Here is a 57671-nt window from a genome sequence, read left to right as displayed (position 1 = left end):
CTCCAAATGTTGAAACCCATATCTCCTTATTATTTGCTGTAGTTAGTTCGAGCTCTAGATGCCATTTATCACCATTTTCAATTGCGGACTCCACAGCTTGGCTAATGCTTTCACGGCTGTTACCCACTTTAAAAAACGCTATCGCAGAGTCTAACTCTGGTACATATAAATCAGGCACCTCATGAATACGGCGAGTTTGTTCACTCCAGATAATTTTGTCTTTAACTAAATCAACTTCCCAAGAACCAATATTTGCCACATTCTCTAGTTTCAACAGTGTGTTATTGTTTTTTAATAACTGTTCATTGGCTATCTTTCGTGCAAATTCGCAGCCAAGCCACTGCGCAAATAACTCAACATAGTCATGCGCTTCTTGAGTAAAAGGCATTGAAGCATTAGGAGAAGAAAAGTTGACAGTACCAAATACTTTAGCGCCAACTTTAATTGGCGCACCAATATACGATTCAAGTTGAAAGTTTAAATAACAGGGATGATTTGCAATGCTGCTTGTTGAAGCTTTGTGGAAGGTAAGCGCCGCATCAGCTGTTAATGTATGTACGCAATAAGTGCCATCTAGATCAAAAACAGTCTCAGGTGTTAAAGAATCATCGGGTGTGATCACATACAGCACTTTATACGTGCTATTCTCAATTTCACTAATAATCGCAATATCTAAGTTAAAAACATCTAACCCAAATATAAGTAACTTATGTATTTTTTCATCAAAGTTTTTACTCTGATCAGATACGATATCATGGAAACGTCTAAGAAAATTCAATCGAAAATTCCTTATTTTTAATTTTCTTCAAGGTTACTCACACACCAATATGTATTGACTATTAAAACGTAAAGTTATTTATTCCTTTAGGGCGTGTTGACCTTTGTGGATTGAAATTTGTTCAATCTAGGGGCGATTTAATCGCGGCGCGAGGTTTGTAACCTAGCGGGCTAAGTAAAAACCGAGCAACAAAGAGTCAATCGCCCCTAGGAAGAACCCTTTGGGCAGCGCATGTTTGACATTTATACTGCGTTATCGCCTATTTATGGGGAACAACCACACTGCATAGGCGCTGCCTTGCCTAAATACCAAACATACTGCTGCAAAATCAATCACGAAAGGTCAACACGCCCTAATAGCGCCAAATAAAGAATTATTAAATTTTAATGCTCTCTAAGTCTACATCAAATCTAGTTATTTTTTAATAATAGCGCAACATACATTAAGTTTTACCTTTTTAAAGTTCATTTTGCCTAAAAAGCATTCTATTCATAGCTTTATATTGATAAGTGGATCGTCGTCCAAGTGGAAGCATAGTGTTATAGCTGCCTGATTGTATTGAATCATACTAAAATAAGCCAAATAAAAACGTTGTGATCCGTGCGTTAAAACTCTCACATATCACGACACTAAGCGACGATTAAACCGTAAATTGATACATAAGTTTCTTCAATTCTTCAGCATCTTGAGACAAGCTGTTACTTGACGCATTAGCGTTATCAACTAACCCGCTGTTCATTTGTATTATGCTATCCATTTGTTTTACTGCACTGTTAATTTGAGCAATCCCACTTGATTGCTCACTACTTGCTGTCGCAATATCATGCATCAAAGTAGCTAAATCTTTAATACTGGCAACAATACTGACTAATGTTTTTCCTGATTGTGACGCTAACTCCATGCCATGTCTTACTTTATCTGAACTATCATTTAAAAGAATTGCTATATTTTTGGATGCGTCCGCACTTCGCTGTGCTAAATGCCTTACCTCAGCAGCTACAACAGCAAAGCCGCGCCCTTTCTCTCCTGCACGTGCAGCTTCAACAGCGGCGTTAAGTGCTAATAAATTTGTTTGAAAAGCAATTTCGTTGATCACCTCGATAATATTTGATATCTCAGCAGAGCTTTTACTTATTTCTTGCATCGCATCGACAGTACTGGTGACAAGTTTTCCGCCTTGTTGGGCTTGACTATCAGTTAAAACGGCGAGCTCATTTGCTTTATGTGCATTTTGAGTATTAATTTGTACTGTTTCTGTGATCTCACTCATAGAAGAGGTTGTTTCTTCGATAGAAGCAGCTTGAGATTCTGTACGAATATTTAAATCACTCATACCTGAACGAATATTATGCGAAGAGTTTGTAATTGTATCTGCGGTTGCCGTTATTAAAGAGACCATTTGAGATAAGTTACTTACACTGATATTTACTGATTGCTTAAGCAGCTCAAATTGTCCCTCATAATTACCTTGCACTTGCTTTGTTAAATTACCTTCAGAAACAGCGTGCATAACCGCTATACATTCGTTTAATGGGGCTGATATTGCATCAAGTGTTCTATTAATACCTTTGACAATAACGAGAAACTCTCCTGAGTGCTTACTTTCTTCAGCTCTACAGTCTATATCACCTAAACTTGCAGCATTTGCTAATTGTGTACTGTCTTGCACCATATTGTGTATTGCTTCAATACTCGTTGCAAGGCTGTGTTTTATTTGTAAAAAATCCCCTCGATAATTAGTACTTAAATCAGTGGGTAGTACTCCAATTGAAATACTATCAAGGTACTTTGTTGTTAACTGTACAGGTTCAATAATTGAATCCAGTGTTGAGTTAAAACCATGTATTATTTTTTTAAAATCACCTTGGTGGTGCGTTTCTTCGGCGCGCTTTGAAAGCTGCCCGTGTGATGCAGCCGCCACCAGCATATTTGTATCGTCTATTAACTGTATGATTGCTTTGGTTGATGTCTCAAGACTCTGTTTTATTTCTAAAAATTCGCCATTATATTGTCCGGTTATTACGGTTGGTATATCCCCTTTTGCTATCTGATTTAGATAATCACGGGTTTGATGAATGGGGCTAACAATTGCATCTAACATCTGATTAATACCATCAGCAAGCGTCAACATAAACCCCGTGTAACCAACTGTACTTAAGCGAGATCCAAGCTTTCCTGCTACCGCAGCTTTAATGATACTGTCTATGTGTGACTCAGCTTGTCGTTGCTGAGTTAAATCTGTTAATTCATAAACTATGCCTGATGTTTTACCACTTTCATCAATCACAGGGTTAGCGATAATATTAAATACAATATGAGCAAATGTAACCTCGCAGCACACTTGCTCAGAGTGCGCTTGTTGTAATGTGGAAAGTTGCGTTTGGTTAATAAATAACTTATCAATCGTTGCCACTTCTAATACGTCTTTATATCCTATGATGTCTTCGTAGGTTGTAAATAACGCGTGGCATTGTTGGTTAGCATATATTATTTGACCACTTTTAGTTGCTAGCATGACAGGTGACGTGGCGTTATCCAATGCTTGCTTTATACGACCATTTTCTTGAGCCTGCTCTCGTTGTTGTTCAACTTTTAGCTTTAAATCACATTGCATGTCATCAAGATTTGACTGCATCGTATTTAAATTAATAAGTAATTTACCTATTTCGTCATGACTACTAACCAAAATAGTATTTGAAAAATTGCCTTTTGCAATTTGTTCAGCAATATGTGAAGCACTTAAAATTGGACTAATAATCAATTTTTGCACGTAAATAGTCATAATAACGATAATAAAAAATGCCAAAACGATTAAAGCGATTGTACTTTGCGTAATAAATTTTTCTTTTTTAATAATGAGCTGTTCAGTTTTTTCACTCACTAACTCATCAATACTATTGTTTAGCTCCTCTAGCAGCATAGCCGATGCCCTATCAATCCCTTTTACTGCTCTATCACCTGCTTGCGTATTAAAATCGGCTTGTTGAAATTGCTCAAGCCCTATCATATATTGCTTACCTAGTTTGGCATGCTCGCTTTTAAACGTTTGTAACTGTTTAATCATCGCTGCAGGTAAGTGAGATGTGTTTATCAAACTATCGGTTAAACGTACGATGTCTTTTTCTCGCGCTTTAAATCGCGTCAGGTATTTGTCATATTGAGGTTCATCAAAGCCACGAATGAGGATATTTTTCCACTCTTGAACTTGCGATTTAAACTCGATCAATACTTGGCTAACTTGCTGGCGTGACTGTAACTCTTGATTTATTAAATCATCTAAATCCTTAGCCACCCCCTTTACAACTGACAATGCAAATAGAGCACCAAACACAATTGCAATAAATGCCCCAATGACAGTCAACATAAGCTTTGATTTAATACTGTTCATAATAACGTATTCCATGTTTATTACTTTTTCATTACACAGTTAAAATGTAGTAAGAAAATAAGCTTTAACAACTATTTATTTAATTCTGATACTGATACTAATACTGAAGATACTAATTTTATAGATACCTCACCGCGAGTAGTGACGCAGTAAAGAGATAGTTGGTATACTTTGCTCAATTGATGTTAAGGACAAGTACCTAAATGACCACAAAAACAAAAAAAAATAATTTTTTTAGCAATATCATTTTTAATATTATTTTACCTGCGATTATTTTAAGTCGCTTTAGCACTGCTGACACGCTCGGTCCAGTGTGGGCTGTCGTGGTCGCACTGGCATTTCCAATACTATTTGGTTTATGGGAGCTTAAGCAATCTGGAAAAGTTAACTTTTTCTCAGTATTGGGCATCATTAGCGTATTACTAACGGGCGGCATCAGCTTATTGAAGTTAGATCCATCTTATATTGCGATTAAAGAAGCAATGGTGCCGGCTATTATTGGCGTGATTGTACTGATCAGCCAATACACTCCTTACCCTTTAATACGTAAACTTTTGATCAACCCAGATATTCTTGATACAGAAAAATTGGCAAGTGTATTAGAGCAACATAATAATACGGCTGTGTTCAATGCTAAAATGCGCTTGGCTGGATTCATTGTAGCGTGTGCGTTCTTTTTATCTGCAACGTTAAACTACTTTTTAGCAAAAGCGATTGTAGTGAGCCCCGCTGGCACTACCGCTTACGCAGAAGAACTAGGCCGTATGACATGGTTGAGCTACCCCGTCATTGTACTGCCAACTATGGTTATGCTTATTGGCGCGATTATTTTTACATTTATGCAAATTGGTAAATTAACAAAACAATCAATTGATGAATTTATCTTGCCCTAATACATTATGACCCACTGATATTAAATGGTGGGTTTATTTGATGTTCCTTTTTCTTCATACTATTTCATTTTATTGCCTATACTCTGTGTGACATTAGTTTTTTAGCTAACTTAACTACAGGGTATAAGGGAATAGTATGGCCTCAACACGCTCCTCATTTAATCTATTAACCTCGTTACGTGCCAAATTGATCGGTGCTTTTTCTGCAGTGATGATCATTCTTGCCATTATCGGTTTAACCTCCTTTTTCGCATTAAAGTCCGCCTCTGATGGTTTTAAAGATTATCGCGAACTAGCACGAGATAGTAATCTTGCCGGAATTTTACAATCAAATATGCTTATGGTGCGTATGAACGTAAAAGATTTTTTGCTCACCGGCAGTAACAAAGATATTGAACAATACACACAATATTTTAATGATGTTGATGCCCTACTCAAAAAGGCCAAAACCGAAATTAATAACCCCCAAAGAGCTGAAATGGTTTCAGAGTTGAGCTTAGAAATAAATACCTACAACGCAACTTTTGACGTAATTAAACAATACAGAGTTGAACGAAACATATTGGTTAATGAACAACTCAATACCCTCGGCCCACAAATGGAGAAAGATCTCACCGATTTAATGTTAAGCGCTTCAAATAGTAACAATATTCAAGTCGCACATTTGGCTGGGCTGGCAATGCGCAACTTGTTACTTGGTAGACTTTACGTTATTAAATTTCTAGAGAGCAATGAAGAAAGCGCTGCGCAACGTGTACGCCAAGAATTTTCAGCATTCGATACTCAAATTGCACAACTTCAAACGGCCTCTGCTGCTGGCAATAGCCAATCCTTGATCAATAAAGTAAATGATAATCGAAATAGCTATTTAGATGCTTTTGAGCAAACCGTTAATATTATTAATGATAGAAACGATAAAGTAACCAATACCCTTGATGTGATAGGGCCTAAATTTGCAAGCTTGGTTGATGATCTAAAGCTCTCAGTTAAGCGTGACCAAGATCAACTTGGCCCACAGTTAAAAACTAAAAACGAAAATGCAATCAATCAAATTGTAATCTTCTTTAGTGCCGCTTTAGCGCTCAGTGCTGTTATTGTGTTTTTCTTAACGAAAGTCGTTATGAAGCAACTTGGCAAAGATCCTACTGAGCTTGAGCACATTGCACTGGCTATTGCTAAAGGTGATCTAGACCAAGAATACGACGAACACAAACCCGAGGGAGTGTTCAAATCAATGTTATCAATGCGAGATAACTTAAAGATCGGTCGTGACAAAGAAATGCAAGAACGTCGTATTGCACAGGTTAATGCGCGCATTAAAAATGCGCTCGATAACGCCAGTTCAAGCGTGATGATTACTGATAAAGATCATAATGTCATTTACATGAATGATGCCATAAATACGATGTTTAGTAATATCGAGAAAGACATCCGCACAGAGTCACCTGGCTTTAATGCAAAGCAAATCATCAATACTCCACTGGCGACCCAGTTTGATTATTTTAAAACTATACAAAACGATATCAATCACTTAACCAATGTTTTTAATGGCCAATTTGTTATCGGTGGCCGTACTTTTATTTTGGTTGCAAGCCCTGTGATCGTTGATAACCAGCGTGTTGGGACCGTTTTTGAATGGGAAGATAAAACAGATTGGCTCACACAAGAACAAGAAAAAACACGTATAGCATCTGAAAATGCCCGTGTAAAATATGCCTTAGATGGCTCATCCGGCCGAGTAATGATCACCGACAAATCATACAATGTGATTTATCTAAATGACGCTATAAAAACCATGTTTGCAGAGGCTGAAAATGCAATCCAATCTGTGGTTTCAGACTTCACTGTACAGGCAGTTTTAGGCGCAAAACTCGATACTCACTTTTCGCACTTCAGTGATTTACTAAACCAGTTTGATGATCAACAAAGTAGTATTAAAACAGAGCTTATTATTGCGGGTCATACTTTTAGTATTGTGGCGAGCCCTGTAAATGTTAATGATGAACGCGTAGGTACCGTTATTGAGTGGGAAGACAAAACACAATGGCTTGCACAAGAACAAGAAAAAACACGTATCGCATCTGAAAATGCACGGGTTAAATACGCCCTTGATAGTGTATCTGGTAATGTCATGATCGCAGATCCTGATCTGAATATTATCTATGCCAATAACGAATTAAAAACAATGTTTAATAATGTTGAAGCAGATCTTAAAACTCACATAAACAATTTTGATGCACAAAACCTCTTTACCTTAAGTATTGAACAGTTTTATCTTGAACCAGAGCAACAAAAACACACCTTTGAGGCACTAACAAGTACATACCGTAGCACAGAGCATATAGGTAACAGTGTCTTTGCACTCACGGCAAATCCTATTTTTGTTGATAATCATCGCATTGGCACCGTCCTTGAGTGGGTTGATAGGACTGCTGAAGTAAATATAGAAAAAGAGATAGACACAATAGTTCATGCTGCATCGCACGGCGATTTAAGTAAAAAAATAGATATTCAGGGTAAATCAGGATTTTTTGAAAAACTGAGTACCGGATTAAACTTACTCGTAGAGACCGTAGAAGTTTCTGTTAACGATGTAACCTTAATGCTTGGTGCAATGGCACAAGGGGATTTATCAAAACGTATAACCAATGAGTACGCTGGTACGTTTGGTCAATTAAAAGAAGATACCAATGCAACAGCAGATAAATTAACCGAAATTATTTTTGGTATTCGTTCTGCTGCTAGCAGTATTTCTCAAGGTGCTAACGAGATAGCTCAAGGTAATGCTGATTTAAGTCAACGTACTGAAGAGCAAGCAAGCAGTTTGGAACAAACTTCTGCAAGCATGGACGAAATAACTGAAATAGTGCAACAAAGTGCGGTCCGTTCAGAAGAGGCTAACGATCTCGCCCAAGAAGCAAAAGAACGAGCGGAATCAGGCGGCAATATTGTTAGCCAAGCAGTTAGTGCGATGCGCGAAATAAACGACTCAAGTAAAAAAATTGCCGAGATTATTTCTGTGATTGACGAAATAGCCTTTCAAACAAACTTACTAGCATTGAATGCCGCCGTAGAAGCTGCAAGAGCGGGTGAACAAGGTCGAGGGTTTGCAGTCGTCGCTGGTGAGGTAAGAAACTTAGCACAGCGTTCATCTAGTGCAGCAAAAGGTATTAAAGATCTCATTCGTGATAGTCAGGTCAAAGTTGCCGAAGGCACCGAGCTGGTCAATCGTTCGGGTGATACATTACGCGAAATAGTCGAATCCAATGCTAAAGTCCGCGATATGATGCAAGAGCTTGCAGAATCAGCGAGACATCAATCTGATGGTATACGACAAATAAACTCAGCCGTTACTCAAATGGATGAAATGACGCAACAAAACGCAGCACTTGTTGAGGAGGCTGCCGCTGCCGGTGAATCAATGGCAGAACAAGCAAGAGGAATGAATGAAACAGTTGATTTTTTCAGAACTTAAACGAACCATTTAAAGGCTTTGAGTATAATTATGCAACAGAGCCCATTGAGCTTTTAAAATTGATATTCGCAATCTTTGGGCTATTTAATCGCGGCACGGAGTTTGTAATACAACCCTAAAAAGCTCCCCCTAATAACACCTCTCTTTTAAAGTAAGGTGTTATTAGGATACTTGCTTCAGACATCTAACTATATGCTTTAATAAAACGTGATACGCAGTCTTGAATATACGTATCAGGTGGTAACTCTCCTTCTTTAGCCTGGCCTAAAGCATGGCGCATTTTCCAATCCCCTTGTGTCATGCCTAATAACTGTAAAGTAGCAAATGTTGAATTTTCAATATTGAGCAAGCCCTCTTGCGCCATACACTGCAAGCAGGTTTCAACTTGCTGTAGCACCATTTTTGGTGCTGCTTCATAGAAGAACACACCTAACTCTGGGTATTCATCTTTATGTGCAACACATGTGTCGTACACTCTCAGCGCTTCTGGCGAAAAGACTAAAGCAATAAAATTAGTCACTACTCGTAAAAGATTCGATTCAACACTTTGTCCGACGTCAAATTGTTCTTTTCGTAAATTAGACGATGAACAATGTGCCGTTATTGTTTCAACAAACAAGTTATTTTTATCTTTAAAGTGGCTATAAACAGTTTGTTTAGAAACCTCAGCCAATTTAGCAATTTGATCCATGCTGGTATTAGGAAAGCCTTTATCCATAAATAATGTGGTTGCAGCTTTAATAATCTGCTGTCGTTTTTGTTCTGAACGGCTCAGGGTCGTTATTTCCATTATCACCTCAAATCAAACTAGACAGTCTAGTTTGATTAGTTTATATTTATTCAAAATTAGACTCATTAGTCCAATTCTAAATCATTCTGCGTGTGTAGCAAAGTGCTGCACGTTTAATACGTATGTAATACAGGCTCATTTAGCGTGACTACAATATGGATATACCGATGAAAAAACACCTGTTTGGAGCAATAATTTTACTTGCCCCCTTTTTAAATAACGCTCAAAACCTTGTCCATGTGGCAGCTTACACGGTAAAAAAACAAGCTGGCTATAATCAAACGCGCACGCTCAGCGGTCAAGTTATTAAACAACATGACGCCAAATTGAGCTTTGAATTTCCGGGTAAGATTGAACAAATATATTTTGACCAAGGGCACACAATTAAACAAGGTGAGGTCATTGCACGTCAAGATACACAGCTTTTAGCCATTGAAAAACAAAAACTACACGCCCAAAAACAACGAACTCAAGCACAGCTTACATTAGCTAAACTGGAAAAAAACCGTTTAATGGAGCTTGATAAAAAAAATTACTCGGCCACCTCCGCCCTTGATCAAGTTAAAACGAATATCGCAGTACTTAATGCCGAACTCACAGGAATAGAAGCAAGTTTAAATGAAGTAAGTATTCGCACTCAAAAAGCGCATTTAACAGCTCCCTTTAATGGTATTTTAGGCCAACGCTTTGCATCACAAGGCGAGATTGTCGCAGCAGCTACACCCATTGTTCGTTTAATCGAAAACCAACACGCGCAAGTAAGCATAGGTATTCCACTCACATTAAAAAGTACCATTAAAAATAGCATGGATATTGAAATAGCAGGGCAAACCTTTGCAGCACAATCACTCAGTAAAGGTGCGAGTATCGACTCACGAACGCAAACCTTAACCATGCGCTTTTCATTACCTAACCACGCAGTGGTTTACTCCGGTCAGTTAGCAAAATTAGCACTGCATCAATATCAACAACAAACCGGTTTTTGGGTGCCACTAGATGCCCTTGCAGATGGTATTCGTGGTACTTGGCAAGTTTACCAAATTACAGACAACATTTTAAAACCTATCATAGTTCAACTTTACTATGCTCATGATGGTTACGCATTTATTGGTGCGCCACTGCAAGATGGCGATCAAATTGTAGCCAATGGCATGCATAAGTTATCAGCTAATATTTTAGTTAATATTGTTGAAAATAAACCGACTAAGGTGCTGTGATGATCCAGTATTTATTTAACCATGGCCGCTTTCAGGCGTTACTGGTTGCGTTGCTTATTGTTAGTGGTTTAGCCGCAATTAATGGCCTACCGCGTACTGAGGATCCGCGTATATCGAATCGTTTAGCTATTGTTACCACAGCATTACCCGGCGCCAGTGCCGAGCGTGTGGAAGTGCAAGTCAGTGAAAAAATCGAACAACGACTTAAATCACAAGCCGAAGTAAAACATGTGTCGTCTATTTCTCGCCCAGGATTGTCGGTCATTACCGTCGAATTAAAAGATGAGATAACCCATGCACCACCGGTTTGGTCACGGATGCGTGATTTACTCGGTGATGTTCGCAGTCAACTTCCCGAAAACGCTGCACAGCCGCTACTTGATGACGAGCGCGGATACGCTTACACCCGTATTGTATCTGTTAATGCACGCGACGACTCTATTACAATGGCAACACTTAATCGCTACACTAAAGAGTTACAAAACCAATTGCGTAACGTTTCCGGCGTTGAGCTTGTACATATATTTGGCCAAGCCGAAGAAGAAATTCGTGTTACTGTCGATCAACAAAAAGCCAGCCTTGCTGGTATTTCGCAAGCTCATATTCATGCAGCAATAAAGGGCGCTGATGCAAAAGTGGCTGCGGGCACATTAACCAATGATAAGTCACAAATGCAAATAGAGGTTACAGGTGCTTTTGATTCTGTTGCACGTATTGGTGCAATTCCCGTCAGTAGTAATCACACTGCTAGCCAATATCAACTCTCTGATATCGCAGACATATCACGCACAATTAAAACCCCAGTCAGTGAAATTGCATTAATTGATGGTAAACCAGGCCTATATATCGCCATTCGTATGTTACCTAAATTACGTATTGATAAATTTTCAGATAAAATCGATGTCGTTGTACAACAATTTGAGCTAGAACTGCCCAATCAAATTGAACTACAAAACATTTTTGATCAACGTGGTTATACCCAAGAACGCTTAGGTGATTTACTCGGTAATATTGCCGTAGGTTTTATACTTATATTAGCTGTATTATTTATTACCTTAGGCTTCAAAGCCGCGTTAATTGTAGGTACTGCATTACCGCTCACGGTATTATTCACCCTGGTAAGCATGCACTTATATGGTTTACCCATCCACCAAATGTCAGTCACCGGTTTAGTTGTTGCGCTGGGAATTATGGTTGATAACGCCATTGTGATCACTGATGCAGTACAGCGCTATCGTCAGCAAGGACTCAATGCTATTACTGCAGTTGAAAAAGCCGTGGCACATTTTTGGCTACCGTTACTTGGCTCAACCCTCACAACGATTTTAGCGTTTGCGCCTATTGCTTTGATGCCCGGTGCTTCAGGAGAGTTTATTGGCGGCATCGCCCTAAGCGTGATTTTTGCGTTGATTGGTTCGTACATAATTTCCCACTCATTGGTTGTGGTATTTGCTGGGCAATTTATAAATAACGAGCAACGAACAGGCATATTTTATCAAGGTATACGCACACCAAAGCTCAGTAAACGCTTTGCAGCTACATTAAAATACAGCCTAGCAAAACCAAAACTCACATTGCTGCTAGTGTTTATATTTCCCGTTGCTGGCTTTTTCGGTGCAGGGCAACTCACCGAGCAATTTTTCCCGCCTTCAGACCGCGATATGTTTCAAATTGAAGTGCACTTTGCCCCGCAAGTAAGTATTGAATCCACCCGTCAAGCAATCAAAGAAATGGACGCCCACATTCGCAAGTCCCAAGGAATAGAGAAACTTGATTGGATGATAGGCACAAATTTCCCAAGCTTTTATTACAACATGATGCAGCGTAACCGCGGCGCAAATAATTACGCGCAAGCGATGGTCAAAGTCACCGATTTTAGGCGTGCCAATGAATTGATCACCGCGTTACAACATCAGCTAGACAGTGAATTTCCGCATGCACAAACACTGGTAAGAAAACTCGAACAGGGCCCACCATTTAATGCGCCAATTGAAATGCGAATTTACGGACCTAACCTCGATACTTTGGCCGATCTCGGGCAACAGTTACGAACCCAATTAATCGCCCATAACGATATAACTCATACCCGGCCAACACTCTTATCTGGCTCACCAAAACTGTGGCTAAATACTGATGAAGCCGCTCTTACTCATGCAGGACTGAGCCTCAGCGGTATGGCAACACAATTGCAAAGCCAGTTTAATGGAGTGGTCGTAGGTAGTATTATTGATAACACAGAAACCGTCCCTGTCCGTGTTAGAGTCGCGGATAACCGCAGAGACGATATTAGCTCCTTATTTAGTACGCAATTAAATACAGCAGCCAACGCCACTCAATTAAACACTACACAGCCGCTATTGGTTGAATCATTTGCCAGTGCAACATTAAGCCCATCTCGCGGATCTATAGCTCGTCGCGATGGTGAGCGAGTTAACATTATCGAAGCCTATTTAGCAACCGGCGTATTACCGCAAACGGTATTGAATGATGTAACCGCAACAATTGCACAATCAGGCTTTGTGTTACCTCATGGCTACAGACTAGAGCTAGGTGGTGAATCACAAAAACGCAATGAGGCGGTCGGTAAATTACTCGGGCAAGTTGGTATTATAGTAGTGTTATTGATCACCGTGCTGGTTATGTCATTTAACTCATTTACGACCACCGCATTGATTTTAATCAACGCCTTGCAAGCAGCTATGCTTGGTTTGCTTAGTGTATTTATTGCCGGCTACCCGTTTGGTTTTACTGTAATCATCGGTTTATTAGGTTTAATGGGATTGGCTATTAATGCTGCTATTGTCATTTTGTCAGAGCTCAACTCGCTTCAAGCACTTACTGACAAGAGCAAAATCGTTGCCGCAGTAATGACCTGCTCACGCCACATCAGCTCTACCACTATCACCACCGTTGGTGGTTTTTTACCGTTAATACTTGCTGGCGGTGGCTTTTGGCCACCATTTGCCGTTGCCATTGCAGGTGGAACGGTGTTGACAACAATGCTATCGTTTTATTTTGTCCCTGTGGCGTATTATTTGCTGTCTAAGCGAAAAGTACATCAAAGCCAAGTAGGCCCTTAACTTCTAAGTAAAATCTGTACGTTATGGCACATTTATTGTTCGTAACGTACTATGGCGCAAGTAACACACCGCTTTAAAAGGTGGCCATTAGTCTACTGTTCGTCACCTACTTAAAAATTTATTCATAATAATAAAGTGAGCTATTTTTATTATTATGATCATAAACCTCAAATTGTTTACTTGCATTTATTGCAGGGTGTTCAATAATATAGCTATAGCTTATTTAAAAAAGTGCTCCGAGTGATCTTTTTAAAACATAATCAATTTTATTCATTTGTGTGGTGCATATTTTTTTCTTTCTTTTTACTCGCGACTTTATTCAATAACTCTGTAACAGCTGCACCATCAATACATGGTACAAAACTTACCGACTTTAAATACGCACAACCTTTATTTACAACAATTGATGACAACGCAAAGATTGTTAATGGCGCTATAACAAGTGGGATTGAGGCTAATAACGGTATTTTCTGGTTTGGCACCCAAAATGGATTAGTGAGTTTTGACGGCGTCAGCTTTACGCGTTTTGAACATCAACCCGGTAATAAAAATTCCCCCGCAGCTGATTACATAGTAGCTATAGCTCAAGATCAAGACGGGGGCATATGGTTAGCAACCCGTACTTCTGGTTTAACCCGCTTTGATCCTATTAGCAATGAATTCATTCACATCAGCACTCAAAGCCAAAACATGGCATTGATGAGCAATACCTTACGCACGCTTAAAATAGACAGCAATAACCAATTGTGGGTAGGCCATGAGTTAGGTGTAGAAAAGCTCGATCTTAATTCAAAACAAAGTACTCATTATATTTTGCCCACACAAGGGGAGATCACATATCACTTTTTTGAAACTAACGATGGCGCTATTTGGGCATGCTCAACTAAAGGTGTGTTTGTAAAGGGTATAAATGATACTCATTTTTCAAGTATTTCTCAGTTAAAAAACTTAGACATACGTTCAGTATACCAAGACCCGACGGGGACATATTGGCTTGGTAGTCGAAGTGGTTTATGGTTTTGGGATGGTGTAAGCGATCCTGTTTCAGCGAGTAGTGACAATTCACACGTTAATAGTAATGCTTATGTACGCTCTATTATTGCCTTAGATAACAACCAAGTGTGGGTTGCAACTTACGGTGAAGGAATTTGGGTATTTAACCTAGAAACAAAGCAATGGTTAAATACCTACAAACATGATCCTTCAGTTGCAACAAGTTTAGTTTATGATGAAATTGGCACTCTATTTTTAAGCAAAAATGGAACAATTTTAATAGGCACTTGGGGGGCTGGCCTACAAATATTGAATAGTAATACCGTGAATAATTTTGCAATGCTTCGCTATACTTTACTCCATGATAAAGGCTTAAGCTATGCTAATGTCCGCACAATTTTTGAATTAGAAAATGGCACAATACTTGTCGGTACTACGGGCAATGGTGTTGATGTTATTGAACCTAAAAATGGCCGGTTAAAAACAATTAACTCTGATCTCTCTGGTAAAAAAATCAGCAACGTCGTATCCCTTGCTGAGCAGAAGGATGGGACTTTATGGGCGGGAACAACATCGTCAGGGCTGGTAAAAATACATTTGAAAGAAGGTCATTTCTCACAATTAGAACTCACTGGGTTAGAGAAAGGCGCTATTTTGCGACTGTTGGTGCTCAATGATCAATCTCTAGCCGTTGGGACAGCTAAAGGTGTATGCATTATAAAACGAGGTAGTCGTCATTGTGAATCTCTGATAAAAAAATTAGACGGCAAAAAGATGAATGATACCGTTACGTCCATGATTCAAGATAACGCTAATTCGCTTTGGATCGGTAGCCATAATGGCCTTTATCGTAAAAGAGCGGATCAAACTGTGCTTGATCACTTCCAAACAGATAACTTATCACAAGGACTTAGTCATAATTACGTATTAGGGATGGTAGTTGATCAAGCAAATAATATGTGGCTCACCACCAGCACTGGTTTTGACAAAGTGACTGATTTGGAGCAAATACAACCAATATTTAATCAGATGAAAGGCGAATTTCCAATCGGTAAGCAATCACCTGGTGCTAATATGCTGATTGATAAAGATCAACGAATTTGGAGTGCCACTAGTATCATTGATTTATCGACAAAGCAGTTTCGCCTTCTAAATAATGGCTACGGTGTAGACATTGGGGTTGCTTGGTTAGGATCGTATACTAAATTGCGCAGTGGGTTAATGGTATTTGGCGGTACAAAGGGCGTACTTATAGTCGACCCAAATAAGTTTCCTTTTTCTATTACTCCGAGTAAATTGAATACAGTACGTCTAAAGGTCAATGGCGAATCAGCCCCTTTATCTCGCTTAAATAACTTCATCTTAAAACCTGAGGAGGCAAGTTTTAATATACAGATAGCGGTCAATGAATTACTTCACAAGTCACTTGTTTACGAATACCAATTATTACCAGATCAGCCTCAATGGCGACTTATTGATGCCGATGCTCCTTACGTACAATTAAGTAAGCTTTCCCCACAAGACTACACCCTAACAACACGGGCATATTATAAAAATAATACAGCACAGATCTTCCCTTCAGTACTCTCTTTTACTGTACAACCGACGTTAATACAAACACTGTGGTTTCGTTTATTAATTGTGGGTATTTCACTCATAATTTTGGGGCTCATTTTTCGCTGGAGAATTGGTATAGTCAAGGCTAAGGCAATAAAGCTTGAAGAGCTTGTCAGTCAACGTACACGCGAAATACAAGTAATTAATCAAATCGGACAACAATTCACACTCCAATTACTCTTGGATGAATTACTCAATGATATATACGCACAAATCAATGAAATTTTTCAAGCCGACCGTTTTGGAATTGGTATTATCAATAATGATAAAAATTGTTTAGAATTTAACTATGCAGTTGAGCGTGGGGTTCGTTACGTTGCTTATGAACGTTCAATGGAGGAACCAGGACAACTTGCTGTCTATGCCGTTGAACACAATCAATCTGTATTAATAAATGACTACGACACTCAGTTTCACCACTATTATCCTGAACAAGATAATGCTAATCATCAACTACACAGTGGTAGCAAAGAAATAAAAGCATTATCAATGATGTATGTTCCGATGCAACATAACGGAAAAATGCTGGGTGTAATTAGTATTCAAAGTGTTAAGCCCAATAGTTACCATGCACATGATTTAACATTACTAGAAAGCTTAGCGTCATATGTAACAATCGCATTGTCCAATGCACAGTCTCATCAGCATTTATTGGAAATGCACCAAACATTACAAAATAATATTGAAGAATTAAAACATACCCAAGAACAGCTAATAATGCATGAAAAAATGGCTCAATTAGGACAATTAGTTGCAGGGATTGCGCATGAAGTAAACACCCCTATTGGAATAACCATTACTGCTTCTAGTATATTACAAGATTATACGCATCAATTGCAAAAGCACTTTTCGGCGAATACTTTATCTCGCAGTATTTTTAACCAATATTTTGAGCGCGCGGATCAAAGTTTAATACTAATAAAAACAAACGCAGAACGTGCCGCAGAGTTAGTACAAAGATTTAAACAAATTGCCGTAGAGAACTCCTTTGAAATAGCTGAACCAATAAACATAGAAGAGTTTATTTACGACATAATCAAAAGTCATGCAAGCACAATTGCAGCAAAAAAAGTTCAAGTAGATATAAATATTGTAAATAAAGGAAAACTGATTAGTTGCCCTAACGCTTTAAGTCAGGTTTTGTTTTGCATAATAAACAACAGCTTAACACATGCATTTAATGATGTGAGCAACAAGGTAATTCATTTCAAAATTGAGTTCACACAAACGCAATGCTTAATTGACATTGCAGATTCTGGAGTGGGTATTGCAGCTGATGCAATAGATAAAATTTTTGATCCGTTTTATACAACAAACCGATCACAGGGGGGAACAGGTTTAGGTTTAAGTATCGCGTTTAATTTAATACATCAGGTTTTACAGGGCACTATTGAATGCGAAAGTGAAATAGGAGTTGGCACTACTTTTTCATTATGTCTACCAATAAATATACGTCACAACCTTGAACATGAAGGTCAGTAGTACATCTTTCCCTTATTCATTTAATTGAACAATTAAGCAATAAGACTATACAAGTATTTGCTGTGCTAATGAACTTTGCAAAACCCCATGCTGATATTTAGTTTTATAAAAAACAGACTCTAACACTTGTTAGAGCCGATTATAAAGCCTTTAAAAAATCGATCGGCTAGCTAAAACAATCAATATTAAATATATAAAGAGCTTTCATTTTTACTCGGTTACGACAGGCATCGCTTTTACAGGTGCTTCGTCACTCAGTAAATATTTATCAAGCCACTGCTCTTGCTCCCAAAGTACATGCAGCAAACTCTTACGAGCACGATATCCATGCGCTTCGTATGGCAACATCACTAAACGGGCATCTTTGCCTAACCCTTTTAGTGCGGCATACATACGCTCGCTTTGCATTGGGAAAGTGCCGTGAGATTAAAGGCGGGATCTTCTTGTTGAGTGAGAGTAATAAAAACACGGTATCAAACCGCGTTTTTATTACTTGAATTCAATTACTCAGCTGAAATTACTGTATCTGTGGTTTTATCATCACTCAGTAAATATCTATCAAGCCACTGTTCTTGCTCCCAAAGTACATGCAGCAAACTCTTACGAGCACGATATCCATGCGCTTCGTATGGCAACATCACTAAACGGGCATCTTTGCCTAACCCTTTTAGTGCGGCATACATACGCTCGCTTTGCATTGGGAAAGTGCCTGAATTAGGGTCTTCTTGCCCATGGATCATTAGCATTGGTTCGTTAATTTTCTCAGCATGAAAAAACGGTGACATGTTTGCGTAAACGTCTTGAGCCTGCCAAAAATCGCGTTCCTCACCTTGAAAACCAAACGGCGTTAGTGTGCGGTTATAAGCGCCACTTCGAGCTATACCGGTTTTAAATAAGTCACTGTGAGCTAATAAGTTTGCAACCATGAAGGCACCGTAGGAATGCCCTGCTATCGCAATTTTATCTTTATCCGCAATGCCTTTTTCAACCAGGACATCAACGGCAGCTTTTGCACTTGCCACTAATTGCTTTCTAAATAAGTCGTTTGGCTCTTTGCCCTCAACACCTACTATAGGCATTTTAGGGTCATCAAAAACAGCAATCCCTTTAGCAAGGTAAGGCATTGGGCCCCAATAGCCTATATATGTAAATTCATACTCAGATTCACGTACTTGCGATGCCACCGCTTTATCTTTATATTCCAGTGGGTAAGCCCACATTAGTACAGGTAAAGTACCTTGTGTTTTATCATAACCTGGCGGTAAGTATAATGTACCTGATAACTCCACTCCATCATCACGTTTGTAACGTACTGGCTCCTTGGTTACACCTTTAAATGCAGGGTAAGGGTGCTCAAAGGTCGTAAGCTGAGTTAAGGTGTCCTTGCCTAAATCACGAATAAAAAAGTTTGGCTGCTCTTTTTTTGATTCTCTGATGGTGATTAGTTTTTCACCTTCGTCATCAAGCATCGCACGCACACGCTCATAATATGGTGCAGCAGATTGCCACAAGCGCTTGCTGCTATTTGTTTTTATATCATATTGATCTAAAAATGGTACATTACCTTGTTCTGATGCGCCATTTCCGCGTAAGAATATATAACGTCCGCCGACTACTTTGATTACGTTTTCGCCTAAATCATTACGCTCATAAATTGCATTACCGGGATCTTTATAAGCATCATTGTAGCTTCGCTCAGAGAACAAAATACGGTTTTTATCTGCGTTACGAGGTTGGATGACATAAGTACGTAATTGGCGATCGCTAAAACGCCATTCACTAAGCAACGCAACATTATCGTTGGCCCATTCAATACCCGCAAATCGACGTTCAACTTTAGCAAATAATTTAGGCTCACGTTTAAACGGCGAACGTAAACTATAAATGTGATCATGATGAGGCACATCTGTCTTCATATCGCCACCATCTTGGGCTTGTGCCCATATAACTTCAGCTCCTTGATCAGCACGCCATTGAAAGCTTCGGCGACCTGTTCGTACACTATCATAACCCTGAGGAATATTGTCAGCCAGAGCCTGCTTAGCAAGTTCAGCTAACGCAAAACCTCGCATCCCCAGTATTTGCCATGTTGTCGCAAAGCGACTGTAAGGTACTTGATAGGAAAAAGGTTCATCAATGCTCGCAACTAAAATGTTCGTTGAGTCTGGTGAAATTGAAAATGATTTAAATAAACCCGCTTTCCCTATTGCTGTCGCCACACCACTGAGTGGAATATAGGTAAGTTGACCTTGCCCATAAAATTTAAACTGTTGTTCATCAAATGGGCTCGTCAATAAATTTTGATAAGTACGAGCAGGTGCTTTTTGGCCACTACTTTGTTGGATAACTGGCACCACACTGTCAGCATCACTGACCAAACGCGACTTACCGATATTAACAGCTGCATTAGCAACAATTGCAGTACTATCCGGCAGCCATTGGTATGGTGTTGCTGTTAATACTGAATTTAATGCAACTCCCGCAAGCTCACGCGCTTGTTTGGTTTGCGTGTTGTAAACCCACAAATGAGCCTCGGTAGGTTGCTCAACAATAAACGCAAGATATTCGCCATCACTTGACCATTTAGGTGAACGGATCACACCTTGTGGTAAATTATTAACTTCAACTACAGCACCTGTTTCAATGTGTTTTAATTGTAAGCTACTAAACTTTGAGCGAGGACGAGAGCGTGAAAAGTTAGCTGGGTTTAGTTTTATACCTGCTAACTTCACCTCTTCTTTTGCTAAGTCGTCCAATGTTTCAACACGTTTACGGTCAAATAATGCAAGCCATTGCCCATCCGATGATAAATAACTACTAGGCGCTAACTTTGCATCTACTAGTGCAGCTAAATCACTTGAAGGGGTTTGATAACCTTGTGTGCTATAGCTTGCACTGCTAAAACAAACACTGAGCCCGAGAGCAAATAAAAGCGTTATGCCTTTCATTTTTTATCCTTGGTATTTTTTATTAGGTGTGTATCTAAACATGTTTCGTAAAATCCATAAAGTTTTTGCGTTCATTACTAGGCTAAATTGCGTTAAACTCCCTAATTGGTCCATATAATCACTGTCTCGTAATCTAAATGAAAAATAAAACCGACAATATAACCATTTTTGACGTTGCCAAAGAGGCACAAGTTTCCAAGTCAACGGTCTCCTTAGTACTCACTCAAAGTGACAAAGTCAGTGATAAAAGTAAAGAAAAGGTATTGCAAGCAATTGATAAGTTAGGTTATGTATATAATCGCGATGCTGCTGCACTGCGCAGTCGCCGTTCTAACTTAGTGGCGCTAGTCATCAATGACTTAACCAACCCCTACTCTGCTCAGCTAGCTGTTGGGCTTGAAAACCATATTCATGCGCTTGGTATGCTGCCTATGTTGGTAAACACCGCAGAAAGTGTTGATCGTCAAACACAAGTTGTTAAAACACTTAAAGAGTACAACGTCGCCGCTTTTATAATGTGCCCGGCACCAGGAACTACACAACAGTGGGTTGATGAACTTATTAACAGTGGCTTTCCTGTCATTCACATCATGCGAGAAGTTCCCTTTTGTGCGGCCCCAACGATTTTACCCGATAACAAAAAAGGCAGCCACCTAGCCACCACCCATATTCTGCAACAAGGTATTGAAGACATTGCGTTTATAGGTGGAACCGACGATATCTCAGATTATCATGAACGTTTAGCTGGTTTTAAAAGCGCCTTACAATATTTCAAAATCAGCGATGATAAGCCATGCCTAAATGCAGTAACTAATCGCCAAGGCGGACGCGATGCATTTAACTCGCTGTATGCTCAATACCCTGATACAAAAGCAATCATTTGTTTTAACGATGTCATTGCTTATGGTGTTATTGAAGCGATCCGCGAGCAAGGCTTAATCCCAGGCAAAGATATAAAAGTTGTCGGCTTTGATGACTTAGCTGATTCATGTTTAATGTCACCTTCTTTGAGTAGCGTGACCATCAATGCAAATGAGATAGGCAAGCGAGCCTGCCACGTGTTGCAAGAATTACTTAGCCACGGCACGCCTGCGGTAAGAACATTAATCGACGTACACCTAAAAGTAAGAGATTCAAGTCAATGAAAAAAGTATTAGTAATTGGCTATGTGTGGCCAGAGCCCAATTCATCAGCGGCAGGCACGCATATGATGTCGTTATTAAACACATTTACAGCCCAAGGTTGGGACGTTGAATTTGCCAGCCCTGCACAAAAAACTGAGCACATGGTAAACCTTAGTGATTTTGGTATTAGTAGTACAACTATCGCTCTCAATTGCGCTAGTTTTGATGAATATGTTGCACATTACGCCCCTGACATTGTCATGTTTGACCGTTTTATGATGGAAGAGCAATTTGGTTGGCGCGTAGATAAATACTGCCCTACAGCATTAAAAGTACTCGATACAGAAGATTTACAATGTTTACGTAATGCCCGCCATGAAGCACATAAAGGAAATAGAGCGTTTGATCACAGCGATTTACATTCTGATATCGCAAAACGGGAAATTGCTGCTATTTTACGGTGCGATTTAAGTTTAATTATTTCCAGTTATGAAATGCAACTTCTTGGTGATGTGTTCAAAGTAGATAGCTCGCTATTACATCATTTGCCTTTTATGGTCGATTTAGCTGCACTGCCAGAGAAAACTAAATCGTTCGATGAACGTGAACACTTTATGACCATAGGTAATTTTCGCCATGCCCCAAATTGGGACGCAGTTTTATACCTGCAACAAATATGGCCACTGATCAGAAAACAGCTACCACACGCGCAACTGCATATATATGGCTCATATCCGCCACCAAAAGCCACAGCCCTGAACAATCCCAAAACAGGATTCTTAATTAAAGGCTGGGCAGATGATGCATACGAGGTTATGCAAAGTGCACGCGTATGCTTATCACCTCTTCGTTTCGGTGCTGGTATTAAAGGTAAGTTACTAGAGGCGATGATAATGCAAACACCAAGCGTTACAACGTCTATTGGCAGTGAAGGCATGCATAATGATCTGCCATGGAATGGGTCTATTGAAAACGATCCACAACATTTTGCTGACGCAGCTGTTGCTCTTTATCAAGATAGCGTTTTGTTTGCACAAGCACAAAACGCGGGTTCGACTTTATTAGAAACACATTACGACAAACATCCGCTGGCAAGTCAATTGGTTGAAAAAATTCAAAGCATCACTCAACAGCTCAAAGCTCACCGTGAAAGCAATTTTACGGGCCAAATGCTTAAACACCACACGATGCGCAGTACTCAGTACATGGCACAATGGATTGAAGCAAAGAACAAGTAAACTAAGTTAAGAAAAAACTAGACAGGCGGGGATTAGTGTTTAAAATCGCCGCCAATTAGTAAGGCAATTTAAGCTACATTGTCTATATTTTTTAACTGAACAATTTAACCTTTGGTTCAAACATCATTTGAAAACCGCAACGTTTACTGAAAAACGAAAATTTATCGTTAAGCTTGGCAAAATGCTCCATAAATATGGCACCCCAGCTTATCGACTCGAAGCCCATTTAATGGAAGTGGCAACATACCTTGATCTCAAATCATCGTTTGTTATGTCCCCCACATCCGTGACTTTTGTTATCTGGACTGATGGCCACGAAGACGAATACACCCACGTTGCACGTGTTGACCCTGGCGATCATGATTTAGGTTCACTCGCCGACACCGACGACCTTGTGAATCAGATGCTCAACGGCGAATTAACTCTGCAAGAAGTTGACCTTCAGCTTGATGCCATTTTTGTTATGCCCAACCCTTATAATAAAGTAACAACCGGTATTGCTTTTGCTACCTCTGGTGGAGCTTTTGCAATGCTAATGGGCACTAGCTGGAATGACGTATTCTGGTCTGCGACTTTAACATTAGTTGTTTATTTATTTGTAATGTGGTCAAGCCGCTCCAAAAGAGTAGCGCACATGCTTGAGCCACTCGTTGCCATCGTCTCTGCTATTTTGGCATGTGCGATAAGCGTTTACTTAGATGTGGGCATTAATATACGGTTAGTCGTGCTGTCAGCCATCATTGTGTTTATACCCGGGCTTGCATTGGCATTAGGGCTTGCAGAACTCGCAGCAAGACATTTAGTGTCAGGTACAGCGCGCGTCATGGACTCATTTATGTTGTTGTTTAAGCTTTATTTTGGTGCCTTTATTGGTATTGCGATAGGATTTGCTATTTTCGGTCAGGTTGATTTTGTGCCGCCAGAGCCTTTACCAAAATGGACTGCATGGCTAGCAATTCTACTTTTATGTAGTAGCTTAATCGTTATTTTTAGAACTAAACTCAAACATGCTTCATGGTCGATTGCGTCAGGTTTTATTGCTTATGGCACAAGTATTGGCTCTGCGATGTATTTGGATTACACCTTAGGGACATTCGTAGGGGCATTTTCTGTCGGTGTTTTTAGTAACTTATTTAATCGTATCGCTAATGCGCCTGCGTCTATCGTTGCTATGCAGGGCCTAATAGTACTAGTACCGGGGAGTAAAACCTATATCGGGCTAAATTCACTTATTGAAGGGCAAGATTTTGTTTATGCTGAACATATCGGGCAGCAAACATTTCTAATCTTTATGTCACTCGTAGCTGGCTTAATCTTTGCTAACGTAGCATTACCACCGAAAAAGAGTTTGTAAAACACACACCCAAGTCATTTAAATGCAAGTTCACATAAAACCAATCCATTGCGCATTTACAGTGACTTGGGAGCTACTCCTAAATCTATATCAGTTATTCCCTGTTCATTAAATAGATTAAAAAGACCCACTTAAAACTTAACTTATTTGAGTCGAAAACAATCCAAATTTTATTAAATACGTGACCATTTTCGCAAATTATATGTAAGCGTCTAAGGTTATCAATTTATTTATCAACATAAGATATTTTAAAAGTCACGTATGACTTCGTATTCCTCTTTTTAATGACCTACCCCATGACAAAGCTTTTCGCTTAGGCTCAAATTCGCTTTGCGATGAGGGGGATCTTACTGTCACTTGCAAGCCCAGAGAATTAAAACCAAAGAGATTAAAACCTTCAATAGCAACCAATCACAATGTCACTCGATATATAATATAAAACCATAAATACAAATCAAAATTAGCAACAACCCTCTTCGAGATATTTTATCTTTTTAGTTTCATTCATGACATCTACCCTATTAATTTTTAATCAACTAGTTGTGAATCAAAAGAGAATCAACAATAAAAATCAATAAGTAAACTTAATTTATTAAATTAATTCACATAAAAAATAAATATAAAACAATTGATTTTTATGGATTAAATTTAAATTTCACATCATTTTATTTTCAATTTAGTTACTTTCATAACTATTCACTTAAATTCAAGACTCTGATTTTAAAAAGGCGTTTAATAGAGTCACAAACAAAGCAGGCTCTCGTTACTTTCTATACAAGAGTAACTATTAACTAATTTTTTAGTGATCTGTATTTGTTTGTAAGCAGGGTTTTGCAAGATCATTCGGCTATTAAAAATGAATACATAAGTACGAATTGCAAACCGACAATTTGATACAACAAAATGAAGTTTTGATTCAAGGGGAATCGAGGATGTTAAAAGTAAAAATGAATAAACTGCATCTAGCAGTGAGCGCATCGCTTATTACATCAGCATTAAGCCTACCTATGGTAGCACACAGTGCCGAAGCAAAAAGTACCGATGAAGTTGAAGTAATACAAGTACGCGGTATTCGCGGCAGTGTCGTTAAATCACTTAATACAAAGCGTTACTCAGATTCAATCGTTGATGCTGTAACCGCTGAAGATATCGGTAAGTTCCCCGATCAAAACGTCGCAGAATCACTACAACGTATAACAGGCGTATCAATTAGCCGTAATTTTGGTGAAGGTGAACGAGTCAGTATTCGTGGTACAGCTGAAAGCCAAAACCGTACCTTATTAAATGGCCAAGCCGTTGGCTCTGCCGACTGGTGGACGAACTCAGCAGCGAGCCGTGGTTTTAACTACACTATGTTGCCTTCTGAGATTGTATCTGGCCTAGAAGTATATAAGTCACCTGAAGCTGATATAGATGAAGGCTCAATTGGCGGTACCGTTATTGTTCGAACCCGTAAACCTCTTGATTTAGAAGCCAATAAAATTGCTGGCTCGGTGCTTGCGCAGCACAGTGAAATTTCGGGTGAGACCGACCCGCAGTTATCGGTTATGTATAACTTTAAGAATGACGATGAAACATTTGGTGCACTTATTTCATTAGTTCGCCAACAGCGTAATCTTCGCCGTGATGGTATTGAATCATGGAGCTGGGCAAAACGTGACATCACTTTAACTGATGGCACAGTTCATAAAAATGTATACAGCCCTGGCGGCGGCGGTTCAGCCATGTTCCTACAAGAGCGTATCCGTACCGGTATTAACTTAGCCATGCAATATCGCCCGACTGATCAATTAGATTTAACCTTTAATGCGCTTGATTCAACACTTGAAGCAAATAACGAAAATCAAAACTTCTTATGGATCCCAGGTTATGGCCAACGTGGAGCTGAGTACGACCAAAATGGTGTTTTAACCCGCGCTGCAGATCCACATTACAATAGCGTAAACCTTATTAATCACGACAAAGTGGGTCAAATGTTAGTCGGCGGTGAGCTTGCATTATCACCAACAGGCAATAACATTCTTGACGAAACCAAAGTACGTAACTCTGAGATTAAAACTAAATCATATGATTTAAAGGCTGATTACCAAGGTGAATTGTGGCTAACCAGTGTACATGTTGGTTATACCGAAGGCAGTGGTGGTTCAGAAGCTGACCGAAGTGTGGGCTGGGAAGGTAACTACGTACACAGCTTTGATACTTCTGGTGTGGAAGATGTACGTACCACATATGGTGCAGATCCTGCAGACGGTAAACAATGGGATTTAGGTTTTTTACGCTACGACAGCAACAATGCTAAAGATGATGAAACGTACTTACAAGTTGATTTTTCGCGCCCAATTGACATCGCTGTCTTTAATAATGTGAAGTTTGGTTTGAAATACCGTGATCATTCTCGCTTTAATACAAAACACACTACCGACAACCGTACAGATTTAAACTGGAATTTGGCTGATTACTCACTTTCAATGCCATCAGATTACCTATCAGGGTTAGGTTCTGACGGCACATTACGTAACTATGCAATCACTGATTCAAATAAAGTTCGTGCTGAAGGTGATGCACTAGACTGGAATTACCGCGTACTAAAAGCAAGTACCTTTGAAGTTGAAGAAAAAATCACCGCTGGTTATATAAAAGCAGATATTGATGTTGATGGTATGCGCGGTAACTTAGGCGTACGTTTAGTGCAAACTCAACAATCTACAGCAGCGTATGTTGGTACCAGCGGTTCTGAAGTATGGACTCATGATGATCGTGACTATTTTGATATATTACCGAGCATCAATTTAGCCGTTGACTTAGATGAAGATTTACTACTTAGATTTAGTGCCGCGCGTGTTATGTCTCGTCCTGATTACGCTGCAATGACACCATCTACATCTTATAACCTTGAAACTAAAACAGGCAGCGGTGGTAATCCTGAAATCGACCCGTACCGTGCTACACAATTTGATACGGGTATTGAGTGGTACTTCAGCGAAGCAGGCTTGTTCTCTGCGGTCGTATTTTACAAAGATATTCAATCATTTTTAGATGTTACACCCAGCCTAGAAACACACGAAGGCGTAGAAATATTAGTAAACCGCCCTACTAATGGTCGTTCTGGACGAATTCAAGGTTTAGAGCTTGGTTATCAACAAGAGATCTATGATGGCTTTGGTGTAAATGCAAACTATACGTTTGTAGATGGCGAAGCAAAAGACGCAGACGGTAACGATACTATTATTCCTGGCAACTCTGAGCACACAGTTAACTTAAGCACTTACTATGAAACAGAGACCTTTAGCACGCGTATTTCATATAATTTCCGTACTGGTTATAACTCAGGCCAAGGCCATGGCTATGTAGATGATTACGGTCAAGTAGATGCTAACTTTACTTATAATGTAAATGATAACTTAGCACTGGTATTCGAAGCCATTAACCTAACTGATGAGCATACGTTTAGCTATCAAGAAGAAGGCGTACAACAAGCACTTACAGGTGTGTATGCTGATGGTCGCCGGTTTGTAGCTGGAATTCGCTTTAACTTTTAAAGTCGTTTTTGTCGAACTCCAAGCTAACACAGGTATTCGACTCTCGCCATGGATGGCAGCCCCTATGCCCAGGGGTTTAAAGCAGGTAGTCATTTGACTATCTGCTTTTTTTCGTTGTAGGCAAATTAAAGTATTACTAAGGCAAACCCGCCCTAGTAATAATAAACAAAACAAGTACAATCAATAGTTAAAAACGTTACTTGGTCAACATCGGCGAAACTTAATACGTGTCAACAAGCGCAGCAATTCATCTTAAAATACAATACATAGGGTTTTGTAGTTACAAATCCTTAGTAATATTGTTTTGCCTGATTTTTACGCCATTAACGAAAGCAGATTTACTCAGCGCGACGCTTAATTACCACCAAGGAAGCTATAGCGAAGCGAAACGTGAATTTTTACAACTTGCCCATTTAGGTAATGCAGATGCGATTTATAATGTTGCAGTGATGTATTTACACGGTCAAGGTGTCGAAAAAAACAAAGCCCAAGCATTTGCTTGGTTTAGTTTAGCAGCAGATTTTGGCCTACTTGATGCTCGCGATACAGCTATGCTGATTGCGGAGCAAACAGATAATAAGCAACCACTTGATGATGCCTATAATGCATTACTAAAACAACTTAGCTTTCAATGGTATGACCAACAATTACGGCCAGAATTAAACGCCAGTCCTGCATTGCATTTGAGCCCTGAACGTCGCTACACAGTCGAGCCTAAATATCCCGAACACGCATACAAAAATGGCATTGAAGGTTGGGTATGGTTAGAGTTTGATATTGATAAAAGTGGCGCAGTCACTGATATTACTTTAATTGATTCATACCCTGAAAAAACCTTTGATAAAGCAATTATTAATGCCGTTAGACGTTGGCAATACCAAGGTAATAACCAAACCTTACCTTACTATAATCGCTCTTTGCTTTACCATTTTACAACCTACAAAGGCAAGCAATACGAACAAAGCTTTAAGAGTCAACAGCGTGAATATAACGAAAAAATATCAGATCTAATCGATGCTGCTGAACAAGGCAACGCGTTAGTCCAATATTATATTGCGAATTGGCTGAGTTCAAATGATTACAATGCTACACGCTTACTAAAATATCATTGGCAACAAGCCAACGCCAATGGTGAGCTCTTGTTACGCTCTGCCGTAAACGGCTATGCTAATTCGCAGTATCGAATTGGTGCAAATATGCTGCGAGGTAAATATGGCAAAGTTGATCGCGAAAAAGGCTTAAACTGGATTTTACTTGCCGCACAAAGTGGTTTTGCTAGTGCGCAATACCGCTTAGGCCGAGAGCTATTAAATAGCCAGTATGTCGATTACGCCCCAAATAAGGCGCTAAAATGGCTAAGAGCCGCAGCGGAACAAGGGCTATTTAGTGCAAAACGCGATATTGCCTTGTTACTTTTTGATTTAAAAAAACCAATGCAGCAAGTCAGCACTGCCCTTAATGAAGCGTTGGCTGGTGATAATGAACACCCACAATTATTATTGTTAAAAGCGAAAATACACGCTGCTGCAGGTAATTCAAATGATGCAAAAAAGTTTGCTAATAGCGCATTAAAAGAGGCGCAAACCCGCAACTGGGATCAAAGTAAGATTAGGCACTTTATTGCGACATTGTCTTAGCTGCTTTGTGTAATAAAATATCTGTCTCAATCCCATCTACTTGGCTAAACACAACTTGACTTCCATCTGCAGAGCTACTGATATTGAGATTAATATCAATATCATAACCATATACACCAAGCTCTTTTATAAATACATTTCGGTTTTGCTGTGTTAAATAACAATACAGCAATAGTTGATGACCTTGACGTAACACATAATAAATCCCTTGTTTAAAAACCGCGGGTTTAAAAAGCTCAAGCGAAGGTAACAACTGCGAAAGCGGTAGTTGATGTTCCAATACCCTCGATAGGTAAGTACGTACATGTAAATCATGTTCTAAGTAGGAACTATTGAGCTGCCATAAAGCATGCTCTTCATCTAATGTTTCAAAATTAGTATTATCTGCAACCAATGTATTACTCATTAGCTGAATATCGTAGCGCCAATCTTGCCATTGTGGTTGCTTATTAATGCCTCGTGCGCTTTTCACTTGATAATAAATACTGTGGCTGTCTTGTGACCAATGCACCCCGTTGAGTTGATCGAAACCAGAAATAATGGGCACTAAACGGCGTGAAAAAGTGTTAATCAAATAGATATTCTGCTGTTCGTCAGCCAACAACACATTGTCACCATTAGGAGAAAAAAGTAGATACTTTGGTGTAATGTCACTGGGTAATGTAGCAATAAGGTTAGCCGTTTTACGCTGTTTATGTTTTAACCATACCTCGATGTGTTTAAACCCTGTGATGCCTTTTCTTTGCAATGAAATAAATGCACTTTGCAGGCCGTCTGGTGATACTGCAGGCAAAATATCCATCCGTGCTGACGATGATAGCTGCATCGTACTTAGGATCTCTGGGGTATCTTTGCTTAGATCTAATTCAATTTGATACAAATTCACCCTTGCCTGCCCTTCAGCATGAGCGATATCTCCGGTTTGCGGGTTAACAGCTAAATCAGCAATAAAACCTAATGGTTGGTGTACTATCTGTTCATTGCCTTGATAATCATAACGACGTAATGCATCATCCCCTAACCAGTAATAATTGTCTTGCGTATCAAATGATAACGGTGCATGGCTATGACGGCTTCGTTTTATTTCATTGCGTTTAAGTGAGCCTGTTAAATCGACCTCACTGACGCTAAACCACCCCTGATCTTTTTCAAGTAACAACATTTTTTTATGGTCGTTTATATCAAATGTGATTGGCTTAAAATCACCGACTATTTCTTGATCTAATAAGGTTGGCGTAGGCGAGAAGCCTAACGTATATTTTACAAGGCGTGGCTGCTCATCTTGCCAATGAGTCGTATAAATAGTGCTTTCATCCACCCAATGTAATTTGCTAGGCCCATGACTTTGTTGGCATCGGGTTAATCTAAATTCAGGGCTCAAACGCCAAGTTTCAATCGCATTCGATACTGGCATAACACGGATATCACAGCTAATAGGATCATACCTAAAGTAAGCAAGCCATTTACCATCGGGTGACCATACTGGCGCTTCTTCTGAATAACCCGAACTTTTAATACTATGTACCGTTTTACTTTGGTGATCATAAACAGCTAAATCAAACTGACTTTGCTGATCGTTTGATTGGCTAAACGCTAAATATCTGCCACTGGGTGAGTAACGTAAAAATACTTCGGCACCAGGAGCTGAAGTAATACGTGATTGATATTCATAGTTTAGAATGGGCACGTTAGGAGAGAGTAAATACTGACTAACTAATGTAAGCCCGGCACCTAAAATTAAGCCTACAGCAACAAATAAAGCAGATATTCGCGGCGTTGTAGGGGTCACTTTTTCTAGGAACGAAGGGGCATCACTTACTTTTGCTATTAGCTGATAACCAACCCGCGGTACAGTACGAATAAACAAAGCCGTATTCTTATCATCATGCAAGCTTTTTCGTAATTGCGTGACCAACTGGCTTACTGAATTATCACTTACAACAACATTAGGCCACAGCGTATCCATAATTAAATCTCGAGATACTGGCTGCCCTTGATTGTTTAATAGTAACTTTAGCAATACCAATTGCTTGGCTTCAACTGCACACCAACTTCCAGCAACTTTTATTTTTAAGGCTGCAAAGTCAACAAGTACATCATTGAGTAATAACTGTTTTGGTATGGTTGTAGGCATCGCTCGTTTTTCACACACGTTAATCTATGGTTAAATAAGCCAAGAAGGCGTATTATAGATAAATATGATTCATCATAACACAGCACATTAATAGCTACTTATTTTATAAGCACTTAATCCGTAGCGAAATTTTCAAATCGTTTTAATTGGGTCGGGTATGACGATAAACACACTAAAATTTGTTAACATAACGATTCTTTTCCCTCTTTGTTTTTTTATGGGTATAACGAGCGCTGTAGCTGAGACTAATAAAAAGCAGCTAGAAACCATACAAATTAGGGGGTTTCATGACAGCGCTATCAAATCACTACAAGATAAACGTGATAGTAATTCGATTATAGAGGCTATTAGCGCACAAGATATCGGTAAATTTCCTGATAAAAATGTTGCTGAAGCACTCCAACGGATCACGGGAATTTCTTTATCACGCGCACAGGGGGAAGGTGAACGCGTAGGTGTAAGAGGCACAACCCCAGAACAAAATCGCACCTTTTTAAATGGCCAAGCTATCGCCTCCGCAGACTGGTGGATTTCAACTCAACCAAACCGTGGCTTTAACTATACCTTATTACCTGCAGACCTCGTCTCTTCACTTGAGGTTTATAAAACACCACAAGCCGATCATAATGAAGGTTCATTAGGTGGCTCTGTTAATATTAAAACACAACGACCGCTGCACACAGATAGCAACCACTTTGTTGCTAACGCACAAGTGCAATACAATGATTTATCTGGCGAATTTGATCCACAACTAGCCATTTTTTATAATTGGACAAATTCAAAAAAAGATTTTGGTGCGCTTATTACTGTAACGCGAAATAAACGCTCACTGCGCCGAGATGGCCTTGAGTCATGGGGCTGGCATGAACAAAATTTTAATAAAAATCCCGATGATACTCTAAGCCCCACGACCAATGAAAATGCTGATATTAAAAACCTTTGGACACCCGGCGGCGGCGGCTCAGCCATTTTTCAACAGCAACGTGTTTTAACCAGTGCCACAGCCAATTTTGAATACCAACCAAACTTAGATTGGAATATACAGCTTAACACCTTGTACTCTGTCCTCAATGCCGACAACAATAATCAAAATTTTTTATGGCAACCAAGTAGCGTATTTGCTCGCGGTGGTAGCATAAGTAATGTACTTATAAACGACAATACATTGAGCTACGCTCGCTACTCACAAGTCCCAGGTGATAATTCGCAAAACTTACCTTTTAGTACTGCAATGGAGGCTATTTGGCGTGATTCACAAATCAATACTAGCAGTGTTCATCTAATTATCAGTCAGCAAGCTCACTTGTGGCAAAATCAATATCAACTTGGTTTTACCAAAGGAGGTGGCGGCTCAAAACAAGATCATACGTCACAGTTTTCAGCGAATACCGCGTTTAGCGTCGACACTAGGCAGCGCAAAAACATTGTTGCCAATTACGACACTTCCCCACTCGATGCAAAATCATGGCAACTCACACAAGCGCGCAACGACAGCCAAGACTCCAATGATCAAGAATTATATTTGCAAGGAGACTTTGAACGCGCTATTGATCATTCAATTATCAGCGCGATAAAAATAGGGGCAAAGTACCGCGATCATCAACGCGATTTTATTCGTTATCGCTCATTCAATGGTGCATTTGATGGCATAGCGCAGCAACTTGACTGGACCTTAGCTGATTACCCAACAACGTTCCCTCAAGGATTTCTAGCTGGTATTGGCAATCAACACACGCTAAAAAATTATAGCTATGCTGATATAGATGCGTTGTCTGCAGACTTCGCAGACATCGATTTTATCCAACAAGAAGAAAAAGCCAGCCGCTTTGATATTCAAGAGCGCACTACCGCAGGTTATGTTAAATTAATGCTTGATGGCGATGAGTACCGCGCGAACCTCGGTGTAAGGCTTGTTAACACTCAGCAAAACTCGGGAGCATACCGACGCATTAGTTCTGTTGGCTCCGAGCAAGATCGTTTTATGTGGCAGCAACATAAAAAGAATTATCTAGACATTTTACCCAGCGCCAACATCAGTATCGATCTCAGCGAAAATATAATCGCCAGAGTAAGTGCTGCGCGAGTAATGTCACGCCCGCAGTATAATCACTTAATGCCTTCAACAAATTATAATGTTACTCAAGCACAAGGCCAAGGCGGCAACCCTGATCTCGATCCTTATCGTGCCAATCAATTTGATTTAAGCGTCGAGTGGTATTTTGATGATGCCGCCCTGCTCTCATTTGCCTTATTTAATAAAGATGTTGAATCGTTTGTTGAATTTAAGCGTAGCATTGAACAACACGAAGGCATTGATATGACAATAGATAGACCGATAAATGGCAGCGGCGGTACTATCCGCGGTGTTGAGATTGGCTACCAACAAGAACTCATTTATGGATTCGGCTTAATCACCAATTATACCTTTGTTAATGGTGATCGCACAGAGAGTGCCTCAGGGCGCAATAATTATGTCCCTGGCACCTCAAAACACACCATTAATTTAACCAGTTACTATGAAAATGATTGGATAAGTTCACGTCTTGCGTACAACTACCGCACTCATTTTGCCACCGGCGTAGGGGAAACCATGATGGATGACTTTGGTCAGCTTGATGGCAGTATTACCTTTAAAGTATCTGATAGTTTTGATTTTGTTATTGAAGCGATAAACCTAACCGATGAGATCACTTACCTGTATGAACGTAATGAATATGCACCAACGGGGATTTACCAAAATGGTCGTCGCTTTTATCTTGGCGTTCGCTATAGTCATTAATCGTCAAATACGGAGCTTAATCGCATTTATTCGTTTGTTAGGTACATCCTGATATAATCCTTCGATAATTAAACTTGCGAAGGAAAATAACAATGCTAAAAACTAGCTTAGCACTGGCGATTGGGCTTACAAGCTCGCTGGCATTTGCCGCAACGCCTTTAACCGTTGAAGATATACCAAAAATTCAATCGGTTATTCAAACCAGCATTAGTCCTGATGGCGACAATGTTGCATTTACCCGCTCTGTACCGCGTGAGCTTTACGTAGACAAAAATGGCACTAACTATAGTGAGCTTTACGTTGTTGACGACCAAGGCGTAGAGCGCCCGTTTATCACAGGCTCCGTTAGTATCAAAAGCATTCAATGGTCTAATGACAGTAAAACGATCTATTTCTTAGCCAAGCTAAATGAAGATAAATTTACTTCACTGTACCAAATTCCTGTAGATGGCGGTCAAGCAAGCAAAGTGCTTTCGTTAAAAGGCACATCAATTTCAAGCTATGAATTAAGCCCAAATAACAAGCAGCTAGCTATTTTAGCTATGCCAGCGGCTGATAAATCTGAAAAAGAACTTAAAAAGCTTGGTTTTATGGCTGAAGTTTATGAACTCGGTTTAAAAAACAAACAACTTTTTATTGTTGAATTAGCCAAAGCTGACAAGCCACTTACTCCTAATGCACTGAACGTTGCCAACTACGTGAGTGATGTTAACTGGGCAGCCAATGGTGATAAGTTACTGGTTAAAACTCAGCCGACCGCTTTAATTGACGATAAATATACAAAGTCACAATGGCACTTATTTGATATTACGAGCAATAAAGTAACCATGTCATTTGCTACAGAAGGCAAATTAGGTGATGCTGAGCTATCGCATGATGGTAAATACATTGCAATCTTAGGCGCAGAAGATAAGCATGATCCATCAACAGGTCGTTTATTTTTAGCTGATACAAAAACCGGCGATGTAACTGACTGGCTACCTAACTTTATGGGCCATGTTGTTGACTTTGAATGGTCTCATAAACGTAACACACTTAACTTTATTGCCAATGTTGGCACACAAAGCTTTGTAGCAACGATTAAAACTGGCTCTAATAAATACAAAAAAGTTATTAAAGAAGGCAAATTTATTGCAGCAAACCTAAGTATATCTGATTCAGATAAAACCTTGGCGCTACGCGGCAATACTGCAACCCACCCTAACGAAGTATTTATTATTCGTGGTAAAAAAACAGAGCGTTTAACTAATTCAAATACATGGTTAGATGACAAACGTTTTGCTAAACAAGAAACTATTTCTCTTAAAGCCCGTGACGGCGTTGAAATTGACGGCGTACTTGTCTATCCACTTGATTACAGTGAAGGTACTCGCTACCCGTTAATCATGTCTGTGCACGGTGGCCCTGAAAGCCATGATAAAGATGGCTGGGTAACTAACTACTCTCGTCCTGGCCAAATGGGCGCGGCGCGTGGTTATGCAGTATTTTATCCAAACTATCGTGGTTCAACGGGTAAAGGCGTTGATTATTCAAAGCTTGGTCAAAACGATTACGCAGGCAAAGAGTTTGACGATTTAGTTGATTTTAAACAGCACCTTGTCGAAATGGGCCTAGTGGATACTAAACGTGTTGGTATTACTGGCGGCTCTTATGGCGGGTATGCGTCGGCATGGGGCGCAACAAAACTGACTGAACATTTTGCGGCAAGCGTGATGTTTGTTGGTGTCACAAACCAGTTGTCTAAATTTGGTACTACTGACATTTCAAATGAAATGAACCTAGTGCATGCGCGTTCATATCCGTGGGATAAATGGCAGTGGTATTTAGAGCGTAGCCCTATTTACTGGGCTGGCCAATCTAAGACACCACTGCTAATCATGCATGGTAAAGAAGATCCACGCGTACACCCGGCGCAATCAATGGAACTTTACCGTTATATGAAAGTGCAAGGTAAGGACGTGCGTCTAGTTTACTACCCAGGTGAAGGCCATGGTAACCGTAAAGTAGCTGCACAATACGACTACAGCTTGCGCTTAATGCGCTGGATGGATAACTACTTAATTGATGGTAAAAAAGACATGCCAGCATTTGAGATCGATCATGCAGCAAAATTAAAAGCAGCGAAAGACGCAAACAAATAACATTATTTTTGCGTTAAATAAGTTAACTGGCCAACGTTCACGTTGGCCTTTTTATTTTTAAACATAGCTATCGTTAGGTGTAATATAAATACTGCTATCAGTAAAACTTACAAAAAAACCTTACCTGAAATTATGAATTTCAAAATAAATCATTATATAACAAAAGCTTAAAATATGGCTTTTACCTTGCAACATTCATTGAAATTAATGAACAATGTAAGGAAAAACCATGAACATTTTTGAAGCACTACGTCACGATCATGACAAACAACGTTCACTTGTCGATGCATTGATAAACACACATGGCGAGTCATCTGATCGACAATCAATCATGAAAGAATTAAAAAATGAGTTAGAAGAGCATGCAAAGTTTGAAGAGCGCTACTTTTATAATCCATTGATATGTGATGATCTTACCCAAGAGAAAGCGCGACATGGCATAGCAGAGCACCATGAAATTGACGACCTAATTGAAAAACTTGAAGACACAAAAATGACTTCATCTGCATGGCTGATTACCGCTAAAAAATTGCATCACCTTGTGCATCATCACCTTGCGGAAGAAGAACATGAAGCTTTTCAACTAGCAGGAAAAGTACTTACTGACACTCAAAAAATAACACTAGCAAAACAGTACACTGAAGCCATGAACTAACCTTTTAGTTCTCCTCTGCCTGCATATAAAACACGCTACCATCTGTGGCGTGTTTACGTACTTTTTTAACCAAGATCATCAAAACCGAAATATATTGTTATAGCGCGTATAACCACTACTAAATTTTTACTGCTTATTATTTAAAGTAAATACTTCACATTGCAATTGATAATGATGTTAATAACCATTATCATACCCACAAAGGTTACACTAACGATTTAGTTATCATTATTAAAGGAAGTACAATGAAATCCCGCCCGCTTTACTTGGCCTCACTGATCAGTGCATTACTTACATCAACGACATTACTTGCAGACGATGTAACAGCAGAAAACATGGAAGTAATGATTGTTACTGCCTCTGGTTATGAGCAAAAATTAATTGATGCACCAGCCAGTGTCTCGGTTGTTTCACGTGAAGATTTACAAAATAAGCCTTTTACTAGCCTTGCGGATGCACTTCGTGATATTGAAGGTATTGATGTAGGTGCGGGACAAGATAAAAACGGCAATATTAGTATTACAATGCGTGGTTTGCCTGCCAGCTATACCCTAGTGTTAATTGATGGCCGTCGCCAAAGTGACGTTGGGAATATTGGCCCAAATAATTTTGGTAATAGCCAATTTATGTATATGCCACCTCTTGAAGCCATTGACCGAATCGAAGTTGTACGTGGCCCTATGTCTACTTTATATGGTGCAGATGCAATCGGTGGTGTGATCAATATTATCACACGAAAAAACCTCGACAGCACGCATGGTAGCGTTACTGTAAGTAGCAATATTCAGACTGATGATCAGTACGGCGATGATAACAAGATCGATTTATACCTTACAGGCCCTACTGGTGTGGAAGGTCTAACCTATGGCGTTCGCGGTAGTTTTTATGACCGCCAAGAAAGTAAGCCTACATACAGTGAAAATTTACCACTTCCAGATGGTAGCATGTGGGTAGATGATGGCAGTTTTGGTGATAAAAAAGTCGTTGCTGCACGTAACTTCAATGCAGGCCTTAGCGTTAATTATCAAATTGATAAACAAAATGACATTACTTTTGAGTATGACATTGCAAAGCAACGTTATGATAATACTCAAGGGCAAACTGGCACGCTTGATAGCCCTAATAGTTTATGGCGTATACGAAAAGGCATTGTGCATCCTCGCGTAGGTTATACACCTTACCAACGTGTTGAACGTGAACAGTTTGTTCTCGCGCACGTTGGCCGCTACGATGCTGGCACTTTAACCAGCAGTATTACCCGTAGCAGCAGTGAAAATTTTGGCCGCTCATTACCATTGAATGTACAAGAACGCTTAGGCGTTCAAGCTATTTGGGATAAAGCAGTACAAGATCAGGGTACTGACAAACCCACGCTAACAGATGAAATTTACACGCAGCTTGATGAAACCTTTTTACCGCGCCCATTACGTGCTCTAAAACTTGATAACCTCATTATTAATACTAAGTTTGAGTCAAACATTGATAATCACTACTTTGTTATTGGCGCACAATATTTTGATGCTGAAATGGAAGATGGCGTATTTGGTATGTATGGTGATGCTTATAAAGCAGGCACAACTCAAGATCATCGTCAAACGGCCGTATTTGCTGAAGATAATTGGGAAATCACCTCTAATTTAACCGCAACGTTAGGTGCACGTTACGATCACCATAACATTTTTGGTTCGCAAGTGAGCCCTCGTGCTTATCTAGCTTACTCACCTGCTGATGAGTGGACATTTAAAGGCGGTATCAGTACCGGCTATAAAACCCCTGAGCCAAACCAATTATTTCCAGGAATTACTGGGTTTGGTGGTCAAGGCACTATTCCATTCGTAGGCACACCTGATTTACAGCCAGAAACTAGCGTTAACTATGAAGTAGCGGCTTACTTTAATGGTATGGATAGTTTCAGCGGTAATATCACAGTGTTTTACAATGACTTTAATGACAAAATAATTCGCCAAGACAGATTACCAAACTGTGAAATAGCCATTGCCGACGAACCTTGTGTAGAAATTGGCAAAGGCTGGGCGGGTATTGGTAGCACCACGTTTAGTCAAGCAGCTAACGTTGATGAATCTGCTACACGCGGTATCGAGATAGCCGCAAATTGGAAGATCATTGACAGCCTATCACTGCGTGGTAACTATACATACACGGACAGCGAAGTTAAAAGTGGCCGTGATACAGGCCTTCCTTTAGTTAACACGCCTAAGAATATGTATAACTTAACACTAGCATGGCAACCATTTGATGATCTGAGTGTGTCGCTTATCTCAGAAATTCGCAGTAATCGTTATCGAGGCACCGCTAATGTATCTGGCCCACAAGGACCTGAAACACAAAAGCTATACTACAAAGCCTATGATTTATATCACTTAGCAGCTACCTATAAAGTAAACGATAGTCTAGCGATAAATGCACGCATTAATAATTTACTGGATGATGATTTATCTAGCCGCTCTTGCTTATTAGCAGCGACAGAAGACGAGTATGAATGCACGTCTGATTATAATACGACTCAAAAAGCCCGTAGTTTTTGGGTATCGATGAGTTATAGCTTTTAATTCAGCATTGCTATAAATTAAAAAGCCCAGCAATGCTGGGCTTTTGTGTTTACAGTTAAATTATGATTTAACTGTAAACTTTACATCTTCATCACGCAGTAAATATAGCGCAAAACATGCCGCCCACATTGGCCAAGCAGCAAAGAATAGTAAGTTATTAAAACCATCAATATATTGGCCGTATGATGAAAGTGTTGATGCGCCATGCATTAAAAATATCAGTCCATAAGTAATACGCTTTTTAATTCCGGCCATAAAAGCTAAAACCAAAATCAATTGCAATGCCCCTAATATATAAGCGACAACATCAGTTGACCCGCTAATCCCATAAAAGTGCTCAAATATACGTGCACTGTGCCCTGGGTTTACAAATTTATCCAAGGTCCACATAAGCATTACAATAAAAACACCTAAACGTAATGAAAAAAGAGACCATTGCAAGCGATTTTTTAAATCCGATGAGAAAGAGTGAGACATTTAAATTCCTTAAATTAAGTGTTGTCATTTCAGTAATGAATCTAACAAGACCGTCTTTTTAAAGTTTTATTGCATAACTTTTACTTTTTATGAGCCTTACAGGCTAGGCTGGAATAGGCTAATGGATATGGTTGAAGCTACTGAGCTATTAAAAACGCTGCAGCAGGATACTAACTTGTGATCAAGAGACAGACACGGATGTGGATAAGGGGTGTGAGCAGGACGCACAAGCTTTGCTCGGTTTTTACTTATTCTCACATGGATGTGAGCCAGTAGAATAACGCAGGAGCAGTTATCGAGCCCGCTAGGGTACAAACCTCGCGCCTCGATTAAATCGCCCCTAGATTAAACAAATTTCAATCCACAAAGGTCAACACGCCCTAATATCCTGTATCTAATTAAATTAATCAGTATCAATGAAAGTATTTTTAAAACCTTACGGTCTAATCCATCGTATATAACATATTTAACCACAGCGAGAGAGTTTTGAAATACGCATTTTTAGCACTTAGCATTTCCCTTAGCTTTTCAACATTGGCAAAAACTAATGACCCTATTGAGGTTATTCAAGTATCTGGTGAAGCGGTGAAACTTCATAGTCTTTCACCAAAAGATAGCACTGTTGATGGACCGTTTGGTGATAATTTAGCGCTGTCAGATATTGCACGTGCAGTAACACCAATTTCGAGTGCGATGATCGAACAACTTAACATTACGACCCTACAAGACATGCTCGCAGTGGCTCCAAACAGTTATTCTGCAAGTGGCTTTGGCGCGCCAAGCTTGCCAACTTTACGCGCTCAACTAGGTGAATTATTTCAAGATGGTGTTCGCCGCCAAGCGGGGAATAATGGGTTTGGGATCCCAGTTTCATTTAATGCCATTGAACAAATAGATGTAGTAAAAGGTGCGCCACCGGTACTTTTTGGTAGTAGTCAGCGTAACGGGGGATTTGTAAATTTACGCTCAAAAACAGCCAGCACTGATCAGCAGCAAGGTAAAGTTCAGCTGTCAGCAGGACGTTGGGATCAATATCGGGCGCTAGTTGATTACAGTGCGCCTATTGTTGAAGGCCAGAGCGGCTTTAGAGTCAGTGCTGAACATATCGATAACGGTAGCTTTTACGACTACGCAGGATATGAAAGTGATAGTTTGTTTGCTGCACTGCGCTTTTTACCAGATGACAAAAGCAGCTGGGATCTCAACTTTGAGCTTTACAGTGTAGATTATACCGACAACGCTGGTATAAATAGGCCAACTCAAGCATTAATTGATGATGGCCTTTATATTACTGGTCAAGGCGTACAGCCAAATGGCAGTAACGTGCCTGGTGCAGGTGCTATTGTGTCACCAACGGGGCAAGTTGTGATCCCGAGAAACCAAGTTTTAACCGATCCAGATAATATCAATAATGCCACAACGTATTTATTTCACAGTATTTATAAACGTGAATTAAACAACCAAGCAACGCTTAAAAACATTACTTACTTTCAGCATTTACAGCGCGAGTCACTCGCTAAAAATAGCTTTGTTGAAATTATTGATGGCGCAGACACAGCACAAAACCGTACAGAACTGAGTTATCAATGGAATGATTCTCATACAACGATATTTGCATTTGATGTACGTTATAACAAAGTGAAAGGCTATAGCCAATTTACGACTGAGGCCGATTTACCGATTGATTTAACTGGGCCGCTTGAAAATCGCCGCATTCCTTTAACCGCACAGCAACAAGCGCGTTTAGTTGAACTGCGCCCCGGTGTTTTTGTCTCTCCTGGTGCGCAATACGATATAAACAATGATGGCAATGGTGATTTTTCACTATCTGACACCACTGACTCAACCAGCTGGCAAACAGGTGTTGCATTTCAACACGACAGTCAATGGACAAATAAACTGCGCACCAGTATTGGCTATAGACTAGATTATTATGATGTAGTAGCCAAAGATGCGCTCCCGCCACAAGGACACAGTGCCGCGCAAGACAGTATCTATGAAACGCTGTATTCAGGTCAGGCAAGTATCAATTATAAATTTATCCCAAGCACTACAGGCTATATTGCCGGCAGTTATAATCAAGCTACGTCAAACAGTATGGCAGGTGGTCACACGCTTGGCAGTGATAACAAAATTAGCGAGCAAAACTTTGCAACCGACAACACATTGCTTGAAGTGGGTGTAAAATACGCGCCAGAGGATAGCCCATGGTATATTGACGGTGCGGTATTTAATCAGCGTCGTAGTTTACGAAACCGTGATGGTAGTAATACTGGCATTCGCACTCAAGGTTTTGAAACCCAGTTATTTTATGATGCATCCCCTTATTGGTTAAGTGCAGGCTATAGCTATATTGATGCTCGCTATGATAATTCAGCGAGTAGCCAAGACTCAAGTCAAGTGGCCGACGCCTTTGATAATTCACGCCCAGACATCATCAATGGTACAAGTGTTGGCGCACCCAGTTTTACTGCATTTGCGCCTTCAACGCAGCGAGTACAAGGCATTCCAGAGCAATCCGTGAGTATTAATGGAGGCTGGTCTATCTTAAGCAATTGGCAAATTGGCTTTGGTGGTATTTATACAAAAAGCTACCCGCTTGATTTCTTAGCAACCGTTAATATTCGTGATCAATACACATTAAATATCAATACAAGTTATGACTTTACTGGGCAAACAAAGCTGCGATTAGATATTAACAACGTTACAAATCAAGACAACTGGCGACCCGTGTTTGAGGGCGGTTACTTTGGCTCGACCTTAGTATTTCCTGAGCTACCAATTAATGCCAAGCTGACATTTCAGCACAGCTTTTAAGAGCGAACCCTATGTTTAAAAAAATTACCTTACTTATTGTTGCTTTGCTCACCATTGGGCTGTTTTTTCACTTTGATTTACATCAGCTTTTAACACTTGATGGGTTAAAAGGATCAATGGATCAATTTAACCAATACAAAGAGCAATCCCCTTTATTAGTCATTGGTGGATTCTTTCTATTATACGTTGTCGTAACAGCCCTATCGCTACCAGGGGCGGCAATTTTAACCCTTGCAGCAGGTGCTTTATTTGGCTTAGTTGAAGGCTTATTAGTTGCCTCATTTGCCTCAACCATTGGCGCCACATTAGCCTTTTTAGTATCGCGTTACTTATTACGTGATGCGATTAAAAAGCGTTTTCCTGAGCGTTTAGCCGCAATTGATGCTGGCGTTGAAAAAGAAGGCAGTTTTTACTTATTTACCTTACGTTTAGTGCCGGTATTCCCGTTCTTTTTAATTAACTTATTAATGGGGGTTACGTCAATCAAGTCATGGACTTTTTACTGGGTAAGCCAAATTGGTATGCTGGCAGGTACTTTTGTGTTTGTTAATGCAGGCACTCAACTGGCACAAATTGACAGTTTATCGGGTATTTTATCGCTTAACTTGATCTTATCATTTGTGTTGCTTGGCATATTCCCATTAATAGCGAAAGCAATCCTCAACACGATTAAAAAGCGCCGTGTTTATAAAAACTATACTAAACCTAAACAATTTGACCGTAACATGATAGTTATTGGTGGTGGTGCTGGTGGCTTAGTGACAAGTTACATTGCCGCTGCTGTTAAAGCGAAAGTGACCTTAATTGAAGCGGGCGAAATGGGCGGTGATTGCTTAAATTACGGCTGTGTACCCAGTAAAGCAATTATCAAAAGCGCCAAAATCGCGGAGCAAATTAAGCACGCCGATAAGTACGGCCTAGAAAATAGCACACCGCAATTTTCGTTTAAAAAAGTAATGGCACGTGTGCATCAAGTGATTGCTGATATTGCCCCACACGACAGTGTTGAACGTTACACAAATTTAGGAGTAGAAGTACTTAAAGGCTACGCAAAAATTACTGACCCTTGGACCGTTGAGATTAAACTCAACAATGGTGGCACACAAACTCTTACTGCTCGCACCATTGTAATCGCCACAGGCGCACGCCCATTTGTGCCGCCACTGCCAGGCATTGAAGATGCAGGTTATGTCACAAGCGATACGTTATGGAGCAAATTTGCCGAGCTTGATGAAGCACCTAAAAAACTCGTGGTGTTAGGCGGCGGGCCTATTGGCTCCGAGCTTGCGCAAAGCTTTGCACGATTAGGCTCATCAGTAACACAAATCGAAATGGCTGATCGCGTGATGATCAAAGAAGATACCGAAGTATCAGAGTTTGCAACATACGCCCTTAAAGCAAGTGGTGTGAATATATTAACTAATCACCAAGCATTACGTTGTGAAAAACGCGGCGAGCAGAAATTCATTATTGTTAAGCATGCTGAGCAAGAGCTCGAAATTGAATACGATGAGCTACTGTGTGCCGTTGGACGCAGCGCCCGTTTAAGCGGTTATGGTCTTGAAGAATTAGGCATTGAAACCAACCGCACTATCGTGACCAATGAGTACTTAGAAACCCTTTACCCTAATATTTTTGCGGCTGGCGATATTGTCGGCCCGTATCAATTCACCCATGTAGCCGCTCATCAAGGGTGGTACGCCGCAGTCAACGGCTTATTTGGGAATTTGAAGAAGTTTAAAGTGGACTACCGCGTGATCCCATGGACTACCTTTATTGACCCTGAAGTCGCCCGCGTGGGTATAAACGAGCAAGATGCGATTGACCAAGGTATTGATTATGAAATCACCCGCTTTGAATTTAAAGAGCTTGACCGCGCAATTACCGACAGTGCCACGCAAGGCTTTATTAAAGTGATCACACCAAAGGGTAAAGACAAAATACTCGGTGTTACTGTGGTCTCTGAGCACGCTGGCGATTTAATTGCTGAGTTTGTACTGGCGATGAAACATGGTTTAGGCCTTAATAAAATTTTAGGCACTATTCACAGCTACCCAACCTGGGCTGAGGGCAACAAATACGCCGCAGGAGAGTGGAAACGCGCCCACGCACCGCAAACGGTACTTAATTGGCTAGAGAAATACCATACATGGCGTCGAGGGTAGTATTTTGAAATCATTATTTTTTATTGTATTAACGAGTCTGCTATTTATAACGCATGCTAAAGCTGATGATTCACTTCATCAGCCTTGGCAGCAACTGCTCAGCAGCCACGTAAAATCGATTAACCACGGCGTTAGTACAGCAGTAGATTACAGCGCATTTAAAAAGCAACATGCACAACTAAAAGGTTACTTGAGTACCATTAGCGATGTTACCCAAGCGCAATTTGAACAATGGGATAATGCGCAGCAGTTGGCTTTTTTGATCAACGCATACAACGCATGGACGGTCGAATTGATTCTAACTGAATACCCAAACATTGAATCAATTAAAGACTTAGGGAGTTTTTTTAGTTCCCCGTGGAGCAAAGAGTTTGTGCCATTATTAGGCGAAACCCGAAGCCTAGATAATATTGAACATACGCTTATTCGTGGCAGTGGTAAATACAACGAACCGCGCATCCACTTTGCGGTTAATTGTGCCAGCATCGGCTGCCCGGCACTGCGCGAAGAAGCGTATACTGCCGCTAAACTTGATACTCAACTTGAGCAACAAACTCAGCGATTTTTAGCTGATATAACCCGTAACTATGTAAAAGATAACACGCTTTATTTATCTTCTATTTTTAAATGGTACCAAGATGATTTTGAAAATAGCTTTCGTGATACGCAATCATTACAAGCATTTATCTTATTATACCCAGATGCGCTAAACTTAACGCCAAGTCAACAAGCAAAACTTAAAAGTAACACCATGAAAGTGAAATTTTTAGATTACAACTGGGCATTGAATGACAACCAGTAATTATCTGTTATTACAACCAAAGCGTATTAAACACTACGCCTTGGTATTTATTGCTATGCTTAGTTTTATATTTTCATCAAACAGCGCTGCAAAAAATTGGCAAACTGTGCTCGATAACGGCCAAAACCACAGTGTATATTTTCATGCTTGGGGTGGCGACCCACAAATAAATGCCTATATTCAGTGGCTTGCACAGCAAGTTAAGCAGCAATATAATATTGATCTACACCATATCAAACTCACCGATACCAGTGAAGCTGTAAGCCGCGTTTTAGCTGAAAAATCAGCAGGTAATCACAGCGAAGGAAAAGTCGATCTTATTTGGATCAACGGTGCAAATTTTGCGGCAATGGCAAAGCACGGTTTACTAACGCCTAATTGGGCCACTAAATTACCTAATTTTTCATTAACTAATCCCGCAAAAAACCCAGCGATGAGTTTAGACTTTGGCGTGCCAACTCAAGGCATGGAATCACCGTGGGGGCAAGCTGCACTTACTTTTTACTACGACAGCGTTGCAATAACTTCGCCACCTAAAACTCTCACGCAATTACTTACTTGGAGCACACAACATAAAGGTCGATTTACTTATCCCAAACCGCCTGATTTTATTGGCGTAAGCTTTTTAAAGTATGCACTGATTAGTTTAACGCCAGCATCACTACAAGCGAAGCTTTATCAACCTGTTACAAAGCAAAACAGCACTTTATTACTGCCTAAATTATGGCAGTTTTTAGATACACTACACCCTAATTTATGGCGTGCAGGCCAGCATTTTGTCTCTAGCAGCACCGCACTTAGACGTTTAATGGGTGATACTGAATTGAGCCTTGCCATGACATTCTCAGCGCCCGAAGTCCCTGCTGCTGTCACCCGCTTTGATCTCCCCACCAGCATTCGCAGTTATGCTATGAGTGATGGTAGCCTCAGTAATATTCACTTTGTTGCGATACCTTACAATGCAGCGCATACAGACAGTGCTAAGTTGCTCGCTAATTTCATGCTCAGCGTAAATGCACAAGCTAAAAAGCAACGCCCAACTACTTGGGGTGATAATACCGTATTGGATTTATCTATTTTAGCTGCAGATCAAGTAACTCAATTCCAATTATCAAACCCGCACCCAAGCAGTTTAGCGCCAAACCATAATAGCCCAGCCCTTGCAGAGCCTCACCCAAGTTGGGTAAAAGTAATTGAGCAACAATGGCTTGAACGATATGGAGCGCAATAATGATACACGCGCGTGATATATTTACTCGGAGCATAAAATTAACCCCCACGCTATTAATGGCGCTATTAGTGATCCCAGTTGTAGGTGGACTAATTGGTGTATTATTACCCGCGTTTGGCTATATCCCTGCACTTGATAAAACCACGTTTACCCTTCGCGGTTTTTATTCGCTATTTAATACCGCTGGTTTTGCAAACATGCTGCTACTGAGTGCGATTAGCAGTCTTGTTAGCACGTTATTGGCATTTATTATTACCGTATTAATTTTAGCCTGTTATTTTAATAGCCCTTGGCTTTATCGTATCCAGCGTTTATTGGGGCCTATTTTAGTGATCCCCCATGCCGCCGCGGCAATTGCAATTAGCTTTTTGATCACCCCATCAGGCATGATTTCGCGCTTATTTTCTCCTTGGCTTAGTCAATGGGACAGCCCACCTGATTGGATGTTTCCACACGATTCATGGGGAATAAGTATGGTGCTAGGCTTAACGTTAAAAGAGCTACCTTTTTTATTACTGATGGCGCTAGGTGCCCTTGCCCAAGCCGATTTAGGTGCAAAACTACGAGCCCAACATAAAGTCGCTTTGAGTTTAGGTTATTGCCCTATGACCGCTTTCTTTAAAGTAGTATTACCTAACCTATACCCATTTTTACGCTTACCAATTTTAGCCGTACTTGCTTATGCCAGTGCCAGTGTTGAAATACCGCTGATCCTTGGTCCAAATGCGCCTCCTACACTCGCGGTTGCTATTATGCATTGGTTTAACGATGTTGATTTAACCTTGCGCATTCAAGCCTCTGCGGGAGCAATCATGCAATTACTGTTGACCATGGGCTTGTTACTCAGTTGGTGGCTACTTGAAAAGCTCACAAAAAAGTTTAGCCATGGCAGCTTAATCAACGGCAGACGCGAATATGCTGGGCAACTTATTCAGCGTTTTACTCAGGTATTAACGGTTATTTTGCTCAGTATAATTATGCTCTCATTAGCGGGGCTCATTCTATGGTCATTTGCAGGGTATTGGCGTTTTCCTGATGCGTTGCCATCACAATTTGTGTTACTGCATTGGCAGCATGCTTTACAACAAATGCAAACACCTTTACTTAACACGGTTGTTATCGGGTTTGTTGCTACCTTAGTGGCTGTTATTTTGACCTTATTTACCTTAGAGGCAGAACAATTACGTACGCGCAATTTATCCAATTTTGCCAGTTTACTGATTTACTTGCCTATGCTGATCCCAAGCATTGCGTTTTTATTCGGCTTAGTCTGGTTGCAGGAGCAAGTTGGTAGCCATCATGCGTATTTTAATGTGATATTTGGGCATTTATTATTTGTACTGCCCTATGTGTTTTTATCATTAGCAAGTGGTTACCGACGTTTAGACCCTCGTTTTTCTCACCTTGCGGCAAGCCTAGGAGCCACGCCCAGCAAGGTATTTTTACGGGTAAAACTACCACAATTATTAGCGCCTATTCTGATTGCATTCGCACTTGGCTTAGCGGTTAGTTTTAGTCAATATTTACCCACGTTACTCAGCGGCGGCGGGCGTATTAACACCATTACCACCGAAGCCGTCGCCCTTGCAGGTGGTGCAAGTAGGCGTGTCAGCGCAGTCTATGCATTAATTCAAATGTTGTTACCTGCTATTGCGTTTTTTCTAGCTTGGTTTATCCCTAAGCTCGTTTTTGCAAAACAAACTGCATCCCCGCATAAATTTCAACATCCAACCTTAAAACAACAACCTAAGGCCTAATATGCATTCGTCACTTAATATAAAAAACCTCACTATTTGGCGAGAAAAAACGCAACTTATCTCCTTAAATGAACGCATTAAAGGCGGTGAAGTTCTCAGTATTATGGGTCCATCAGGCAGTGGTAAATCAACGTTACTAAATTGGTTAACTGGCATGCTGCCACATGGTTTTAGCGCACAGGGGACCTTGCTTTTAAACGAACAAAACATTACTCAGTTAGCCAGCCATCAACGTCATGTGGGGTTACTGTATCAAGATCCTTTATTATTTCCGCACTTAAATGTAGCTGATAATATTGCCTTTGCGATGCCTAAAGGGAATAAAAAGCAGCGTATAGAAAAAATCAACAACTCGCTAACACAACTAGGATTAGAGGGCATGGCAGCACGCCACCCACATAGTTTATCAGGCGGGCAACAAGCAAGGGTTGCGCTTTTACGTGTATTACTGAGCGAGCCAAAAGCAATTTTACTTGATGAACCGTTTAGTAAACTTGATGCAACACTGCGAAAAGATACCCGCGAGCTGGTATTTGAGCAAATTCGTCAACGCCAACTTCCCGCAGTAATGGTCACCCATGATGACAGCGATGCACATGCTGCTGGGGGGAAAGTAATTACTCTCAGCGCACATATTCAGGAAACAACATGTTAGATAAATTTATTACACCTGTTATAAAACCACTTTTAAAACCTGTGGTTATAATACTGGATAAGTGTGGCCTCAATGCCGATAAGCTCACTGTTATTGGCTTTATTATTGGTATGCTTGCCTTACCATTACTCGCGTTTGAATTTTATTATGGCGCTTTAGTGGTAATCATTTTAAATCGCGTGTTTGATGGTTTAGATGGTGCTCTTGCGCGTCATCAACAGCAAAGTTCATCAGCGGGTGGGTTTTTAGATATTTGCCTCGACTTTTTATTCTACGGCGCGATTGTACTAGGTTTTGCTTTAGCCGATCCCGCACAAAATGCTGTTGCCGCAGCCGCATTATTGCTGGTTTTTATTGGCACAGGATCAAGCTTTTTAGCCTTTGCCATTGCCGCTGAAAAATTTAGCTTAGCTAAACCTCAGTTTAAATATAAAAGCTTTTACTATTTAAACGGCTTAACTGAAGGCACTGAAACCATCGCATTTTTCGTCGCGTTTTGTATTTGGCCGCAGCACTTTAGCTTGCTTGCATATAGTTTTGCAGTACTTGGCAGCATCACTATTTTTACGCGTATTCATGGTGGTTATCATACTTTAAGGCAAATAAATAATGACGAATGAAGCACTGTGGCGATTAGGCGCGTTTCTTACTATTTTGACAGTTATGATGATAGTAGAAGCAATGAGCCCTGCGCGCACATCACCTGTGGCGGCACGTAAACGTTGGTTTGCAAATTTTTCGTTAGTCGTACTGGCTTCAGTACTAGCTCGACTAACCATTCCCATCGGTTTAACCAGCGTCGCGCTTTATTGTCAACAACACACAATTGGTGTATTTAATCAATTTACGTTACCTTTGTGGCTGGCGGTAGTTTTGAGCTTACTGCTCCTCGATATCGTTATTTATTGGCAACATCGGTTATTTCATAAAGTGCCGCTGCTGTGGCGCTTGCACCGCGTTCACCACGTAGACCCTCATGTTGATACTAGTACAGGCCTGCGCTTTCACCCGCTTGAGATTATTTTAAGTATTATAATCAAACTGATTATTGTAGTCCTATTAGGCGTGCCAGCATTAGCGGTATTAATATTTGAAATTGCCCTCAATGGCTTAGCATTATTTAACCACGCGAATATTAGCCTGCCAAATAAAGTCGAACGTGTACTGCGGTATGTACTTATTACCCAGCAATTACATCGTATTCACCACAGCCAAACTGTGACTGAAACCAACAGTAACTTTGGTTTTAGTGTAACGTGGTGGGATCGCCTATTTGGCAGTTATACGCCCTATGCAAAACTAAGTGATGATACTCTTAACATTGGCTTAAAAGAATTTAGTACATCAAACTCACACTCACGTTTAGTCTCATTAATAGTCATGCCATTCAAAAAGTAACGACTGATAGGTTCTTTATCGAGTCCTTGGGTTATTTATTCGTTTATGTCGGTTCAACCTTAAATCATGTCGGTTCACGCGAATAGTGCTGAACACACGAATAAAATCTCCTACATTCCCTATCAACAGCACGTTACACCGCACACAGTTTGATAAGGAATATAATAATGAAAGTAATCACTAAAACAGCCATCACCTTGAGTTTATTGAGCCAGTTTAATGCACACGCAATTGATTTACGTGTAGATAATGTTCGTCTATATCAAAATAGTACTGCTAATTTTTCACCCCCAAGCACGCTTTATATAGAAAACGGAAAAATAGTTACTATCGCTAAAGCAACCGATACGAAGCAAAAAGCAGATGCCACTATAAACGCTAACGACCAATTTGCACTGCCAGGACTAATTGATTTACATGTTCATTTGGGCTCGTCAGGCAGCAACTTCTCTGAGTTTCAATACTTGCCTGTTAAGTCGCATTTTAATTCGAATCTTTATTTAGGCGTCACAAGCATAGTCGATTTGTTTTCATTTAAGCAAACCCTTGATGAAGCTGCACAATTAAAAGCGACACACGTAACGCCTAACTTATTTTATGCTGGTACGTTATTCACCAATCCTGGCGGGCATGGCACCCAATTTGGTGGCAGTGTGTACGAAATTACAAAAGATGAAGATATTGATACATTATGGAACAAGCATATAGCCACTAACCCACATATTACTAAAGCCGTTATTGAAACATTCGGTGGTATGGGAAAATCGTTAACTGACAGTCAACTCACTGAGCTTGGCAAACGTTCAAAAGCCGCTAATTTACCTTATTTTGTGCATGTATCAACGTTACTTGATGGTAAACGCGCTATCAAAGCAGGCGCGACTGCACTTGCTCATGGGATTAATAATGAAGCCATTGATGAAGAATTTATTACCTTAATGAAGCACCACAGAGTAACTTATATACCAACACTGGCTGTGTATCATAATCACAGTGACGAAAAACATAACCATGGAGTAAGTTCACAAAGCCAATTACTAAGAACAGTGCCCGCTAAATTACAAAAATGTTTATTTGAAAAAGTACCAGCCCCATCTAAGTGGACAGACAATGCATGGCAAGCTCGAAATACGGCCTACGCCAATATTAAAAAGCTCCATCAAGCAGGCGTTGTTATTGGCACAGGATCAGATGCGGGTAATCCGTACACATTACACGGCACAGGGCTTCACAATGAGCTAGATGCGCTCAAAAAAGCAGGGCTATCAAATGACCAAATAATTAATGCGGCGACGCTCAATGGTGCTCAAGCAATAAACCAAGGCGCCCATATTGGTAAATTAGCACCAGGATATGAAGCCAGTTTTGTATTGCTTGCACAAAATCCACTCGTTGATCTTAAATCGCTTCATAACATTGCAGAGGTATTTAAATCAGGACAAAGAATCGATCGTCCAAAATTAATAGCTGAAAATAAAACCATAGAGCCACAAGGCCCAGCCTGTAACCCAACAATTACAAGCCGTAAAGCACACATAATGATAGACGACTTTATTGGAGAGTCACCATGGCAAGCATTAAGCGACAAAGTAATGGGCGGACAATCATCCGTTGAACTAAAGTCAGAAAAACAAAGCTTAACAATTAACACAGCAGTTGCTAAGGCAACTAACTTTGGTGCATGGGCGGGCGCTGAAATAAAATACCCGCAACTAGTTGATGCATCTACATTCAAAGGTATCCGCTTGACTTATAAAGGGTCAAGTGTACCATTTGCACTGTCTATTTATCATAGTGAAGTAAAAGACTGGGATAACTTTTCTGCACTTCTACTACCTAGCAATGATTGGAAAACCCTTGAGATCCCATTTAGTGACTTCAAGCAATTTGGCTTTGGTAATCAAGTGAAATGGTCAGCAACTAAACTCTCTGGTTTTAACTTAATGTGGCGAAAAATGCCCGGTGCCAGTGACGACATCTTAAGAAACACACTTGAAATAAAAGAACTCGTGTACTTTTAAAAGTCATTTAACCTAAACTCTAGGGCGTGTTGACCTTTCGTGATTGATTTTGCAGCAGTATGTTTGGTATTTAGGCAAGGCAGCGCCTATGCAGTGTGGTTGTTCCCCATAAATAGGCGATAACGCAGGATAAATGCCAAACATGCGCTGCCCAAAGGGTTCTTCCTAGGGGCGATTGACTCTTTGTTGCTCGGTTTTTACTTAGCCCGCTAGGTTACAAACCTCGCGCCGCGATTAAATCGCCCCTAGATTGAACAAGTTTCAATCCACAAAGGTCAACACGCTCTAGTTTACACTATTAAAACCAAAATTAGCCTTTGTTTTGGTTTTGTATAAACTGCCATATAACTTTAAAAACAAAATGACCAAAATGTTTAAACAGCCTTTTTTTAAATATAGCTTTTTTATATTACTTGCCATTGATATCGCCTATGCATTAGGTATTGTTATTGCAACTTCTTCACCTATTTCAGGCGGCACTGCTCTTGCAGCACTCGTATGGTTTGTAACCTTTTATTGGTTACCTGTTTGGGCAGCGGCTATTTTAATTTTTTATTTAAGATCAAAAAACATAAATAAGCTTGCACTTGAATGGTTAATTGTAACCTCATTTATGGCGCTAGGTAACACCATCACAGACTTGACGTTAACCACCCTGTTTGACCAATACCAACCATTAGGAATTTTTGTAATATTTAATGGCTTGTTTTGGGGATCAGGTATTTACTTAGCAACGATTTATATAGAGAGTAAAAAAAAGGTGGTAACTGAAAAGCACGCTCGCAAACAAGCTCAATTAGCCACCTTACGCTATCAGCTAAATCCACACTTTATGTTTAACAGTCTCAATACTATTTCGGCTTATATTCATACCAACCCAGATTTAGCCGATGAAGTACTGCACGAGCTAGCTGATATTTTGCGCTACTCATTAGATACCGCAGAGCAACAACTTATCCCTCTGCAACAAGAACTTGCTATTATTGAGAAATATTTAAATATTGAAAAAGCACGGTTTGGTGAAAAACTCCAGATAAACTACAACATCCCCACGCCGCTTAAAAATATAAAAATACCCCCACTCCTTATTCAGCCCATTATTGAAAATGCCGTTAAGCATAATGCCCAACAAACCAAACTAATCCTAAACATTGCTATATCTACAACTGATAACGGCATAAAAATTATTATTAGCGATAATGGTAAAGGCTTTAACCAACACGTATTACAACAAGGTTATGGCAAAGGTGTTGGAATGAAAAACATGCAGCAACGTATTCAACAATTAAGTAATAGTAAAGTCATGCTAAGTAATAATAATGGTGCAGTAATCACATTGGATATAACATTATGAACGAACACACACCCGCTGCAAACAGTGAAAAAATTCGCTTAGTGTTTGCAGATGATGAACTCCCTGCACGTGAAAAGCTAAGCCATCAATTAAGTTTAATGGACAATATAGACGTGGTTGGAGTTGCTACAAATGGTAAAGAAGCTATTTCGCTGATCAACTCACTCACCCCAGACGTTGTATTACTGGATATTCAAATGCCTGAAATCAATGGCTTAGAGTTAGTTGATTTACTTAACTACCAACCCATGATTATTTATACGACTGCGTACGATCAATTTGCAATTGCAGCTTTTGAACATGCCTCAATAGATTATTTGTTAAAGCCATTCCCTATTGCCCGATTGAAAAAAGCACTCGCCAAAGTACAAGCCCAGTTGAACCAACAACACGCCGTAGCGCATGTAAATAAACAAACTGTACAGCCTCAATTTTCACATAATGAAAATAAGCTCAACAAATTGATCAGTAAAAATGGCGAAAGAATATTTCTTTTATCACCAGCAGACATTAAATTTATAAAATCAGAACAAGGAAACAGTTTAGCTTGGAATGGGGAGGTATTTTATCACTTAACTGATACCTTAGATCAGTTAGAACAAGCTCTATCATCACAAAGCTTTATTCGTATTCATCGCAGTTACCTCGTTAATATCGATCATATTAAAGAAATTCAACGTTGGTTTAATGGCAAGCTCATGGTGATTATTAATGATGAAGAAAAATCAGAGCTCAGTACTAGCCGCGCAGGTGCTGATAAACTAAAATACATACTACGTATTTAAGCACTCTGTTATTTGAGCATAATGTAAACCAATATGCATGTTAAAGCGTATATATGTACATAAAAGACTAACAGAGCAATTTATGTTTTCACTATTTAAGAAAGATCCAACCAAAAAATTAAATAAACTTCTTTCGATTAAGTTAAAAGAAGCGATGGAAGCTCAACGCAAAGGTGATATACGCACATATTCTCAACTCACTTTTGAAGCAGATCAAATAGACAAACAAATAATTGAAATAGAACAAAAAAATACACAAGCATAATAACTAAGCTAAATTACAGATCAGAAATAAAACAAGTACGTTTTAACTAGCCCCGTATTTTTAATATACGACAGACATTAAAAAGCCGCAATTAATGCGGCTTTTAGAAGCTATATTAATGTATTAGCTGCCTGAACCAGTAGTACCCGTTGTAGTTTGACATACCACTTCAAGCGCTAAAGACTCAGCTGTACCATCGGCTGTAATCGTTGTAGTTGCTTTAGTCGTATCGCCAACTAGTGGAGTACGCGCATTAACAAATACATTGTATGTGCTGCCTTCAACTAAATCTGCAAGTGTGAATGTTCCCGCAGTACCAGAAGCCAGTGTTTTAGCCTTACCAGCTAAGCTATAACTAACAACAGCATTACTCATATCAACCGTTTTAGTTGTATCATTTGCACACGCAGCCGTCACTGCAAAGTCTTCATTTACTAACGTAGCTGGGTTTGCCAGTACCACTGCAGCAGTACCACACACATTAACTTCGCCATCTGAAGTAAACCAAGGTGTTCCGTTAACATCAAATACTTTTACAGTTGCTTTAGCATTTGCTGAAATGCCAAAGCGCTTTGTATTTAATGGTGAAACAATAACATTACTCGCCGCATTGGCTCTTAAATAGCTTGTAGCACTTGCATCTGATGAGCTCATAGATACATACAAACCTGATGCAGGCACTGCATCACCACTTAAGTTTACTGCAATACCGTCAGTACAAATAGGAGCACTTACAGTTGAGGCGAAAAAGGTTAAATGCGTTGTTTTAAAAGTACCAGTGTAAGTATTTGTCTGTGCGTTTAAAGCACCCACTTCTACTTTGTTAGTTTCACTTGCCCACACACCTGTATCTTCATTGTGTGATTTAAGACCTAGCATATCACCCGGCTGAATAGCTTCACCATTGAGCATGGTCGTCGCCGGAATAGTCATTGATACTGTAATTGGGTCTGAGAATTTTTTAACTTTTTTGCCTGTGCCATCAGCCATCGTTACATTTGCAACACCTACTGATTTTACAATTGACGTAGCATCTGCATTATTTAAACCAGCAGGAACGATTGATGAAGCTGCACCAGTCGATGAGTCAGCGCCATTAACTTTTAACGTGATTTCGCCTGAAACTGGTTGTTCACTCGCATCATATAAAATGACGCCAGCAGGAACGCTTGCTGATGCACTTGATTTACCAGGATCCGTTGCAGCAGAAATTACCGCTGACGTTGTACCACCAGCTTCAACAGTAGACACTACCGATTTATTAGAGATACCATCAGCCGACTCAGAAACAAGGGCAAGTAATGCATTTACGCTCATCACGCCTTCTGCAGTCGTTAAATCAACAATAAAGCTTTTACCAATGTAATCATCAGCAGAAACATTGACTGTAACTTCGCTGATATTAGCATCATCTTTAACTGTAAACGCTAAGCTACCATCAGCCAAGTCAACAGATGTTAGTTCATTGCCATCAACATCAACTATATTTTCAGAAGCGACACCATTTTCAAAAAATGTAACTTTGGCAGCAATTGCGTCATTTGTCACTGAATCAACAACATTCGCATTAACAACAACAGATAGCTCCGTAGGCGCGTCAGGCGCGACAACAACAGGAGGCACTACAACCGGTGGAACAACATCTTTGTCATTATCATTACAACCAGATAAAACAAAAACAGAAGCGACAGACAAAGCAAGTAACGTTTTTTTATTAGTAAGCATGGGGGGTCCTTTTTATTCCTTTTCAATTAGCGTATCTTTAATAAAATTATCATTATTAAGAGACTGCTGCTAAATACAAATATTTTAAAATTAATGAAATAGCAATCTATTCATTTGCAATGGTTATATTAACAACTCTATTGCATGCTTAATATTACACATTATTACAAACAAACATAATTTAACAAATACAGCTAAAACTTTACATCATTAAGCCATAGTTACAACATATAATTTGTAATCAAAGCGAATATAGCCAAGTGAATCGCCCCGAGTTCATCGGAGACCAGTTTGTTTAAGTCAAGCCACTTTACCTGACTCGTTTAAATTGTCATAGTAGTTTGCTTCATATTGAGCTGGTGAAACATACCCAATTGAAGAGTATAA

At 39.9% G+C, this 57671-nt stretch carries 34 protein-coding genes (1 of these 34 running past the window's edge); 26 read left to right on the top strand and 8 right to left on the bottom strand.

All coding sequences use genetic code 11. The features are described from left to right. On the bottom strand, positions 1–778 hold the 5' portion of the coding sequence (locus tag HH219_RS10765; RefSeq protein ID WP_169327440.1) for an ATP-binding protein. The gene continues 1247 nt to the left of window position 1, outside the view; 778 of the gene's 2025 nt are visible here — the first part of the coding sequence; it begins with the start codon at positions 776–778; its stop codon lies off the left edge, out of view. Between the two features lie 640 nt (positions 779–1418). Next, positions 1419–4166 (bottom strand): methyl-accepting chemotaxis protein, encoded by a 2748-nt coding sequence (locus HH219_RS22295; RefSeq protein WP_169327439.1) that lies wholly within the window; start codon positions 4164–4166, stop codon positions 1419–1421. A gap of 203 nt (positions 4167–4369) precedes the next feature. On the opposite strand from HH219_RS22295, the gene HH219_RS10755 reads away from it, so the two are divergent. Beyond that, positions 4370–5059: a VC0807 family protein gene (locus tag HH219_RS10755; RefSeq protein WP_054205053.1), complete on the top strand. Its 690-nt coding sequence runs from the start codon at positions 4370–4372 to the stop codon at positions 5057–5059. A gap of 136 nt (positions 5060–5195) precedes the next feature. Further along, the gene (locus HH219_RS10750; protein ID WP_054453954.1) at positions 5196–8534 is read left to right on the top strand and encodes a methyl-accepting chemotaxis protein; all 3339 of its coding nucleotides are present in this window, start codon (positions 5196–5198) and stop codon (positions 8532–8534) included. A gap of 184 nt (positions 8535–8718) precedes the next feature. Here the strand turns inward: HH219_RS10750 and HH219_RS10745 are convergent, their stop codons facing one another. Beyond that, positions 8719–9324, bottom strand: coding sequence for a TetR/AcrR family transcriptional regulator (locus tag HH219_RS10745; protein WP_054205055.1), 606 nt, complete (start codon positions 9322–9324; stop codon positions 8719–8721). Positions 9325–9491: 167 nt separating this feature from the next. Here HH219_RS10745 and HH219_RS10740 point away from each other — a divergent pair, with 167 nt between their 5' ends. The 3 genes from HH219_RS10740 (at position 9492) to HH219_RS22410 (ending at position 17713) form a co-directional block, all read left to right on the top strand. Then, positions 9492–10541, top strand: a complete 1050-nt coding sequence (locus tag HH219_RS10740; protein ID WP_169327438.1) for an efflux RND transporter periplasmic adaptor subunit — start codon at positions 9492–9494, stop codon at positions 10539–10541. Further along, complete coding sequence (locus tag HH219_RS10735) at positions 10541–13621, top strand: efflux RND transporter permease subunit (protein WP_169327437.1); 3081 nt, start codon at positions 10541–10543, stop codon at positions 13619–13621. Before HH219_RS10740 ends, HH219_RS10735 begins: the two co-directional genes overlap by 1 nt. Before the next feature lie 240 nt (positions 13622–13861). Further along, complete coding sequence (locus tag HH219_RS22410; protein WP_169327436.1) at positions 13862–17713, top strand: two-component regulator propeller domain-containing protein; 3852 nt, start codon at positions 13862–13864, stop codon at positions 17711–17713. Positions 17714–17923: 210 nt separating this feature from the next. Here HH219_RS22410 and HH219_RS10725 read toward each other — a convergent pair whose 3' ends face one another. Both HH219_RS10725 and HH219_RS10720 read right to left on the bottom strand, forming a co-directional pair. Beyond that, positions 17924–18121, bottom strand: a complete 198-nt coding sequence (locus HH219_RS10725; protein ID WP_054205059.1) for a hypothetical protein — start codon at positions 18119–18121, stop codon at positions 17924–17926. Between the two features lie 95 nt (positions 18122–18216). Then, positions 18217–20661 carry a prolyl oligopeptidase family serine peptidase gene (locus HH219_RS10720; protein ID WP_169327435.1) on the bottom strand — a complete coding sequence of 815 codons (2445 nt, stop codon included), beginning with the start codon at positions 20659–20661 and terminating at the stop codon, positions 18217–18219. 137 nt (positions 20662–20798) lie between these two features. Between HH219_RS10720 and HH219_RS10715 the strand changes: the two genes are divergently transcribed. From HH219_RS10715 to HH219_RS10695, 5 genes are all read left to right on the top strand, one after another. Next, positions 20799–21806 carry a LacI family DNA-binding transcriptional regulator gene (locus tag HH219_RS10715; protein ID WP_054206709.1) on the top strand — a complete coding sequence of 336 codons (1008 nt, stop codon included), beginning with the start codon at positions 20799–20801 and terminating at the stop codon, positions 21804–21806. Next, positions 21803–23023: a glycosyltransferase gene (locus HH219_RS10710; protein ID WP_169327434.1), complete on the top strand. Its 1221-nt coding sequence runs from the start codon at positions 21803–21805 to the stop codon at positions 23021–23023. Before HH219_RS10715 ends, HH219_RS10710 begins: the two co-directional genes overlap by 4 nt. A gap of 127 nt (positions 23024–23150) precedes the next feature. Further along, positions 23151–24377 carry a threonine/serine exporter family protein gene (locus tag HH219_RS10705; protein WP_082379074.1) on the top strand — a complete coding sequence of 409 codons (1227 nt, stop codon included), beginning with the start codon at positions 23151–23153 and terminating at the stop codon, positions 24375–24377. Positions 24378–25309: 932 nt separating this feature from the next. Further along, positions 25310–27916, top strand: a complete 2607-nt coding sequence (locus tag HH219_RS10700) for a TonB-dependent receptor (protein WP_169327433.1) — start codon at positions 25310–25312, stop codon at positions 27914–27916. A 299-nt stretch (positions 27917–28215) separates the two neighbouring features. After that, positions 28216–29553 (top strand): TonB family protein, encoded by a 1338-nt coding sequence (locus tag HH219_RS10695; RefSeq protein WP_249118503.1) that lies wholly within the window; start codon positions 28216–28218, stop codon positions 29551–29553. On the opposite strand, the gene HH219_RS10690 is transcribed toward HH219_RS10695, so the two are convergent. After that, on the bottom strand, positions 29534–31705 hold the full coding sequence (locus HH219_RS10690; protein WP_169327432.1) for a winged helix-turn-helix domain-containing protein: 2172 nt from the start codon (positions 31703–31705) through the stop codon (positions 29534–29536). The two genes, HH219_RS10695 and HH219_RS10690, sit on opposite strands and share 20 nt — an antisense overlap. Positions 31706–31904: 199 nt before the next feature. On the opposite strand from HH219_RS10690, the gene HH219_RS10685 reads away from it, so the two are divergent. The 4 genes from HH219_RS10685 (at position 31905) to HH219_RS10670 (ending at position 39832) form a co-directional block, all read left to right on the top strand. Then, positions 31905–34466 (top strand): TonB-dependent receptor, encoded by a 2562-nt coding sequence (locus tag HH219_RS10685; protein ID WP_249118502.1) that lies wholly within the window; start codon positions 31905–31907, stop codon positions 34464–34466. A gap of 92 nt (positions 34467–34558) precedes the next feature. Beyond that, positions 34559–36607 carry a S9 family peptidase gene (locus tag HH219_RS10680; RefSeq protein ID WP_169327430.1) on the top strand — a complete coding sequence of 683 codons (2049 nt, stop codon included), beginning with the start codon at positions 34559–34561 and terminating at the stop codon, positions 36605–36607. A 229-nt stretch (positions 36608–36836) separates the two neighbouring features. Then, complete coding sequence (locus HH219_RS10675; RefSeq protein WP_169327429.1) at positions 36837–37262, top strand: hemerythrin domain-containing protein; 426 nt, start codon at positions 36837–36839, stop codon at positions 37260–37262. A 245-nt stretch (positions 37263–37507) separates the two neighbouring features. Continuing rightward, a complete protein-coding gene (locus HH219_RS10670; protein ID WP_169327428.1) occupies positions 37508–39832 on the top strand; it encodes a TonB-dependent receptor in 2325 nt (774 codons plus the stop codon). Between the two features lie 60 nt (positions 39833–39892). Here HH219_RS10670 and HH219_RS10665 read toward each other — a convergent pair whose 3' ends face one another. Further along, the gene (locus HH219_RS10665; protein ID WP_054206718.1) at positions 39893–40309 is read right to left on the bottom strand and encodes a hypothetical protein; all 417 of its coding nucleotides are present in this window, start codon (positions 40307–40309) and stop codon (positions 39893–39895) included. A 486-nt stretch (positions 40310–40795) separates the two neighbouring features. Between HH219_RS10665 and HH219_RS10660 the strand changes: the two genes are divergently transcribed. The 12 genes from HH219_RS10660 to HH219_RS10605 all read left to right on the top strand — a co-directional run bounded on the left by HH219_RS10660 (position 40796) and on the right by HH219_RS10605 (position 55559). Next, positions 40796–43126, top strand: coding sequence for a TonB-dependent receptor (locus HH219_RS10660; RefSeq protein WP_169327427.1), 2331 nt, complete (start codon positions 40796–40798; stop codon positions 43124–43126). Between the two features lie 11 nt (positions 43127–43137). Beyond that, a complete protein-coding gene (locus HH219_RS10655) occupies positions 43138–45291 on the top strand; it encodes a bifunctional TVP38/TMEM64 family protein/FAD-dependent oxidoreductase (RefSeq protein WP_169327426.1) in 2154 nt (717 codons plus the stop codon). A gap of 4 nt (positions 45292–45295) precedes the next feature. Next, complete coding sequence (locus HH219_RS10650; RefSeq protein ID WP_211842106.1) at positions 45296–46093, top strand: DUF547 domain-containing protein; 798 nt, start codon at positions 45296–45298, stop codon at positions 46091–46093. After that, positions 46080–47324: an ABC transporter substrate-binding protein gene (locus HH219_RS10645; RefSeq protein ID WP_169327425.1), complete on the top strand. Its 1245-nt coding sequence runs from the start codon at positions 46080–46082 to the stop codon at positions 47322–47324. Before HH219_RS10650 ends, HH219_RS10645 begins: the two co-directional genes overlap by 14 nt. Continuing rightward, on the top strand, positions 47324–49081 hold the full coding sequence (locus HH219_RS10640) for an ABC transporter permease subunit (RefSeq protein WP_169327424.1): 1758 nt from the start codon (positions 47324–47326) through the stop codon (positions 49079–49081). The genes HH219_RS10645 and HH219_RS10640 overlap by 1 nt, the downstream gene beginning before the upstream one ends. A gap of 1 nt (position 49082) precedes the next feature. After that, entirely contained in the window at positions 49083–49736 is a 654-nt protein-coding gene (locus HH219_RS10635; RefSeq protein WP_169327423.1) for an ATP-binding cassette domain-containing protein, read from the top strand. Then, a complete protein-coding gene (locus HH219_RS10630) occupies positions 49730–50356 on the top strand; it encodes a CDP-alcohol phosphatidyltransferase family protein (protein ID WP_054206724.1) in 627 nt (208 codons plus the stop codon). The genes HH219_RS10635 and HH219_RS10630 overlap by 7 nt, the downstream gene beginning before the upstream one ends. Continuing rightward, positions 50346–51134: a sterol desaturase family protein gene (locus HH219_RS10625; RefSeq protein WP_169327422.1), complete on the top strand. Its 789-nt coding sequence runs from the start codon at positions 50346–50348 to the stop codon at positions 51132–51134. The genes HH219_RS10630 and HH219_RS10625 overlap by 11 nt, the downstream gene beginning before the upstream one ends. A 167-nt stretch (positions 51135–51301) precedes the next feature. Beyond that, entirely contained in the window at positions 51302–53155 is a 1854-nt protein-coding gene (locus HH219_RS10620) for a CIA30 family protein (RefSeq protein ID WP_169327421.1), read from the top strand. Between the two features lie 361 nt (positions 53156–53516). Then, positions 53517–54509 carry a histidine kinase gene (locus HH219_RS10615; protein ID WP_249118501.1) on the top strand — a complete coding sequence of 331 codons (993 nt, stop codon included), beginning with the start codon at positions 53517–53519 and terminating at the stop codon, positions 54507–54509. Further along, positions 54506–55294: a LytTR family transcriptional regulator DNA-binding domain-containing protein gene (locus tag HH219_RS10610; RefSeq protein WP_169327420.1), complete on the top strand. Its 789-nt coding sequence runs from the start codon at positions 54506–54508 to the stop codon at positions 55292–55294. The genes HH219_RS10615 and HH219_RS10610 overlap by 4 nt, the downstream gene beginning before the upstream one ends. A gap of 82 nt (positions 55295–55376) precedes the next feature. Continuing rightward, complete coding sequence (locus tag HH219_RS10605) at positions 55377–55559, top strand: DUF6435 family protein (protein WP_054206734.1); 183 nt, start codon at positions 55377–55379, stop codon at positions 55557–55559. 123 nt (positions 55560–55682) lie between these two features. Here the strand turns inward: HH219_RS10605 and HH219_RS10600 are convergent, their stop codons facing one another. Further along, positions 55683–57284 carry a hypothetical protein gene (locus HH219_RS10600; protein ID WP_169327419.1) on the bottom strand — a complete coding sequence of 534 codons (1602 nt, stop codon included), beginning with the start codon at positions 57282–57284 and terminating at the stop codon, positions 55683–55685. Positions 57285–57671: the final 387 nt, after the last annotated feature.

Origin of the sequence: Pseudoalteromonas sp. NEC-BIFX-2020_015 (assembly GCF_012952265.1) — a bacterium.
Taxonomy (GTDB): Bacteria; Pseudomonadota; Gammaproteobacteria; order Enterobacterales; family Alteromonadaceae; genus Pseudoalteromonas; species Pseudoalteromonas neustonica.
Note: the sequence above shows the minus strand (reverse complement) of the source record. Positions and strands in the feature narration are given on the sequence as shown.

Coding starts and splice junctions, on each gene's coding strand:
- HH219_RS10680 (WP_169327430.1), top strand. CDS start 34,559: ATGCTAAAAACTAGCTTAGCACTGGCGATTGGGCTTACAAGCTCGCTG.
- HH219_RS10635 (WP_169327423.1), top strand. CDS start 49,083: ATGCATTCGTCACTTAATATAAAAAACCTCACTATTTGGCGAGAAAAA.
- HH219_RS10665 (WP_054206718.1), bottom strand. CDS start 40,309: ATGTCTCACTCTTTCTCATCGGATTTAAAAAATCGCTTGCAATGGTCT.
- HH219_RS10655 (WP_169327426.1), top strand. CDS start 43,138: ATGTTTAAAAAAATTACCTTACTTATTGTTGCTTTGCTCACCATTGGG.
- HH219_RS10720 (WP_169327435.1), bottom strand. CDS start 20,661: ATGAAAGGCATAACGCTTTTATTTGCTCTCGGGCTCAGTGTTTGTTTT.
- HH219_RS10715 (WP_054206709.1), top strand. CDS start 20,799: ATGAAAAATAAAACCGACAATATAACCATTTTTGACGTTGCCAAAGAG.
- HH219_RS10750 (WP_054453954.1), top strand. CDS start 5,196: ATGGCCTCAACACGCTCCTCATTTAATCTATTAACCTCGTTACGTGCC.
- HH219_RS10710 (WP_169327434.1), top strand. CDS start 21,803: ATGAAAAAAGTATTAGTAATTGGCTATGTGTGGCCAGAGCCCAATTCA.
- HH219_RS10670 (WP_169327428.1), top strand. CDS start 37,508: ATGAAATCCCGCCCGCTTTACTTGGCCTCACTGATCAGTGCATTACTT.
- HH219_RS10735 (WP_169327437.1), top strand. CDS start 10,541: ATGATCCAGTATTTATTTAACCATGGCCGCTTTCAGGCGTTACTGGTT.
- HH219_RS10600 (WP_169327419.1), bottom strand. CDS start 57,284: ATGCTTACTAATAAAAAAACGTTACTTGCTTTGTCTGTCGCTTCTGTT.
- HH219_RS10625 (WP_169327422.1), top strand. CDS start 50,346: ATGACGAATGAAGCACTGTGGCGATTAGGCGCGTTTCTTACTATTTTG.
- HH219_RS22295 (WP_169327439.1), bottom strand. CDS start 4,166: ATGAACAGTATTAAATCAAAGCTTATGTTGACTGTCATTGGGGCATTT.
- HH219_RS10755 (WP_054205053.1), top strand. CDS start 4,370: ATGACCACAAAAACAAAAAAAAATAATTTTTTTAGCAATATCATTTTT.
- HH219_RS10640 (WP_169327424.1), top strand. CDS start 47,324: ATGATACACGCGCGTGATATATTTACTCGGAGCATAAAATTAACCCCC.
- HH219_RS10675 (WP_169327429.1), top strand. CDS start 36,837: ATGAACATTTTTGAAGCACTACGTCACGATCATGACAAACAACGTTCA.
- HH219_RS10615 (WP_249118501.1), top strand. CDS start 53,517: ATGACCAAAATGTTTAAACAGCCTTTTTTTAAATATAGCTTTTTTATA.
- HH219_RS10700 (WP_169327433.1), top strand. CDS start 25,310: ATGTTAAAAGTAAAAATGAATAAACTGCATCTAGCAGTGAGCGCATCG.
- HH219_RS10620 (WP_169327421.1), top strand. CDS start 51,302: ATGAAAGTAATCACTAAAACAGCCATCACCTTGAGTTTATTGAGCCAG.
- HH219_RS10605 (WP_054206734.1), top strand. CDS start 55,377: ATGTTTTCACTATTTAAGAAAGATCCAACCAAAAAATTAAATAAACTT.
- HH219_RS10610 (WP_169327420.1), top strand. CDS start 54,506: ATGAACGAACACACACCCGCTGCAAACAGTGAAAAAATTCGCTTAGTG.
- HH219_RS10725 (WP_054205059.1), bottom strand. CDS start 18,121: ATGCAAAGCGAGCGTATGTATGCCGCACTAAAAGGGTTAGGCAAAGAT.
- HH219_RS10630 (WP_054206724.1), top strand. CDS start 49,730: ATGTTAGATAAATTTATTACACCTGTTATAAAACCACTTTTAAAACCT.
- HH219_RS10745 (WP_054205055.1), bottom strand. CDS start 9,324: ATGGAAATAACGACCCTGAGCCGTTCAGAACAAAAACGACAGCAGATT.
- HH219_RS10645 (WP_169327425.1), top strand. CDS start 46,080: ATGACAACCAGTAATTATCTGTTATTACAACCAAAGCGTATTAAACAC.
- HH219_RS10740 (WP_169327438.1), top strand. CDS start 9,492: ATGAAAAAACACCTGTTTGGAGCAATAATTTTACTTGCCCCCTTTTTA.
- HH219_RS10685 (WP_249118502.1), top strand. CDS start 31,905: ATGGGTATAACGAGCGCTGTAGCTGAGACTAATAAAAAGCAGCTAGAA.